Consider the following 57,671-nt stretch of genomic DNA (forward strand, 5'->3'; position numbering starts at 1 on the left):
CAACTTCGCTTCAAACCCGCCGTCAGCAGAGAAACGAGATTATGAAGAATCCCGAACAAACCGTCAAGCCCATTTGCCCATATTTGTGCACTGCCCCTTCACTCCGGTTTGCATCAACTTCCCCCGCCCATACGGTCAGCGGCCCTCTAGATGAATTGCGCTAATATCGGAATCCCATTCATGCCTTCAAGGATTTCGGCGCGTGATTTATCTTGCCCGCTTACATGGCCTGCTGATCGTCCTGCTCCTGAGTGCGTGCGCGTCCCCCGGCGTCAAGCTGACGGCGGACAAGCATGTCAGTGAGGCAAACAACGCTGTCATCGCCCCGCCCCAGATCCCTCCAGTGGCAATGCGCAGTTTCAGCCTGCCTGCCCCGAAGGCTCAGCCGAAACCAGAGACCTACTCTGTGGTCGTCAGCAATGTGAAGGTGCAAGATTTGCTGTTTGCCTTGTCGCGCGACGCGAAGGTCAACATAGACATCCATCCAGGGTTGAGCGGCAATGTCACGCTCAATGCGCTGGACCAAACCCTGCCCCAGTTGCTGACCCGCATCGCCAAGCAGGTAGATCTGCGCTTCGAGCTGGACGGACCGAATCTGGTTGTAATGCCGGACACCCCTTATCTGCGCAATTACAAGATTGACTATGTAAACCTCTCCCGCGACACCAGCAGCACCATCTCGGTAGCATCCCAGATCGGTTCGGCAGTGAGCACCGGAACAGACGGCAATACATCACAGAACCAGACTCAAGGCAGCGGATCATCCGCACGCATCCAGAATTCATCCCGGAACCGTTTCTGGGACAGCTTGATCCAGAACGTGAAGGATCTGCTTCGTGAAACGGACAAGGTATTGCCCGAAGGTAGCCTGGAACGCACGGTTCAGGTCGAAACCCAAGGCTCCAGCACCCAGCAGGAAACTCGCAAGAGCAAGGCCGAAGCAGTGTCCCGCACGGGCGGTGACACCGCCAGTACGGCCGCAACAACCGAGAAGGTCGTGACTTTCCGCGAAGCCGCTTCAGTCATTGCCAATATAGAGACGGGCGTTCTCACGGTACGGGCGACTTCTCGCCAACAGGAAAAGGTTCAGGAGTTTCTCGACCGCGTGATGGCCAGCGCCAAACGTCAGGTACTCATCGAGGCGACGATTGCCGAAGTCCAGCTGACCCAGAATTACCAGCAAGGGATCGACTGGTCTGCGCTGAATGTCTTCGATTCCGGATTCAACATCATTCAGAAAGCCGCTGGCGCCATCACCGGCACGGCACCTTCGTCACTATTGGAACTAGCCAGCAACGGCCAGCAGTTCACCAGCTCAATCCGCCTGCTTGAATCCTTCGGCACGGTCAAGGTGCTCTCCAGCCCGAAACTATCCGTACTCAACAACCAGACAGCCGTAATGAAGGTGGTGGACGACAACATCTATTTCACCTACGAGATCAAGGAGACCGACGCCTCCACCGTAGGGCCGGCCAAAACTACCATCACCTCCACCTTGCACTCCGTACCGGTCGGGCTGGTGCTGACCATCACTCCGCAAGTAGGCGAAGACGACTCCGTCACACTCAACATCCGTCCCAGCCTGTCCCGGGTGATTGGCCAGAAAACAGATCCAAGCCTGCAATTGATGAGCAAGACAACGACGACCATCACCAACACCATCCCGATCATCCGTGCACGTGAGTTCGACTCTGTAATGCGCATCAACAACGGGAACATCGCGGTCATGGGCGGCTTGATGGAAGACGCACTCAACAACACCGACGATTCGGTGCCGGGCATCTCCAATACCAAACTGATCGGCGGTCTGTTCCAGAATCGCAATGACACCAAGAGCAAAACCGAACTGGTGATTTTCGTTCGCCCGACCATCATTCGCAGCCCGAGCCTAGAGGGCGACTACCGCAGCTTTGCGACCCAGGTGCCAACCGAGCAATTTTTCGATGGAAATGCCGGACCCGCCATCCCCCGGCTGCCCGAGGCCAAGCCATGAGTCTGCTCATCGAGGCGCTGAAACAGGCCGAAGCAGCGCAGAGGCAGGCAACGACAGACACGCCCGCCAACGGAGCGGCGCTGCAACTGGAGCCCGTCGCGCCCTCCTTGCCGGAACCCCCGCCAGCCTCCACTCCCGCCGGCGAACCGCAAGCGGCCCCGATTGCAGCCCGTTCGGCGCGTACGGCCACTCGCGTGCCGCCACGCGAAGCAGTGCGCGAACTCTTCGAGATCAAGCGCGCCGCACCCAGCCGCTTGCCACTGATGCTTGCAGCAGGTGGCCTGCTGATACTGCTGGCGGGTGGTGCTTACGTCTGGTGGGCCACCCAGCCACGCGGCGGAATGCAGGTGGGCCCCGGCCTTTCGTCGCCCGCCCGGACAGAAACCACACCCCAGCCGATCGCCGTACCATCCACTCTCCCTTTGCCGAGCACAGACATCTCGGCAGGAAGCGCAGACGCTTCAGCAGCGCCTTTGTCCGCACAGCCAAGCATGAAGCCGGTCGACAGGCCTCATGGCTCGAAAGCCGCTGCAGACAAGCCTCTCCAGACCCCATCCCCTGAGACGCCCGTCGTACGCCGCTCTCCACCAAGCCCCATTGCAAACGAAGCTGCCTCGCCCATTCAACAGGCCTACACTGCCTATACCGCAGGGGATTTGGCCCGGGCACGCCAGGGTTTTCTTGGCATCCTGCGCTCCGAACCGAAAAATCTTGATGTGCTCAATGCACTGGGGCTGATTGCCCTGCACAGTGGTCGCCAGGCCGAAGCCGAACACTATTACCGGCAGGCACTGGTCATCGACCCCAAGGATGCCACCGCACGTTCCCAGCTTGCCCTGCTCTACGGAGAAGGTGATCCGGTGACAGCCGAGACACGCCTGCGCAGTCTGCTGATCGAGCAGCCCGAGTCAGCGCCAGCCCTGTTCGCGCTGGGCAGCATCTATGCCCGTCAATCCCGCTGGAGCGAAGCACAGCAAGCATTCTTCCAGGCCCATGCCCTGGACGCGGCCAACGCCGATACGCTCTACAACCTTGCCGTCAGCCTCGATCATCTGAATCAGCCCCGGCTGGCACAGGAGTATTACGAACGCTCGGCAGTCGCAGCGCGTCGCAGCCAGGTCGCGTTCGATCCGGCGGCTGCCCGCCAGCGTGCAGCCGCCCTGCAGGATGCCTCCGCAGCCACAAGCAAACCCGCCAGCCCCTGAGCGGCGTTTTCAGTCATGAATGCACCTCACCATCAACCTCTCGGGCAGTTGCTGATCACGCATGGCGTGATCACCGATGATCAGCTGCGCATCGCGCTGCATGAACAAAGCCGTTCCAATCTCGCTCTGGGGAAGCTCCTGGTGCAGCTCGGTTTCGTTACCGAAGCGGCGCTGCGCGATGCCCTGTCCGAATCGCTGGGCAAGCAGGGCGTCGATCTGGCGCGCGCAATTGCCGACCCGGACGCCTTGGCGCAGGTGCCGGAAGAGCTCGCCAAACGGCACCGCCTGCTGCCACTGCGCTGGGACGCCGAGGCTCGTCGCCTGACCGTAGCGATTGCCGACACCGACGATATCGTTGCGCTGGACAAGCTGCGCTCGATCCTGCCCGAAGAAACGCAGGTCGACACCCTGCTGGCAGGTGAAAACGAGATTGCCCATGCCATCGACCAGTATTACGGCTTTGAACTGTCGATTGACGGCATCCTTACCGAAATCGAAACCGGAGAGATCGATTACCGCTCACTGGCGGCCAGCGACCAGTACGACCAGCCCATCGTGCGCCTGATCGACGCGCTGATGGCCGATGGCGTGAAGCGCGACGCGTCCGACATCCACTTCGAACCGGAAGCAAGTTTCCTGCGCATCCGCTACCGCATCGACGGTCTGCTGCGCCAGATCCGCGTATTGCACAAATCCTACTGGTCGGCCATGGCTGTGCGCATCAAGGTGATGGCTGGGCTGAACATCGCCGAGACGCGCGCGCCGCAGGATGGTCGCATCTCGTTGAATGTGCGCGGGCGCCCGGTGGATTTCCGCGTCTCGTCGCAGCCCACGATCCACGGTGAGAACGTTGTCCTGCGCATCCTCGACCGGCAGAAAGGCATCGTGCCACTGGACCGTTTAGGGCTCGGCGACAGCCAGCTTGAAATGCTCAAGCTGATGATTGCCCGCCCTGAAGGAATCATCCTGTTTACCGGCCCCACCGGCAGCGGCAAGACAACCACCCTGTACTCGATCCTGAACCACATCAACTCCGAGGGCATCAACATCATGACCCTCGAAGATCCGGTCGAATATCCGATGCCGATGATCCGCCAGACTTCGGTGTCCGAAGCCACCAAACTGGATTTCGCCAACGGCATCCGCTCGATGATGCGCCAGGATCCAGACGTAATCCTGGTCGGCGAAATCCGCGACGAGGAAACCGCGGAAATGGCCTTTCGCGCCTCGATGACCGGCCATCAGGTCTACGCCACCCTGCACACCAACTCGGCCATCGGCGTCATTCCGCGCCTGTTCGACATCGGCATCCTGCCCGACATCATGGCCGGCAACATCATCGGTGTCGTCGCCCAGCGTCTGGTGCGCAAGCTGTGCCCGCACTGCCGGCGGCAGCGTGCGCCAGAGCCGTATGAGCTCAAACTGCTCGGCGTATCCAGCGAACGTCCCGTGCACTCGCTCTACGAAGCAGTTGGCTGCCCTGCCTGCGAGCAGCAGGGTTACAAGGGCCGCATGGCGATCATGGAGCTGATGCGCATGGACGCCGACATCGACGAATTGATCGCCCGCCGCGCCACCTATCGCGAAGTGCGCAACGCCGCACGCGCAAAGGGCTTCCGCACGCTCGCCGAAGACGGCATCCGCCGCGTCATGGAAGGTCAGACCACGCTGGAAGAACTCGCCCGCGTGGTGGACCTCACCGAGCGCATGTTCAGCGCCGAGCTCTGAGAAGGTCTGCGCCATGGCCATCTTCGCCTACAAAGCCATGAACGCCGGTGGCAATCTCGTGCACGGTGAGCTGGATGCACTCAATCCGGTCGATCTGGAGATGCGCCTCAAACGCATGGATCTGGATCTCATCACCGGAGTCCCCTCGCGCAACCCGCTGCGGCATACACGCGGGCGCTTGCCCGTGCGCGAGCGCATGCATTTCTGCTTCCATCTGGAACAGCTCACCCGCGCCGGCGTCCCCCTGATCGATTCGCTGACTGATCTGCGCGACTCCACCGAACACCCGCGCATGCATGCGGTCATCGCCTCGCTGGTCGAGGGCATCGAGGGTGGGCGCAGTCTGTCTCAGGCGCTGGCCGAGCATTCCGATGCTTTCGATTCCGTATTCTGTGCGCTGGTCCGCGCTGGTGAAACCAGCGGCAACCTGCCCGATGTGCTGAAGGAGCTGAACGAAGCGCTCAAGCGCGAGGATGAACTCTCATCCTTCGTGCGCAAGCTGGCGATTTACCCCAGCTTCGTACTCTCCATCACGCTGGTCGCCGTTTTCGTCGCCATGATCTACGTGGTCCCGGAACTCGCCAAGCTGTTCCGTTCCACCGGCATCGAACTGCCGTTTCAGACCAGACTGCTGATGTGGACATCCACCTTCATTTCGCGCTTCTGGCCTTTCATCATTGGCGCAGCTGCAGCAGGTGCCATCATCCTCAGCACCCTGATCCGCACCCACCCGGCGACCACCCGCCGCTGGGACAGATTCAAACTCGGCTTCCCGCTGCTGGGTACGGTGTACCGCAAAATCGTGCTGTCGCGCTTTGCCAACCTGTTTGCCATGATGTACGCCTCCGGCATCCCGATCATCGACACCATTCGTGTCGCCCAGGATGTGGTGGGCAACCGCGTGATGCGCGATGCGCTGGAACAGGTGGAACAACTCATTGCCGAAGGGCAGAATGTGACCGCAGCCTTTGCCACCGTCGGCCTGTTCCCCCCGCTGGTAGTGCGCATGCTGCGCGTGGGCGAACACACCGGCTCGCTTGATCAGGCGCTGCACAATGTCAGCTATTTCTACGAACGCGATGTCCGCGAATCCACCGCCAACCTGCAGGTCACGATGGAAGTGTTGCTGATGGTCTTGCTCGGCGGGCTTATCCTGTGGATCGCGATTTCAGTGCTCGGCCCGGTGTACGACGTCATCACCAAGATGAAGATCTGACATGCTCACACGCTATCTTCACTGCATCGACAACTCCGGCCTCGCCAGCTACATCAGCGCGGGTGGACAGATCCAGCCCCTGGCTCGATACGCAGACGGCAACGATGGCTCCAGCCAGTTTGCCGCCTGGCTCAGCACGGCCCGCGCCGGGACGCATACCATTCTCGTCGATCTGCCGGATGAAGGCTTTCACAGCGAAAGCATTCCCTACGTTGCCGGCACCGATCGCAAGACCCTGATCGCCCGCAAGCAGGCTCAACTCTTCTTCGGCTCACCCTTCAGCACGGCCATTTCACTGGGTCGCGAAAAGGAAGGGCGACGCGACGAGCGTGTGCTGTTCACTGCCATCACCCGCCCTGCCGCACTGGAGCCCTGGCTGGCTGTCCTGCGCCAGCAGGAAGCCCCGCTGGCCGCGCTCTACAGCGTGCCCTTGCTGACGCGCCAACTCCTCGGCGGACTGCAGGTCGACGCTCCGCGCGGGCTGATTGTCAGCTTCTCGTCCGCGGGCATCCGCCAGACCTACTTCGAGAACGGCGAGCTGCGTTTCTCGCGTCTCTCGCCCGCACCCGAAGGTGACTACGCCACCTGGGGCGAAGCCTGCCTGCGTGAAAGCCAGAAAACCCTGCAATACCTCAGCACCCAGCGCTGGATCACCCGCAGCACACGCCTGCCGGTCTGGCTGCTGCTCGCCCGCCACGATTTCGCTCCGGTGCTGGCGAATCTTGAACGCGCCGAACAGCTCGACTTCCGCCTCGTCAATCTGGAAACCCTCTCCCACCATTTTGGCGAGCGCAGTCGCACCACCGCGTCCGACAGCCTCCCGCTGACGATGCGTCTGGCCCTGCGCGCCGGGCACGCTCCGCAACTGGCGCCCGACAGCGAGCGCCGCAGCTACCGCCTGCAACTGCTGCGTCGAGCCATCCTGTGGGGCGGCTCCCTGGCCGCCATGGTGCTGGCCAGCCTCGCCCTGCACAACCATCTGAGCAGCCGCAATCTGTGGCAACAACGCACCACCCTGCAGGCCGAAAGCCGGCAGGAAGAGCTGCGCTACCAGCAACTGCTGGCCACCTTGCCGCAACTGCCTACCAGCCTCGAATCACTGCACAGTGTGGTCAACGGCATCGATCAACTGGCCGGGCGCCGTGCTGATCCGGCCGAGGCCTTGCGCCGCCTGTCACTGGCGCTGAACGCCTATGCCGACATCGACGTGCAGCGCATTGACTGGCAGCTCGCAGACGAAGCCCGCAGCAGCGCCAGCGTCACGCTGGAAGCAGCCCTGCCACTGACGGCCGCCGCCGACCCACGCGCCGCCATCACCCGCATCCGTGCCTTTACCGCCGAATTGCGCAAGCCGGACAGCGAAGTCAGCCTGCTCGCCCTGCCCTTCGACGTCGAGTCCGACAAGACCTTGCGCAGCAGCGCCGAAACCCTCAACAAACGCCCCGAATTCAAGCTGCGCCTGCTGATCAGTCAGGGAGTGACCCCGTGAAAACCACCCGCGCCAGCAGCGTCGTCTCCCGTCAGCTCAGCCTCAGCATCCTCACCGCCGTGATTCTCATCGCACTGGGCGCCGGCCTGCTGTGGGGTTCCCAGCAGCAATTGCTGCGCGCCCGGCGCGATCACGCCCAGGAGCGCAGTGCAGCCCAGGCCCTGCATCAGCGCTACCAGAAAGCCCAGGCCGACGAGCCCACCATCCGCACCACCATCGCCCGCTTCAACCGGTACCAGCAACAAGGCCTGGTCGGTGCCGAGAACCGTCTGGACTGGGCCAATGCCGTCCGCAGCATCGGCCAGGCCCGGCGCATCGACAAGCTCGAATTCACCCTCGCCCCCCAGCGCGAGCTGGGCAAACTCGATGCGGAAAGGCACTTCAGCACCCACGCCAGCCAGATGAAACTCAGCATGCAAGTGCTGCACGAAGGCGACCTGCTACGCGTGCTCGCAGACCTGCATGCCTTGCCCGGCGCCCTGATCCAGCCGCGCCGCTGCAGCCTCAGCCCGTTGAGCAACGGAGCTGATCAAGGCAACAGCCGCCTCGCTGCCGAATGCGAGCTAGACTGGATTACCGTCGAAGCGTCCGGCGCCGTGCCGGCCACACCTGCCACCTCGAACCCGCCATGAGAGCACCTCGCACAGCCGCTCGCAGCCTCATTCTTCAAGCCATCACCGCCATAAGCCTTGTCTGGTGCGGCTGTGCATGGGGGCAGGCTGCAGAAGCCCGTCAGGAGCCGCTCTCCGAGCAAGAGCTAGGCCGCCTTTTCCATACCCCGCAGCAGCGCGCCGTACTTGACGAACTGCGCCGCCGCAACGCCCGCATCAGCCGCGAACAACAATCCGACACCATCACCCTGCAAGGCATCGTGCGCCGCTCCAGCGGCCGCAGCACTGTCTGGATCAACGGCCAAGCCCATAGCGAACACGCCCCGGTCGCCAGCTACGGCGACCGCTCCGCCCGCGTCTTCGTCGGCGAAGGCAAAACCGTGGAGCTCAAGGTCGGCGAGCAGGTGAAGCTCACGCCCGAATCCAGTACGGAGAAACGGCCGTGAAACGCGGGGAGCGGGGGTATGTGCTGCTGGCAATGCTGGCGCTCGTGCTCGCCGTGTCAGCCGTGGCCCTTGTCTCTGGAGCCAACCACTTTGCCGGAAACCGGGAATTGAGTGCCCGGCGTGACACCCTGAAAGCACTCCAGACTGCGCGCGAATTGCTGCTGGCCCGCGCCCTGGCGGAAGACAACACCCCGGGCGCCCTGCCCTGCCCGTCTCCGGACGAGAGCGGCAGCACGGTCACCGAGTGTGCTCCTAACACCACCGGGGTCATCGGCCGCCTGCCCTGGAAAACCCTTGGCACAACGCCGCTGCTGGACGGCGACGGGGAGTGTCTCTGGTATGCCCTCAGCGTACCGCAACGCAATGGCGTGCCTGCACAGTGCCGTGATGACTCTCACGACGGAGAAGCGCTCTGTCTGTCGGTGCCGGCAACGCCTCCCATCAATCCAGCGACAGTTCCTTCCCTTGTCGCCAACGGAGAGAAGGTGGTTGCTGTTCTATTCGCTCCGAGCCGTTCTCTGAGCACACAAACTGGGCGTGGATCTGGAAGTGGAGGTTGCCGCAGTGGAAGCCCAGACCAATTTCTGGAAAGCCCCGGCACATCAGGAACTGCGGTCAGCACCACCATTTCCAGCCCTCAGCCGGGCGGGAACGATCAGATATTGGTGATAACCCAACAGGATGTAATGAAAGTTGTTGCCGCACGTTTTTTGCGCCGTTTGGCCGATTCGGGCATTGCATTCACCGATGGACCACTCGCAGACACCCGCGGCCTAACCTCCCCCAGTCAACAGGCTTTCGATCTGAAATTGCTGACAACTCAGGACACCCCAAATTACGCCAAAGCGACTGGCAGTGCGGCCTGCCCGCGTACAAGCACGCTGGTGGACGGGTTGCCTTCCTCGCTCAACTACAAGCACCCCGTCAGCACGCTGTGCCTGAACGACTGGTACACCTGGATCAGCTTCGACAGCAGCAAGAACCTGCTTTCCATCAGCATCCCGCCAGCGAATGCCGGGGAAAAAACCGTCATCTGTTCTGCAACGCCTGGCAGCAAAGAGGTTCTCTGTGTCTGAACATCCCGTTTGTCGCATACCGCAACGCGGCTTTACTCTGGTCGAACTGGCTATCGCTCTGACCATCATTGCCATTCTGGCGAGCGGTGCCCTGTTCGCCTTCAGTGTACAGATCGAGCGCAGCCGACGGCTGGAATCGCGCAACCAGATCGACGACGCTCGTGAAGCACTTCTTCTCTACGCTGCCGCCAATCAGTCGCCCGCCGGAGCACTTCCCTGTCCTGCGGCAAGTGCCGAAAGTGGCATTGCAGCAGCATCATGCACGGGCGCGGATGTTACCCGTGGTTTCCTCCCCTGGCAGACGCTAGGGCTACCGCAAACGGACGGTTTCGGTCAGACCCTGCGCTACGCTGTCTCCTGCAAATATGTGAAGACCCCCTCGCTTGCCTCGGAAGGTGACGTCAACATTCGCAGCAAGGATGCCAGTGGCACCGAAACCAGTCTCTCGGCAGCAAACAGCGTTGCGCTGGCAATCTGGTCAGTCGGTGGAGATGGCGTGGACGCCTCACCCACCAGCGGCAGCAATGTTATCGGCCAAAGCCCGGCAGACGATCAGGTCGTGTGGGTTTCGCGTTACATCGTACTTGGTCGCCTGCTGGCCGCAGGTCACAATCTTTCCTCAGCCGCCACCCTGTGTCCCTGAGCTTCATGCCCACCCGCCCCTCCCTCCTCCACCGCCTGCGCACCGCCTGCGTCGAGCCCAGCGACAGCGAGGAGTTGCGCCTGCAGAAAGCGCTGCTGTTCTTCATCAGCGGGCTGGTCAGCATGGCCGGGGCGATGTGGTTGCTGATCTATTGGGCGCTGGGGCCGCGACTTTCCGCATCGCTGCCCTTCACCTTGCAACTGGGTGTGGCGCTGAACCTGCTGATCTACGCCCGCTGGGGCAATTTTGATCTGTTCCGCATTACCCAGATGGCGATCCTGTTGTTCTTCCCCTTCGTCGCACAGTGGGCGCTGGGCGACTTCGTGGCCGCGTCGGGTCTGATCCTGTGGGGCATGCTGGCGCCGGTGTGTGCCCTGCTGTGCCTGGGGGTGCGCGAATCGATGCCGTGGTTCGCGGCCTATCTGGTTCTCACCCTGATCACCGGCGGCGCCGATTATTTCCTGGCCGACGTCGGCATGGTGACAACCGCCGTACCACGCAAGGTGTCGGTGCTGTTTTTCGCACTGAACTTCGCGACCATCTCGACCATGGTGTATCTGTTCCTGCGTTTCGCGATCCGCGAGCGCGAACGCACCCAGGGCATGCTGGAAGAGGCCCACGCCCGGCTGGAAATCGAACAGGCCCGCTCCGAGCGGCTGTTGCTCAACGTTCTACCCGCACCGGTGGCCTTGCGCCTGAAAGCCTCGGACGAGACGATTGCCGACGGTTTTGCCGAGGTGACGGTGATGTTTGCGGACATCGTGAACTTCACCGAGCTGGCCGCCGGCATGCCACCGACCGAGGTATTTGCACTGCTCAACCACGTGTTCGGCCAGTTCGACCAGATGGCCGAAGTGCGCGGGCTGGAGAAGATCAAGACCATCGGCGACGCCTATATGGTGGCCGGAGGCCTAAACGATGATTCAAACGACCCTTGCGCGGCAATTGCCGATCTGGCGCTGAGCATGCGCGACTGGCTGGCGGAAGACTCGGCTCTGCACGGACGCAGCCTGCAACTGCGCATCGGCATCGGCACCGGGCCGGTTGTGGCCGGGGTGGTGGGGCGCAAGAAATTCATTTATGACCTGTGGGGTGACACGGTCAATCTGGCCAGCCGGATCACCACCGAAAGCCATCCCAGCAGCATCCAGTGCGACGCCACCACCTTCGCCCGCCTCAAGTATCGCTTCATCTTTGAAGACCCGGTCACCCTGCGCCTGAAGGGCAAGGGCATGGTCAGCGTGTGGCGTCTGCTCGGCCGCACCGATGATGCCCCCGTGCTGATCACGCCCGCCAATCGCTATCCACTGGATATTGATGTGAGCGGCGTTGACTGAGCACCTCCGGCGCAGCACCCGGCAGGCGACTGACGCCCCACGTTTCTGCCATGCGTCATGGATGATGGCCGAAGAGCCGCATCTGCAAAGACTTTGCGGCACACCGGCCTCGAACACCGCAGCGGACAAGCCTCTTCAGCACGCCTGCTCGAAAAGCCCCGCTGGATGAGGCTCTTCAGGCATGCCGGCGAGAGCTGGCACTCACGACCTTCCAGCCTCCAGAACTCAGCCCTGCACCACAAGCGATTTTTTCGGCCTCAAGCCGAAGCTGACCGCTCCCGCCTGATTCTCGTCCAGCGTCAGCCGGTAGCCCGCCGATTCGGCCAGTCGATTGGCCTGGTAGAGGCCAATGCCGAGTCCGGAATCCGAGGCCAGCGGTTGCACGAATAGCTTGGCGGCACGATCTTCTTCAATGGGGTCGCCATTGTTCGTGATGCTCAGGCTGCAGCCGTCCGGGTCGGCCTCAAGGCGCACCCGGATGGCACTGGCCTGATGGTCCAGTGCATTGCGCAGCAGGTTGTCGGCCACACAATCAAACAGTGCCGCCGGCACCATCGTCGCGCCCACCTCTCCATCCTGTTCATAACGGATGCGCGCGTCCGGGTGGCGCGCCTGCAGCGCCGCCCACCATAGCCGAAGGGCTTGCGGGCGCAAATCATCGGGGCGCGGCTGGCGGATGTTTTGCATGGCCTCGCTCAGGCGCTGCCGGATCGCCGGCAGTTGCTCGCCGAGCAGGCGCTGCACCGCCACCGGATCGCGTCCGCCATCGCTGAGCACCGCGTGGCACAGCATGTCCAGTGACTGCAGCAGGTTCTTGATCTCGTGCGTAGTCCGCGCGCCGGTCTCATGCACAGCACGCAGGAAAGACAGCGCCTGCAGGCGCCGGGCCTGCTGCTTCGCGGCGTGGAATTCGGCCAGAACGCGCAGCATCAGATCAAACTGCCAGGCCGCCGTGGGCGTCAAGGCCACACTCGTGAAAACATCCACCTGCAACGCACCATGCTCCAGGCGGGCGCGATAACCCGTGCTGCGCCCCAGCCACTGCGCGCGTATCTCGCCGTTGCCCTCTTCCGCACACACCTGCCAGCTCAAACCCCGCACCCCGCGCCAAGCCGCCAGACGCGTCAGCGCCGTCGCCACAAACCTCTCCGGCGACTCCTCACGCACGGCCAGATCCGCCACCTCGCGCATCCACAGCTCAAACGCCTGTCCGCCCCCCAGCAGACGGCGCGACACCTCCAGCCCCAGCCCGGCAAACCCCTGCCGCGGCCCCCACGCCAGCCCAAGCGACAACAGGGTCAGAGCCATCGTCCCCAGCGCCTGCAGCAGGGCGCTCAGGTAATCGCTGCCGGCCACGAACATGAACGCCAGAGAGCCAAGCAACACGCCCATTACCACCAGCACCAGCACCACGGCGCCGACCACGTCGACCTCGGCCGTTTCCTCGCTGGATGAGCCTTGCGATGGCGAGCGCTCGGCCCCGAGCAGCGCGATCAGCCCGCACGCCGGCAGCGCAAACCAGGCGGCGAAGCGGGTCAGGGCCAGTGGCACGGCAGCCACTCCCAGCAGCATCTGCGGCAGCACCAGACCGATCAAGTCCACCACCACGCAAATCAGCGCCAGCCAGTAGCCCAGCCGGCTGCGCAGACTGACGTGGTGAAACACCTTGCCGCCGAAAATGCCGATCAGCACCAGCCCCCACAGCACCAGCAGCCCCCAGGACAGGAAAACGCCCAAAGCCCCCAGCGCCAGAACCAGCACCAGCGTGCCGCCACGGGAAACCTCGCGTTCGCCGCTGACCAATGGCTGCCACAGCAGCACCACACCGAAATGCCCGAGCAGCAGCGCCTTGCCAGCGAGACTCAGTGGCCCCTGCAGCAACGCCGCATGCAGCAACAGCAGGAGCAAGGTCAGCAGAGCCGGATGGGCCAAGCCCCGCCAGCGTCCGGTCAGCCTAGAAAAAGCAAACATGCGCGAAGACTCATGGTTGAACCGCAAGATGGGGAAGCGCAAACGTGCGACTTTCGTCACGGTGCGTTGAAAATCTGACAGATCCGCTCGAAAAACAGGGCTTTACTTCAGGAAACAGGCCGAAAACCCAACATTTCCCGCAGGCATCATTATTGCTCAAGGCGTGGCAAGAAACTCATCCCACCGGAGCCCCCCATGAAACGTCCGACCCAGCACACTCTGAAGCGCCAGCAGTCCGGCTTCACCCTTGTAGAAATCGCCATTGTGCTGGTCATCATCGGCCTGCTGCTCGGTGGCGTGCTGAAGGGGCAGGAGTTGATCAACAGCGCCAAGGCCAAAGCGGTCGTCAACGACTTCCGTAATGTCTCGGTAATGATCAACGCCTACCAAGATCGCTTCCGGGCGCTTCCGGGTGATGACTCAAAAGCCGACAAAAACTTTACTGGTGGCGCGCTCGCCAGCACTACTCCTTCCTTACTGGGCAATGGCTCAATCGATGGAAAATGGGACTCAACAACAAAAACGGATGAAACCTACTTGGCATGGCAGCACTTACGCTTGGCCAACCTTGCCAATGGCTCCACGACAGTCGGTGCCACTGACTTCCAGCAAAAAAATGCTGATGGCGGAGTCATCGGCTTTCAGTCGGGAAAACCAACAGGCGTTGATGCAACAGACAAAATTTCAGGTCGACTCTTCGTCTGCCAGAGCCAAGTATCCGGAAGGATCGCGCAACAGGTAGATTCAACGATGGACAATGATCGTGATATTGCCGCCGGCTCTGTGTTCGTGCTGCTGAACGACCAATCCAAGATGGCCGCGGCGCCACTTGATGACGCGACGTTTTACATCGTCTGCGCTGGCTTCTGAGTTGCCGGCATGCCCGAAGAGCCCCGCCCCGCGCGGGGCTTTTTCTTTGGGCAAATGTGCGTGCGTTTATTGCCGCACGCGGCGTCACTATCGCGGGCTATAGATACGGCCCCATGAGGTTTGAACTTTGCACGCTATAAACCGTTCGAGCCGAGAGCCAGGAGAAGCCCGGTGTATCGAGGCTTGGGCCCCACCCTCGACTTGGCCTGTCCTGAGCCAGTCGAAGGGCGCCTTCGGCACACTCGGGCCGAACGGACTTCACACAAAACGGGCGGCTCAATAAACACACTTCAAAAAACGTGACGGCGCCTCGCAGAGCCGCGCGCAGCGGACCTCTTGCACATGCTATCCCGGAGGCCCTTGCACCGCCTGTTTGTTCCGACAGGCATGCCGAAGAAGGCCACCAGAAGCGGCTCTTCAAGCACCCCGAATTCACCTGCGACTTGCGCAGAGCTTTACGCCCCTTTGAGCAGCCGTTCTTCCGCCGCCGCCAGATCACCGGGCAGACCGAGCAGCACGAGCACATCGCCGGCTTCAAGCAGCGAGGTGGGCGCGGGGTCGAGGCTGCGCACGCCGCGCCGGCGCACAGCAGCCACTTTCACACTCAGTTCATCCAGCCCCAGTTCGGCAATCGGCTTGCCTGCCGCCGCGCCGCCGGGCAACAGCGAGACGGAGTGCAGGCGGGCCTCCTGCGCGTCGGGGCGCTCGTCAAGATCAGATGAGCCCAGAAAAAAGCCACGCATCAGACTGAATTGCTGACTACGCACAACGCGCATGCGGCGAATCACCCGGGCTATCGGTTTGCCGATCAGGGTGAGCGTATGGGTGGCAAGCATGATGCTGGTTTCCAGCATCTCAGGCACCACCTCGGCGGCCCCCTGATTGACCAGACGCTCCATGTCGCGATCATCGTGCGCGCGGGCGACTACCGGGATGTCCGGTCGCGCGGCCTGCACGTGATGGAGCACCTTGAGCGTGGCCTGGACGTCGTTGTAAGACACCACCACCGCGCTGGCCCGCATCAGGCCTGCGGCGAGCAGCGTTTCGTGCCGGGCAGAGTCGCCGAACACCACCGGATCGCCCGCCGCAGCGGCATCGCGTACGCGGTCAGGGTCGAGATCCAGCGCGACGTAACTGACCTGCTCCTGCTCCAGCAGACGCGCCAGAAACTGCCCGGTACGACCATAACCACAGATGATCACGTGTTTGTCGGTGGCGATCGACTTGGCCGCCACGCGGGTCAGCTCCATTGAACGCAGCATCCACTCCGAGGCCACGAAGCGCAGCACGATCTTGTCGCTGTACTGGATGAGAATGGGCGCCAGCAGCAGCGAGATGACCAGCGCAGCCAAGACCAACTGCAGGACGGATGCGGGCGCTATCTGCACATCCGAGGCGAGCGTCAGCAGCACGAAACCGAACTCGCCACCGGCGCACAGCCACAGACCGGCACGCACGGCAGCCCCGTCCAGCCCTTCGAGCCAGCGCGAAGCGGCAGCGACCACAACAAACTTGAGCACAAAGATACCCGCCAGAATCAGCAGCACCCATTGCAGGTTGCGGGCGATCACGCCGAAATCGAGGAACATCCCCACGGTGACCATGAACAGGCCGAGCAGCACGTCGCGGAAAGGCTTGATGTCCTCCTCCACCTGAAGGCGGTATTCGGTTTCCGAGATCAGCATGCCAGCCAGAAACGCCCCCAGCGCCAGCGACAGGCCTGCCAGCTCCGTCACCCAGGCCAGACCCAGCGTGGTGAACAGGATGTTAAGCATGAACAACTCGGAGGATTTGCGCCGCGCCACGAGCAGGAACCAGCGACGCATCAGCCGCTGGCCGATGAACAGGATCAGCGTCAGCACGACGACTGCCTTGATCGCCGCGATCCCCAGCGTAGGCAGCAGCGAACCCGCCGGCTGCGCCAGTGCGGGGATCAGGATCAGCAGCGGCACCACCGCAATATCCTGGAACAGCAGCACGCCGATGACCTGCCGGCCGTGCGGGCTTTCCAGTTCCATGCGATCCACCAGCAGCTTGGAGAGCATGGCGGTCGAGGACATGGCAATCACGCTCGCCACCGCAAAACTGGCCTTCCAGTCCAGCCCCAACAGCATGCCCAGCAGGCCGAACAGCAGCAAAGTCCCCAGCACTTGCAGACTGCCCAGCCCCAGCACGATGCGTTTCATCGCAAACAGGCGGGGCAGCGAGAACTCCAGCCCGATGGAGAACATCAGGAAAACCACACCGAATTCAGCGAGATAACGGGCCTGCTCGCTATCCGGCACAACACCTGCAGCATGCGGGCCGAGCACGGCCCCGACCATCAGGTAGGCCAGTACCGGCGGCAGACCGAAAGCACGAAACAGCGCGACCGCAAACACGGTCACGGCAAGAAGCATCAGGGCTATATTGAACAAACCATGCATGGTGTGGTTTTTGCGCTTTGTCCGCACCCCGACAAGCGAGGCGACAAGCGGCTTTGTTATACTCGCCCATCAGTTTAACCGCAGCCTGCCCATGAGCCCAACTGCCCCAAGGAACAATCCCGCATCCTCAACCGAAGGCGCGCTGAGCACCGCGCGCCGCGTGCTGGCTATCGAGTCGGCCGCCGTGGCAGCCCTGAGTGAGCGGCTGGGCGCAGATTTCGAGCACGCAGTCGCCCTGATCCTGGCGGCCAGTGGCAGGGTCGTCGTCAGCGGCATGGGCAAGTCCGGCCATGTCGGACGCAAGATCGCGGCAACACTGGCAAGCACCGGTACGCCGGCCTACTTCGTCCATCCCGGTGAGGCTGCACACGGCGATCTGGGCATGATCCAGCCTGACGATGTATTGATCGCTCTGTCGAACTCCGGCACTGCCGAAGAACTGCTGATCATCGTGCCGCTGGTCAAGCGCATGGGCGCCAAACTGATCTCGATCACCGGCAAGCCCGATTCGCCACTGGCTCGCCTGGCCGATGCACATCTGGATGCCGGCGTCGCCGAAGAAGCCTGCCCGCTCAATCTGGCCCCCACCGCCAGCACCACCGCCGCACTGGCCATGGGTGACGCGCTGGCCGTCGCGCTGCTGGAAGCACGCGGCTTTGGCGCAGAGGACTTTGCCCGCTCGCATCCCGGTGGTCAGCTTGGCCGGCGCCTGCTGACGCATGTGCGCGACATCATGCGTACCGATCAGGCCATTCCGGCGGTGCCGCTGACAGCCTCCTTCTCTGCCGCATTGCTGGAAATCTCGCGCAAGGGTCTGGGTATGACCGCGATTGTCGACGCCGACAACCGCGTTGCCGGCATCTTCACCGACGGCGACCTGCGCCGTCTGCTTGAGCGCAATCTGGATTTCCAGAGCCTGAGCATCGCCGAAGTCATGCATCGCAACCCGCGAACGATCAGCCCCGACGCACTGGCCGTTGAAGCCGTTGAAATGATGGATAGCCACCGCATCAGTCAGGTGCTGGTGGTGGATACCGAACAACACCTGGTCGGCGCGCTGAATACGCACGACCTCATGAACGCCAAGGTGATCTGATGAGCAAGAAACCCGATCTGGTCAGCGAATCCGCAGGCCGTCTGCATCTGATGGCTTTCGACGTCGATGGCGTGCTGACCAATGGCGACCTGTATTTCACCCCCAATGGCGATGAAATCAAGGTTTTTTCCAGCCTCGACGGTCACGGCCTGAAGATGCTGCGCGAGGCTGGCATCGAGGTTGCCATCATTACCGGGCGCAAATCCGAAATGCTTGTGCGCCGTGTCGAGAATCTCGGCATCCGCCACCTGTTCCAGGGAGTGGAAGACAAACGTGCCGTCATGCGTGATCTGCGCTCCACACTCGATCTGGATGCAGACCACTGCGGCTACATGGGCGACGATGTGGTGGATCTGCCGGTACTGCGCGCCTGCGGTTTCTCGGCCACCGTCGCGGACGGACACGACTTCGTGAAACAGCACGTTGATTACGTCAGCACCAAGGGCGGCGGGCGCGGCGCCGTACGCGAGGTCTGTGATTTCATCCTCGCCGCTCAAGGCAAGCTTGACGACATGCTCAACGCCTACCTGCACGCATGAACCGGCTCAGCTCCCACTTCCCGCTGATCATTGCCGCTCTGCTGGCCGCCGCCACCTTCTGGCTGGAGCAGGTCGTGCGCAACGAATACCGCAGCGGGCTGGGCAATGCCCGTCACGATCCCGACCTGATTGTCGATCAGGTCAGCATCGACCGTTTCGATCTCACCGGCAAACGCATCTCGCGCATGACGGGCAGCAAACTTCTGCACTACCCGGATGACGATACGGCCGAAATCACCAGCCCGGTCATCACCCTGACGCGCGATGCCCGCCCCACCGTCTTCACCAGCAAGACGGCGCACGTCAACAATGAAACCAAGGTCGTCGTGATGCGCGACTCGGTGCGTGGGGAGCGCGCGGCAACTGCTGACACACCACTCCAGACACTGGAAACCGAAGTTCTCACGGTACTGACCGACGACGAAATCGCGCGCACCGACAAGCCTGTATTCATGACCCAAGGGGCAAGCCACATGTCCGGCATCGGCGCCGAATGGAACAATATCACCGGGCTGTTCACGATCCACAGCATGGTCCGTGCGACCTTGCTTCCCAAGCCAGGCGCATCCCAACCCCGAGCCCCCGACTGATCCGTTAATGAACACATGCGCAGCCATGCCGCGCATGCTTTGCCCCTGATCACAGCGAGACCCCATTTATGTCCCCAGCCTTCCGCTTCTCCCTGTTCGCCCTGCTGCTGATTGCGCCACTGGCTCACGCCGAACGTGCGGACCGCAGCAAGCCGGTCACCATCGAATCAGACCGCCTCAGCGTTGATGATCGCAACAAGGTTCAGGTATTCGAAGGCCGCGTGAAATTGACACAAGGCACGCTGGAAATCACCTCGGACAAACTCGTCGTCACACAGGACGCAGAAGGTTTCCAAAAGGGTGTGGCCACCGGTGGCAAGGACGGGCTGGCACGCTTCCGCCAGAAACGCGAAGGCAAGAACGAATACACCGAAGGCGAAGCCGAACGCATCGAGTACGAAGGACGCAACGACATGGCCAAGCTGTTCACGCGCGCCATGACCCGCAGCGGACTTGATGAAACCCGCGGTCAGTACATCGAATACAACGGCTATACCGAGCAATACACCGTAACCAACGGCCCGAACGCCAGCGTTTCAAAGAACAGCAACGAACGCGTGCACACCACCATCTGGCCCAAAGGCACTGCGCCTGAAACGGCCGTATCACGTCCGGCTGGCAAATAGGCCTGCGCCGCTTCAAGTTGGTCCGCACTGCACGCGCCGGACTCCGGCCCTAGCCGGAACAGCCTCTGCGCGTAGGGTTTGTTGCTCCGCTGGCAGCCTCGGTTCAAGTCCTGAACCATGTCCCTGTGGCCGCCCATACCCTCTCCGGGGAAGGCGGCCAAGCTGACTCCAGTCGGCTGCCACGCATGGCGTACGCCTGCAATCACCCGCAGGGCGTCCTTCGACAAGCGCGGGCAGGCCACCTCGATGCACGGCTTTCAAGCCGGACTATTTCGAGGTGTGCGAGGTCCAAACAAATCGGCCTGAATCAATAATCAAAGCCGGAAAACATAGCAAGGGGAGCCTGCGGCAGGACGACTCAAAAGCACTCCATCTGCCTCTACCTCCTCAAGACCCGCTTCGCGCCTGCTTCTCCAGACAGGATATCTGCACAAGCGCGCCCCGCCTGCCTCTCTGACATGCCTCCCCTGAAAGCCTTGCGCAGCGCAGCATAGCAAGCACCCTCAAAAGCATTTCGCACCGCATCAAGCAGCCCGCCCATCCGGACAGCTAACCGGATACAAACCCTTGTGGATAATGGTTACAAGCGGACATAATCGCGATTGATGCAGCGCAACATTTCTTGCTTGACAGGCGCAAAATCCTTCTTATAATTCGCATTGTGCGGCGCAGCAATGATTGATCAGGCAGCACATGCAGCACCTTGTGTAGCCGCGTTATCCCTAGACCAATATCAGGAGTCAGACATGTCCCTTCCCGAACAAATCAGCACCGCCAACAAGGCGTCCATTGAAGCCGCACTGACCTTCGCCAACACCGCGTTTGCCAGCGCCGAAAAGCTCGCCACCCTCAACCTCAATACCGCCCGCGCCATGCTGGAAGACAGCGTCGCCACCGCCAAGACCCTGCTCGGCGCCAAGGATGCACAGGAACTCGTGTCCCTGCAGTCAGCCCTGGCTCAACCGACCGTGGAAAAAATCGTTTCCTACAGCCGCAGCGTGTATGAAATCAGCGCAGCAGCTCAGGAAGACATCAGCAAGATCCTAGAATCGCAACTGAGCGAAGTGAACAAGAACGTCTCCGCCGCACTGGACAAGGCAGCCAAGTCCGCTCCGGCCGGTTCCGACGTGGCTGTGGCTGCCGTCAAGTCCGCCATCGCTGCAGCAAACTCCGCTTACGACAGCATCAACAAGGCCGCCAAACAGGTCGCCGAAATCGCCGAAGCCAATGTGGCCGCAGCGACCACCGCGACAGTCAAGGCCGTCGGCGCTTCCGCCGCTTCGACCAAAGGCAAGAAGGCCGCCTGAGTTTCAGCTCATCGGGCCCCGGCCGCAACCGCCGGGCTTTTCAACCCGCAGCCGCAATGGCTGCGGGTTTTTTACGTCCCGAACAATTTCCATGAAAAGGGTTCTGAAAATGGGCCGGAGATCACGCATCAGCCCAGCCTCACTACTTGTCAGGCAAAAGTACGACTGAGCCTCTTTTCGAAGAACCCGACGCTGTACCTTTGGCGCAGTAATAAATAGCTCTCGCTGCACAAAGAAAAGGACAACCAGCCCCGCAATTTATGGCCAATGTCTTGTCGATTAGACCTTTCACCAAACGACATCTACGAATAGCAGAGCCAAATTTATCCAGCCACCGCGAGGTATTGTGCGGATGCTGTTTATCTCCCCCTCGTTCCAGAACTTTCCTCGCATCCTGAGCGGTAAACAAAAAAAGGCAGCCCGAAGGCTGCCCTTTTAGAGAACCAATCGTCCTTGCGGAGGATCAGAATTCCTTCATGATACCGACCTTGATGGTCGTTGCGTCAGCCTTGGTCGCATCGCCGCTGAAGCCAACTGCGTTGCCGACATACTTGCCGTTAGTAAGCTTCTCTTGACGCTCAAAGTCGGTCTTCTGCAGGTTGGCGTACACTTGCACGCTCTTGCTCAGGAAGTAGGAACCGCCGATCATGATCGACTTGCCGCTGTTACGGCCGGTCGGGCCGGAACCCATATCCATCAGGTGGGAAACACCCAGACCGACTTCAGCCTTGCCGTCGAAGTTGTACGACAGCACGAAGTTGGTGGTCTTTTCCTTGTAGTAACCGGCAACAGCATCATCAGGCGACTTGTCACCCACGGAAGCGCCCTTGAACACGTTGTATGCGGTCGAGAGTTTCAGGTTCTTGTTGCCCGGGATCGGACGGATGTTCAGGTAAGCGTGGGTGAAATTGCGGCCCAAGCCTTCAGCACCGCTCTGAGCAGCAGACGGACGCACGTCGGTCACGTCAAAGCCCCAATCCACGATACCGTCCATGATCACGCCTTCGGAACCGATCACGTACACATTGCCGGAAGACGGATTCGTCAGCGTAGCGCCGCCTTCAGAGTCATTGTTGCCACCCTTCTGGTTGTCGCCGATAGCGTAGGTTGCCTTGACCAGAGTCTTGACCGGGCCAAGATTGAAGGTCGGCGACCAGTAAGTCGTGTTGCGGTTGGTCAGAGACTCTTCACGGAACTGGGACACACCGAACTTGACCAGCTCGGTATCCTTCGGCGTCACCATGTAGGGCTTCTCTGCCAGTTTGTATTCGTTGCTGGCCAGGTTAGCAGTACCCCACTGCAGCGTGCCGAACGGGGTGGTGAAAGCCATGGCCTTCTTATCGTTGGAGTTCAGGCCGCCAGTCGACGTGATCTTGTTCGACGAATCCTGGCTGAAACCCTTGCCTTCATGCACGTTGCCGAAACGAAGATCGAAGTCCACACGAACTTCATATCCCGGAGCGATGGTTTCCTTGGCGCCGATGGACACGCGGGTGGTCGAGTTGCAACCGCCTTCTTGCGATTCCTTGGTACCGATCATGTTGCCGTCGGCATCCTTGGATTGAGCACGGGCGAACTGATAGCAAGCGTCAAATTTGCCACCCACGGTGACGGAAGTTTGCGCGAAAGCGGCGCCGGACATCAGACCAGCAACAGCCAGAGCGATGAGTTTCTTCTGCATGAATAATTCTCCTCACAGTTGAAGATCGGGGCGCGGCGTCAGCCATCACTCCCGTCCCACCTCTCGCGATTCGAGAAGTTGAGGCGATTGTGGCAAGCACCCCACCCCCGGGCAAGACAAAACCATCAATTGCACGCATCCGGAAGACGAGTTGTTGTGAGGATGCAACACAAAGCATTGTTTTCCAGACGCAGAAAAACAAAACGGGCCCGAAGGCCCGTTTTTACAGATGCTGCGCCCAGCTATCAGGTCGGAAGATCCGCCAGATAAACCGCAGGCTCACCTTCAAAGTCCGAGGAGAAGAGCACACGCTTGTTGTCCGGCGTGAACCCAGGGTGTGGATGCGTCACCTGACGATCATTGCGATACACCTTCCAGGAGGAGTTGTGTTCGCAGATCTTCTTGGTGGTTTTGTTCTTCAGATCGAACAAGTACAGGAAAGGATCGTTCTCATGGGTGTGCGAAGCGGTATCCTGGACATCAGCCGGCGTGTCGCAGCCGTCGCCCACGGCCAGCGAACCATCGTAGTTGCTGTACAGGTGCGAGCACGGCGGCATGGTCAGCACGGCTTCGTTTTCCAGCGTCACCGGATCGGCCACGCAGATCCAGCGATCCGAACTGCCTTTCTTGTAAGACACGTACATCATCTTGGAGCCATCCGGCACCCAGAATTCGTGCGTGCAGGCTTCGCCTTCTTCCTGCTGCTTGACCTTGCGCGGGTTCGTGCCGTCTTCATTGATCATCCACATGCGTGAATCGATGAGGTCATGCGGACCTTCGTGACAGAAAGCCACGGTGTTGTCATCAAACGGACGATAGATCGGGTGGCCCATCCAGCGCTTTTCATCGACCAGCACTTCACTGGTGCCCTTTTCGATATCGACGATGATCAGGCGGCAGCGCGGCTTCATGTGGAACTGTTCGGCGAACTGCTCCCAGGTCGTCAGCGGCAGCAGGTCGCCATCGACCACTTCGATGCCCGCCAGTTTGGTGCAATCGCTGTTCGACCCCCAGGTGCCGTAACCCTTCCAGCCGTCCGGCACGGTGTAATAGGTTTCTTCCTTGAGTGTAGCCAGGTCAACGCGGCGCATTTCCTTGGTGCCCTGACGGTAATAGAAGGTCTTGTCGTCCGGAGAGAGGAAACAGCCAAAGGTATTGTTGCCAGCGCCTTCGGTAATCTGGGTGGCCACCTGGGTTTCCAGATCAAGCAGGAAATTGTTCCAGTTGTTGTCGAACCAGCCGCCGAACATGAGCTTCTTGCCATCATTGGTGAAACACTTCTGATAGAAGTAGTTGCGATGACAGGTCACGTCAGTGGGGGTCAGCCGGGTGACGCGCACGCCGGTACTGGGATCGGTATATTCGTGAAACTTGAGCTGGAAGGTATCGCCCTTGGCCATGTGTTATCCCCTGCAAAAAACCGGAAGCCTGCGGGAATGCGCTTCCGATGGTCGTCCGGGATTTTACGGCATTTGTCGGAGCAATCTTTAACCTGCCCACAAGATTGTGGTCGCCAGACTTGGCCAATTGACCCAAGGCAAGGCCGGGGGATAATGCACTGACTAAGCTTGGAGCCCGTTTCAATGCCCCCATCAATCATGCGCAAACCTGAGCTGGTCTGCCCTGCCGGCAGCCTTCCGGCGCTCAAGATGGCCGTCGACAATGGCGCCGACACCGTCTATCTGGGCCTCAAGGATGCCACCAACGCCCGCAATTTTGCCGGCCTGAATTTCGATCAGAACTCCGCCAGTGAGGGAATTCGCTACGCCCAGAGCCGTGGCCGCCAGGTGCTGATGGCCATCAACACCTACGCCCAGGCCGGCGAAGAGAAGCGCTGGCATCAGGCGGTGGATATGGCCGCCGGGCTGGGCGTAGATGCGGTCATCATGGCTGACCCCGGCCTGCTGGATTACGCCAGCAAAACCCACCCGCAACTGCGTCGCCATCTGTCCGTGCAGGGCTCGGCCACCAATTACGAAGCCATCAACCTGTATCGCGATCTGTTCGGGATTTCGCGTGCAGTGCTGCCGCGGGTGCTGACCTTGTCGCAGGTCGAGCATGTGATCGCTCATACCGATGTGGAGATCGAGGTCTTCGGCTTCGGCAGCCTCTGCGTGATGGTGGAGGGCCGCTGCCTGCTCTCCAGCTACGCCACAGGCGAGTCGCCTAACACCGCTGGCGTGTGCTCGCCGGCCAAAGCCGTGCGCTGGGTGGAAACACCCCAAGGCACCGAAGCGCGCCTGTCCGGCATCCTTATCGACCAGTACGGCCAGGACGAACCTGCGGGCTATCCGACCCTGTGCAAGGGACGTTTCGAGGTCAATGACGAAACCTACTACGCGCTGGAAGAGCCCACCAGCCTGAACGTGCTGGCCGCGCTGCCGGAACTGCTGCGCATTGGCGTAGCGGCGATCAAGGTGGAAGGCCGTCAGCGCAGCCCGGCCTATGTTGCCGAAGTCACCCGCACCTTGCGGGCGGCCATCGATGCCGCCCATGTCGATCCGGCCCGCTTCGCGCCCAAACCCGCCTGGGACGCCGCACTGGGCAAGGTTTCCGAAGGTCAGCACGTAACGTTGGGCGCCTATCTCCGGCCGTGGAAATAGCATGCCCGCTCAGCCGCATGCAGCGGACGTTTCCGGGCGACTACCCCGAAGACGTCCGTGCGACAAGCCTCTGCGGCACGGCTATCTGAAGAAGCCCGCAGCAAGCGGCTCTACAGACAGCTTGTTGCAAACCCGGCATTTCACAAAAACATAAAACCAACAGGCAAGTGCAATGAAACTTTCTCTGGGCCCTCTGCTCTATTTCTGGCCACGCGATCAAGTACTGGCCTTCTACCGCGACGCCGCCAACTGGCCTGTCGACACCATTCACCTCGGCGAAGTGGTATGCAGCCGCCGTCAGCAGGTCCGTCTGGATGACTGGCTGGGTCTGGGGCGTGAACTGGCGCAGGCAGGCAAGGAGATTGTTCTGTCCTGTCAGGCGCTGCTGGAGTCCGAAAGCGAATTGAAAGCCCTGCGCCGCATCTGCGACAACGGCGAGTTTCTGGTGGAAGCCAATGACATGGGCGCGGTCAAGCTGCTCAAGGGCACGCGCTGGGTCGCCGGCTCGCATCTGAACATTTACAACGCCAGCGCACTCAAGCTCTTCGCGGGTATGGGTGCAATGCGCTGGGTGCCGCCGGTGGAGATGGATCGTGCCCGACTTCAGACGCTGCTTGCTGAAGCACCCGCAGGAATGGAAACCGAACTCTTCGCCTGGGGTCGCCTGCCGCTGGCCTTCTCGGCACGCTGTTTCACCGCGCGACATTTCAATCTGAAGAAGGACGACTGCCAGTTCCGCTGCCTCGAAGCGCCAGACGGCCTTGAGCTGGATACGCGCGAGGGCGAACATTTCCTCGCCATCAACGGCATCCAGACCCAGTCGGCCGCCACCCATGCCGTCCTGCCGCATCTGGAGGGCATATCCAGCACGCGGGTCACCAGCCTGCGCATCAGCCCGCAATCGCAGCACACCGCACGCATTGTCGAAATGCACCGCGCCGCGCTGGACGGGCTTGCGCTAGACTCCACAGCACTCGCCGCCTTCGCCCCCACCGCCCTGTGCGATGGCTATTGGACAGGCCGCGAAGGCATCAAGCTTGGAGACGAACATGTTTGCTGAACTGCGCCCACCGAAATTCCTCGCCGAACTCGGCCCGAAACTACCACAACGCCCGTGGAGCGACGCGCTGTGTGCCAGCCTTGAAGTAGCCCGCCTGACGAAACAGCTCGACGCCGATTTCAGTTTTCTGGAAGGGCGCACGCTGCGCATCTTCATCGAAGACCTCGGCGCCCGCGCCACCCTGCGCTACGTCAACGGCCATTTCCGTCCTGCAGCAGCGGATATCGAGGCAGATGTTAGCTTTCGCGCCAGCACCGAGAACTACCTCAAACTTCTGCGTCGCACGGAAGACCCGGACACTCTGTTCTTCCAGCGCAAGCTGCGCATCGAAGGCGACACCGAGCTGGGGCTGCATCTGAAGAACCTGCTCGACAGCATCGAACCGCCCGCCTGGTTCAGCAAACTGGTGGCCTGAGCGTGACCGAGCAGCCCTACGCGCGCTTCCGGAAAGACGAACTGATCCTGCGTGACGAACTTGCCATTGACCGCACCCTGCTGGCCAACGAAAACACCCTGCTCGCCTATCTGCGCAGCGCGCTGACGCTGGTCATCGCGGGAATCACTTTCATCCACTTCTTTTCTGAAAGCTGGCTGCTCTGGCTGGGCATCGCCCTGATTCCGCTGGGACTGGGGGTTGGCCTGTTCGGAGGCAGGCGCTTTCGGCGCATGCAGCACAACATCGACAGTGTGCGCAAGCGCGCGAACTGATGCTCGACGTCATTTTTCGCGATGAACATCTGATCGCGATTCACAAACCCGCCGGCCTGCTTGTGCATCGTTCCGAAATCGATCGGAGCGAGACGCGCTTCGCGATCCAGTTGCTTCGCGACCAGATCGGGCAAAGGGTTTTTCCTGTTCACCGGCTGGATCGTGGCACCTCCGGCGTCCTGCTCTTTGCACTGACTCGCGAAGCACTGGTAGCTGCCAACCGGGCCTTTGAACTCAACGAAGTCGATAAAACTTACCTGGCCGTCGTACGTGGATGGCCTGATGAACACGGCGAAATTGATCATCCGTTAACACGCCAGTACGACAACCACGAGCATCGCCCGGAAGGTGCGGGCACAGAAGCCCAAAGTGCGCTTACACGCTTCAAGCGACTGGCAGCAGTGGAACTACCCATCGCGGTGGACAGCCATCACTCGACAAGCCGTTATGCTCTGCTACAGCTGTCCCCAAAAACAGGCCGACGTCACCAAATTCGCCGCCACCTCAAGCACATCGCCCACCCGATCATTGGCGATTCCACGCATGGAAAAGGCATTCACAACCGCATGTTCGCAGAGCATTTCGGTTGCCGGAGAATGTTGTTGATGTGCGACACGCTAAATCTTGTTCACCCCGTTTTGCATACTCGCCTTGAGTTATGCGCAGCCACTGACGAAACGTTTGAAAGCGTTCTGACTTCTCTTGGCTGGCAACGACCGCCTAGCGAATCCAGATCTTTTGATCCGGCAGGATTTGCACGGCAAAATCAGCGTTTTTCGGAATAGTAGAGCGAAATTCCGAGTAGCGGTCCCCGGTAAACTGTTTCAGTATTCCCGTAAAAGGCAGGAATCTTTCTGCCGTCATATTGCAAAAGGTTGTTGGATCCCTCTGCGACAACAGACGCAGCGCACCAAACTGGTCTGAACAAATAACCTGCAAGGCGGACTCCGGAAACGCCTGGCTTTCACACCACGCAGCCCACCAGCCGTACTCCAGCCCCAGCAAGCCCCGGAACATCTTCCTGCTGAACAGATAGGCGTCGGACTCGACATGAATGATCTTGTCGCAAGACAAGGCCCGTGCAATCGAGGCAGATGCCAGAAAACTCCGCCACCACCCCGGATAAGACAGCAGACCACTCCTGCCCAAACGCTCTTCAAACCTGAACATGAATGGTCCCTTCACTGCCGGAGACAACCCATCCAAACTGGTGTAAACAGGAAGAGTCTGCTTGTTCGGAACGTATGGCGAGCCATCGTCTATGAAGCACATCACGCATTCGTCGCCAGCCAGTTGCCGATGATGAGACAGCCACCTGGCATACCGATTCCGCCACGAATCCATATCCTCGATGTAACTCGTGCAAAACAACAACACCCTGCTTTTTTTATTCGTCATCATCTGCCCTGCAACACCGCCGAGATGTGATCAACGACGGGAATCCAGTCATTCGGAGAAGGCTGTCTGAAAAGACGGGCCGTCGGATACCACGGACAATCATCGCGCCCAATCATCCAGCGCCAATCAGCCGCAAAAGGAAGCATGATCCAGACAGGTTTTCCCAATGCTCCCGCCAGATGAGCCACTGATGTATCAATGGAAACAATAACGTCCATGCAGGAAACCAGTGCGGCGGTATCCGCAAAATCATCCAACTCTTTGTCATACAAAAAAAGATTTGAAAATCGACCTAACACGGTTCTGTCACCATCACCGACCCCCTTTTGAATGCAGAAATAGTCGTTGCCTTCATGGATCAGCTTCTCCAGCATTGATATCGGGAGATTTTTGTTCCCTTTTGTGGTGGTTGCCCAGATCAGTCCGATACGCCGCCGCCCAACAGCCGGGATCAAGTTTTGCCATTTCTCCAATATCTCGTGGGGAGCAGAAAGATATGCAGAGCCATCCGGAATCTGGTCAACCCTTGTCCTCAGCAGTCGCGGCAAACTCAGGAGCGGACAGTGCAGATCAAATTCCGGCAGTTCCGCACCTTTCGCCACGATCTGACTCACGCCCTCAAGTGAGGAAAGCAGCTTCACTAAAGAACCCTGGACTTCAAGCACAACCCTTGCACCAAGATCGGCCACCAGTCTGGCGTAACGGCAAAATTGCAAGGTGTCGCCAAAGCCTTGTTCGGCATGCAGCAGGATAGTCCGACCATCCAGGGACTCGCCCTGCCACTGCGGCTGTTTGAAATCCCTTATCCAGTTCTTTCGCTGTTCCTTCCAGCGCCATTCGTACTTCTCCCAGCCCGTCTCGTATTCGCCGATCTTCAAACGACACAAGGCTTCGTTCCAATGCGCATCCGCGTAGCCGGGAGAAAGTTTCTGCGCTTGCAGGTAGTGTTCCAAGGCCAGCGGAATCAGGCCTTTTTCTTCCAGCACAACACCTCGGTTGACCAACGCAGGAACATGATCCGGCTCGACCTCCAGAATGCGATCATAGATCTTCAACGCATCGTCGAGTTGCCCGAGCTTTTCCAGAGCACTGGCTTTGTTCACCTGTGCGTCGACGTGCCCTGGTTCAATAGCCAGCACTCGATCAAAGTAAGTTATAGCCTCCGCGTATTTTTCCGCCTTCCACAGTATCGACCCGCAATTGTTGAGCGCATCAGCATACATAGGCTGGAATTGAAGAACCCTCAGAAAACTCTCAAATGCATCCTGAGTTCGCCCCATGTCACGCAGAAGATTGCCCCGGTTGAAATGCGCCTCGACTACATCTGGCGCGATCGCGATTGCACGGTCATAAGTTTCCAGCGCCTCTTCATGTCGCCCAAGGCGCCGCAATGCAAGCCCCAGGTTGACATGCGCCGCAGCAAATCCGGGGTTCAGGGTTAGCGCCTGGCCTATCCACCGGACAGCCGACTCATCATCACCTGCATCACTGCACAGCAGCCCCAGCAGATGCAAAGCATCAACCTGACGCGGGTCTATCTGCAGAACGGCCTGATAGAGTTGCCTGGCTTCCACGTAACGCCCTGTCTGATGCGAGGCAAAGGCTTTCGATAGCAGCCCAAAAACCACAGGCGATTGTGTATTCATCTTGAACATCTGCACGAATTGAAGATCGGCAATTATTGGTGAAGGTCGGAGAGATGAGAGCGCGTATGCTCAAGAGCGAACTAGGCAACAAGTTCTCATAATGGCGATTTTTCTTGAATGCACATAGAGCCTCTCGTCAATGAATATCCAAACCCTTTATCGCCTCAGCCAACCCCTTAAGTACGGGTGACCAATCACCTGAATCGGTCTGTCTCAACAGCCTGGCCGTCGGATACCAAGGGCTGTCATCCCGTTGTTGCAACCAGCGCCATTCCGCGGGGTAGGGCAACATGACAATGACTGGCTTGGCCATGGATCCAGCCAGATGTGCTACGCCCGTATCAATGGATACGACAACATCCATCAGCGAAACCAGAGCGGCAGTATCACCAAAATCCTGCAGCATCCCTTCAAAAGAAAAAACATTCGGATAGTCGTCCATCCGTAATTTATCTTCTTCACTCACCTCTTTCTGCAATACACAGATCGCGACTTTCTCCCCGAGCGTAGACACCAAGCGTTCCAAGGCGACTCGGCGCTTTGCGTTATTCCGTGTAACCGTATCCCAAACAATACCGATACGCCCGCCTCGATCGGGAACACCATACTGATCCAAGATCCCCCGCCACTTTGAAACAGCAGCCTCCGCAGGAAATACATAAGGTGTTCTGGATGGAATGGTATCAAGTGTCGTTTGCAGTACCCTGGGGAGGCTCATGAGCGGGCAATGCACATCAAACTCGGGCAAGTCATCTCCTCTGGCAACAATATGACTCACACCTTCAAGAGCACCCAGCAGACTCACAAGAGATGGCTGAACCTCCAGAATTACTTTTGCTCCCAAACCGGCGACTAAACTCGCGTAGCGACAAAACTGCAAGGTATCGCCAAACCCTTGCTCTGCGTGCAGCAGAATTGTTCGTTCGTTCAGCGATTCGCCTTGCCATTGCGGTGATTGAAAATTCCTTGTCCAAGCATTTTGCGTCCCTTTCCATCGCCATTCATATTTCTTCCAGCCAATTTCGTATTCTCCGATTTTCAGGCGACACAAGGCTTCATTCCAGTGCGCGTCAGGAATATCAGGAGCAAATTTTTGTGCCAGCAGATAATCGCCCAAGGCTTCCGAATTCAACCCTTTGTCCTCAAAAATGCTGCCTCGATTGACTCGCGCAACAATATGTTCGGGCTGCATTTCAAGCACGCAATCGTAAATGGGCAGCGCTTCGGCAGTTTTGCCAAGTTTTTCAAGTGAACTGGCTTTGTTGACCAGTGCATCAACATGTCTTGCGTCAGCAACAAGCGCCCGATCAAAGTAATCAATCGACTCCTCGTAACGCTCTGCCTTCCACAGTATCGACCCGCAATTATTGAGCGCATCAGCATGCTCTGGCTGATATTGCACAACGCGCAGGAAACTCTCAAATGCATCCTGGGTTCGCCCCATGTCACGCAGAAGATTGCCCCGGTTGAAATGCGCTTCGACTACATCTGGCGCGATCGCGATTGCACGGTCATAAGTTTCCAGCGCCTCTTCATGTCGCCCAAGGCGCCGCAATGCAAGCCCCAGGTTGACATGCGCCGCAGCAAATCCGGGGTTCAGGGTTAGCGCCTGGCCTATCCACCGGACAGCCGACTCATCATCACCTGCATCACTGCACAGCAGCCCCAGCAGATGCAAAGCATCAACCTGACGCGGGTCTATCTGCAGAACGGCCTGATAGAGTTGCCTGGCTTCCACGTAACGCCCTGCCTGATGCGAGGCAAAGGCTTTCGATAGCAGCCCAAAAACCACAGGCGATTGCGGATTCATCGTTGAAGAACAGGAAATGGAAGGTTGCGAATTTTAACGGGAAAGATGGCGTACCAGTACGTACCGCAAGCCCTGGAACAATCAGGAATCGGCCTCTGATGCAAAGCGGACGCGTGCCAGCAGGCCCTGTCCGCCTGGCGCCTCCAGCAACTCCAAGCGCGCCTGATGGCCGGCGGCAATCTCGGCGACGATGGCCAGCCCCAGCCCGCTGCCGGAGCCACGCGTGCCGGGCAGGCGCACAAAGCGTTCGAGTACCTTGCTGTGCAGCTCGGGAGGGATGCCGGGGCCGTTGTCTTCCACTGCGAAGAAGCTGCGGCCTTCCATCTGACCGGCATGCACGGTGACGCGCCCGCCTGCCGGGGTGTATTCAAGAGCGTTGTGGAGCAGGTTCACCATCATCTCGCGCAACAGTAGTGGCGAGCCTTGCACGGGAGCGGCTGCAAGTTCGAAGCCCAGGTCGATCTGGCTGTTGATTGCCCGCGGCACCCACTCATCAACCAGTTCGGCGGCCAATTTCGCCAGATCCACCGGCAGCATGGCATCTGCCACGCTGGCGCCGGGCTCGACCCGCGCCAGCGAAAGCAATTGCACGGCCAGACGCGCCGAGCGCACGGCAGACTCATGAATCTCGCCGAGACGGACACGGTTTTCGGGGTCACGGGTTTCCAGTAGCGCCAGTTCGATGCGCGACTGCAGACCGGCCAGCGGGGTCCGCAGCTGATGCGCCGCGGTCGCGAGAAAGGCCTGCTGGGCCTGATTCGCTTCGCCCAGCTGCTGCATTAGACGATTGACAGCGGAAACCAGCGGACTGATCTCATCCGGTGCATCGCGCAACTTCACCGGCGAAAGATCGCGCGGAGAGCGACGCCCGATCTCGCGCGACAGCCGCACCAGCGGGCGCAAACCACTGCCCAGCCCGAACCACACGAGCGCAAAGGCTACGCTGCCGGCCAGCACAACCGGCACCAGTGCAGAAAGTTGCATGTCCCGGATCAGGCGGCCACGTTTCTTGAGCGTCGCAGCGAGCACCACGCCACACTCGAGCGCACCACAGGCTTTCTTGACCGCCACAGCACGCACCGGGCGATCATTGATCACGGTATCGAAGTAGTAGGGTTCGCCGCGCACGAAATTCACGGCTGGCCACTCGATCCCTTCTTCACCGGCGATCCGCTTGAAACGCTCGTCGAAGGCGGCGTACCAGTTGTAATCCAGTGCATCGGCGTCGAGCAGGGCCGCCGCTTCATCAGACAGCACGAAGTTGATGTCACCGGAATCTTCCACCACCACATGCTCGGCCAGCGCCACGGCCACGTCGCTCATGGCACGGTCGAATTCACGCTGCATCGGACGCACCGCCAGCAGGTACTGCACAAAGGCGCTGGCCAGCAGCAACACCAGCAGGCTGGGCAGCAGGATCAGCGCCAGACGCCGACGCAGGCTGCCGGAGAGGCGCTTCAGCATGCGGCGCCCGGCTCCGAAGCCTCTTCCAGCATGTAACCAAAGCCCCGCACAGTGCGGATGCGCAGACCGGAATCCGCCAGCTTGGTGCGCAACCGGGAAACATAGACTTCCACAGCGTTTTCGCTTACGTCGCCCTCCCAGCCGGAAAGCGAACTGACCAGATGCTCCTTGCTCACCACCTTGCCAAGATTGCGCAGCAGGTATTCGACCAGCTGCCATTCGCGTGCCGGCAGGTCGATCTCCTCGCCAGCCACCCAGGCACGGCGTGCCGCAGCATCCATGACCAGTTTGCCCACCGTGGTCTGAGCCCCGGCGGACTGGCCCCGCGCACGGCGCACCAGCGCCTTGGCGCGTGCCACCATTTCAGGCAGGGCAAAGGGTTTCACCATGTAATCATCGGCGCCCAGTTCGAGCCCATGCACGCGATCGTCAATTGCCTCGCGGCCGGTCAGCACCAGCACCGGCAGGCGCAATTGCGCAGCGCGCACGCGGCGCAGCACTTCAAAACCGTCGATGCCAGGCAGGCCGATGTCCAGCACCATCAGATCGTAATCATCAGCCTGCAGCGAGTTGAGCACCGGCTCACCTTTGCTGGTCCAGTCCACCTGCGCCTCAGCCTGGCTCTGCAAGGCCCGCGAGATCGTGTCGGCCAGCGCCGGATCGTCTTCCACCAGCATTACGCGCATGTCGGCTCCCTGAATTCAATTGACGCTATGGTGCCAGAAAAGCACAGGCGCCCGTGGAGGTAGGCGGGCGCCTGTTTGATGCAAGCCTGCACCGGGACCTCCGGCGCGGGCTGATGAACCTTATTTCTTGGCGGCCGGCTTGGTGACTGGCGCAGAAGCCGCCGGAGCCGGTGTCGCAGCGGGAGCCGAAGCAGCCGCCGGAACAACCGTTTTTTCGGTTTTTTCGATCTTGCCCGCAGCTTTAACCGGGGCAGGAGCAGTTGCCGGCGCATCGGCAGCAAAGGCGGTGGAAGCAGCAAAGGCAACAGCAGCAACGGACAGGATGAACTTGGTCATTTTGCAACTCCTCGTAGCGGGTGATGTTCCGGACCGGCGTGATTGCCTGTCCGACACCTGCAGATTACGTATCGAAGCTGACCGAAACCTGAGGGGAAGCTGACAGCCACCTGACGCTAGCCACGTGCGTTCGAGGGAGCTGAAGCCCGGCGCCTGACAAGAGTCTTCAGCATCGGAGCGCCAAGACCCGCGCCAGTCAAGCCTTTATGGCATGCCTATCTGCAGGAGTACGCCGCAAGCGGCTTTCCGGGCATCCTGAAAAAGCAATAGCGCAGGCGGAAACGCCCGCTCGACACGGGCGCCGCGTTCCTAGCCCCGACTGACCGACACCACCCCCTGCACTTCACCAATCTGCTGGATGGCGCGCTGGACGGGTTCGGTGCCAGTCACTTCAATGGTGAAGCGCATGTGGGCACGGCCGGATTTCGACACGGTATTCACGCCGATGACATTGAGCTTGTCACGCGTGAATACATCCGAGATATCGCGCAGCAGACCGGGGCGGTCATGTGCCTCCAGTGCAATATCGACCGGGAACACTTCGTTGTGTTGCTTGGCGTGCGTGGCGTGCGTCCCCCACTCGGCCGGCACGATGCGCTCCGGATGGTGGCGGGCGATGTTCTGGAAGCTGGAGCAATCAGAACGGTGAATCGACACACCGCGCCCGCGTGTGACGAAGCCCTGGATCGCATCCGGTGGCACCGGCTTGCAGCACCGCGCCAGTTGCGTCAGCAAGCGTCCGACCCCCACCACCAGCACCTTGTCTTCCGAACTGGGCTTGTGGCTTTGACGAATGATCAACTCCGGCTCGGGCGCGACAGGCACCTCGGGCAGCACGGCGTTGTGGATCTGACGCCCGCTGATGTCCCCGCGTCCGACCGCCAGATAGAAGCTGTGCGTATCCTTGAAGCCGAGCTTGCTGGCCAGATCATCCTGATTGGCCTGGGTCATGCCGCCGCGCTGCAGTTCCTTGAGGACAATGGCTTTGCCATGCGCAGCGGTTTCCTCCTCCTCCTGCTGCACGAACCAGCGCCGCACCTTGGCACGCGCATTCGAGGTAACGAGGTAGCCCTGCTGCGGGTTGAGCCAGTCGCGCGAAGGCCCGCCCTGCTTGGCGGTGACAATCTCGACCTTCTGCCCGCTCTGCAGGGGCGTGTCCAGCGGCACCATCTGACCATCGACCTTGGCACCGCGGCAGCGATGGCCCAGATCGGTGTGCAGGCGATAGGCGAAGTCGATCGGCGTGGCGCCGGCGGCGAGGTCAATCACGCGCCCCTGCGGCGTCACCACATACACCGTGTCGTCGAGCGCGGCAGCCTTGGTGTGCTCTTCCCACATGGCGCCGTCGGTGACCTCGTCACGCCAGCTCAGCAGATTGCGCAACAGGGCGATCTTCTCGTCGTAATCCGAGCCGCCGTCCTTGGCGCCTTCCTTGTAGCGCCAGTGCGCCGCCACGCCCATCTCGGCATGGCGATGCATGTCGCGGGTGCGGATCTGCACTTCCATCGAACGTCCGTCGGCGGTGCGCACGGCGGTATGCAGGGACTGATAGTTGTTGCCCTTGGGTTTGAGGATGTAGTCGTCAAACTCCTTGGCAATCGGCTCCCACAGTTCATGCACCAGGCTCAGCACGGCATAGCAGTCGCGCACTTCGTCGACCAGCACGCGCAAGGCGCGCACGTCATAGACCTGATCGAAGTCGACGTTCTTGTTACGCATCTTGTTCCAGATGCTGTAGATGTGCTTGGGGCGGCCATACACCTCGGCTCCCGTCACACCGATCGCTGCGACGTCATGTTTGAGCCGGTCGATCGATTCGGCGATGAATGCCTCGCGCTCCACGCGGCGCTCGTCGAGCTGTTTGGCAATTTTCTTGTAGGTGTCCGGCTCCAGAAAGCGGAAGGACAGATCCTCCAGCTCCCACTTCAGTTGCCACACCCCCAGGCGATTGGCCAGCGGGGCGTAGAGATCCATGCTCTCGCGGGCGATGTCGAGATTGGTGCATTCCTTGTGGGCGGCGAAATGGCGCAGGGTCTGCACGCGGGAGGCCAGGCGCAGCAACACCACCCGGATGTCTTCGGCCAGCGCCAGCACCATCTTGCGCAGCACTTCGGTCTGCGCGCGCAAATCGGCCGGCGTGCCGGTTTCGGTGCGCGAAGTCATCTGCAACCGGTTCAGCCGCCGCAAGCCTTCAGCAAGCTTGGCAATCAGAGGGCCGAAGGCTTCCTCGATATGTTCGTCGGCCTTGGCATCGAATTCATGCAGTGCAAACAACAGCGCGGCGACCCGTGCATCCGCATCCAGCCGCAGCGAAACCGCGATCAGGGCCATGCCTAGCGCGTGTTCCCATACCCCTTCGCCGCTGGAGAGCTGGCGATCGCCATAGCAGGATTGGGCAAGCTCGACGGCACGCGCCAGCATGCTGCGCGACTCGGGCGGCAGACCTGCGGCGAGAACTTCGTCAAAAGGGGTTTCGCCATCGGTATTGGCGACTGAGTGCTGAACGGAAACCATGCGCCGGATTATCCCACACCGGCCCCCGGCTTCTCGCTACCCTATGGGGAAAACCTGACCCGCCCGCCCCATGTTTGCCGCCCTGTTTGCCAGATTTTTCCAGCGCACCGACCGCACCGCCAGCGTAGCCGCCAGCCTGTGGCAGGCCGTTGAAGCCAGCCTGCCCTGCCTCGCCCATCTGAATCCTGAAGAACGCCAGGCACTGCGCGAGATGGCGCTGGACTTCCTGGACCACAAGGTTTTCAGTGGTGCAGCGGACTTCGAGCCGGACAATTTCGCGCGCCTGTCGATTGCCCTGCAGGCCTGCCTGCCGGTGCTCAAGCTGGGACTTGAGGCTTACGCCGGCTGGCGCGGGATCATCGTGTATCCGGGCGACTTCATCATCCCGCGCCGCGAAGTCGACGAGAACGGCCTGCTCCACGAATATGAAGAAGACGCTTTGGGTGAATCCTGGGACGGCGGGCCGGTGGTGCTCTCCTGGTTCGATGACCCGGCCGATTACGCAGGCGCCAATGTCGTCATCCACGAATTCGCCCACAAGCTGGACATGCTCGCCGGCGAGCCCGACGGCATGCCTCCCCTGCATGCCGGCATGAACGTGGAGGCCTGGCGGGAAGCCTTCGATGCGGCGTATGAAGACTTCTGCCAGCGTGTCGACGCGGAGGAGAACACCGAGCTCGATCCCTACGCCGCTGAACACCCGGCGGAGTTCTTCGCGGTCGCCTCGGAAGCCTTCTTCACCGCGCCGGACGAGCTTTTCCGCGACTACCCTGCCGTATACCGGCAACTGGCGGCCTTCTACAGGCAGGACCCGCGCAAAGCCACGCCCTGAGCGCGTCTCCCGGGCATAGCCAAATTTGATTGGCTTCCGCCCTGAACGGCTTCCTAGGCTGATAGACCGGGCAAAACTCCAGTTCCAGACAGAGACGAGACACGAAGACGAGCCGCTGACAGTGCTGTAGCACGGCCAGGCGAAGTCGACAAAGTATCGTCTCTGTCTGGGGCTGGAATAACAGGCCCGGTCATCCCGTCTCACTTCCAAGGAGCTTCCCATGTCGATTACCTGGATCGTCGTTGCCAACGCCCGTCATGCCCGCATCTTTGCCCAGAATGGCCCGAACAAAGCCCTCGAACTGGTGCAGGAATCCGCGCTGGACGAAGACGCGACGGCGATGCCGGAATCCGTCGGGCGGGCCTCTCCACGGCGAGGGCAGCCCGAGCGCAACGGGGCGCGCAGCTTTGCCCACCAGATCGGCAGCGAGCTGTGCAGCGGACGAAGTCGAGGGCGCTTCAGTCGGGCCATCCTCGTCGCGCCACCCGCCTTCATGGGCATGCTCAACGCCGAGCTGGACGCACCCACCGCGTCGCTGGTCAGCAGCCGCCTGGACAAGGATTACACCCGCAGCCAGACTCAGGAACTCAGCGGACACCTGAGCCAGTGCCTGTGCATCTGAGGGCTTAGGGATCGCTCCGGAGAGCCGCTTCTGTCAAGGCTCTCCGGCTTGACTGCTTGAAGACCCTCACTGGACAAGCCTCTGCGGCATACCTGCCTGAAGAGTTCCGCCAGAAGCGGCTCTCCGGGCCAACAGGAAAACACACCTCACACATGGCCGCCAGATGAATCCGGCCCGGCCAAAACCCCGTACCGGCGCCCGCTCACGGAAACTTTAGCCCGCACGCAAACCTCAGAACGCGGAACTCCGCCACCGGCGGCTGTAGAATCGCACCCTGATCTTCACTCGCGGTTCCTTCCACATGCTGCGCTGGCTTCCCGCCCCCCTCAAGGCCCTGTTCGTCGCTCTGGCGATTGCCCTCAACACCCTGACGGTGTTCGTCGCCTTCATCCCGTTTGCGCTGCTCAAGCTGTGCATCCCCTTGCGCCCGCTGCGCGTCTTCGCCGACCGTTGCCTGACCGCGTTGGCCGATGCCTGGGTGCGCGTCAATGGTCTGTGGATGAGCGCCATCGAGCGGCGTGACTGGCAGATTTCCGGCACCGACAAGCTGCATCTCAAGGGCTGGTATCTGGTGAGCTGCAATCACCAGAGCTGGGCAGACATCCTCATCCTGCAGCGGGTCTTCCTCGGCAAGATTCCGTTCCTGAAATTCTTTCTCAAGAAAGAACTGATCTACATCCCGGTCATCGGCCTGGCATGGTGGGCACTGGATTTCCCCTTCATGCGCCGCGGCGGCAAGACGCTCTCGTCAGCCGCTGCCGACATGGCCACCGCACGCAAATCCTGCGAAAAATTCCGCCACATCCCGACCTCGGTGATCAATTTCGTCGAAGGCACGCGCTTCACCGCCGCCAAACATCAGCAGCAGAAGTCGCCCTACACGCACCTGCTCAAACCCAAGAGCGGTGGCGCTTCAATCGCCTTGGGCACCATGGGCGAGCTGTTCGAAGCCCTGCTCGACGTGACCATCGTCTACCCCGATGGCGTGCCCTCTTTCTGGCACGTCATGACCGGGCGCATGGGCCGCGTGCTCGTGACCGTCAACAAGGTCGCGATTCCGGCCGAGTTCATTGGTGAAGCCGCCAGCCGCGATCCGCAATACCGCTCGAAGATCCAGGCCTGGCTGAATGATCAGTGGGCAGACAAGGATCGCCACATCGGCGAATTGCTGGGTCGCTGAAGCGGGATCACTGAAGAGCCTCTTCCGGCAAGCTTCTGCAGGCAGGCTTGTTGCAAAACAGCGCCCAGCGCGGAGTTCCCGAATGCCTGCTGAAGAGCAGCACGACATGCGGCTCTGCGGGCGGGTCGATGTGCAGGACGGCTTTACGCCCAGCGCGCCAGCGCGGCTTCGTCACTGTCGCGGGCATCCACCCAGCGCGCGCCCTCGGGGGTTTCTTCCTTCTTCCAGAACGGGGCACGAGTCTTCAGATAGTCCATGATGAAAGCGCAGGCTTCGAAGGCGGCAGCGCGATGGCTGCTGGCGACGCCGACGAAGACAATGCGTTCGCCGGGCAGGAGCCGGCCGACACGATGGATTACACGCACGGCCTGCAGCGGCCAGCGTGCTTCGGCCTGAGCCACGATGCCGGCCAGGGCTTTCTCGGTCATCGCCGGATAGTGTTCAAGGCTCATGGCGACAAGCCCGCCATCGCCACGCACCAGACCGAGAAAAGTGGCGATGGCACCGATATCGCTGCGCCCGGCAGAGAGAGCTGCGGTTTCAGCGGCGAGATCGAAGTCTTCGTGCTGCACGCTTACCGCCATATCAGCCTCCGGTTACGGGCGGGAAAAAGGCGATTTCATCACCCTCTGCCAGCGGGCTGGCAGCCTGCGCCAGGCTCTGGTTGACGGCCGCCCGCACGGCTTTGTCCGGAGCCAATGCACTCCAGTCACCGCCGCGCGCGCACAGCCATTCACGCAAACCGCCCGCCGTGGTGACGCCAGCCGGCAAGCTTTCCAGCGTTTCTTCGGCGCACCCCAGTGTTTCACGCAGGCTGGCGAAGTAGAGGATCTTCACGCTCACAGCGCACCTCCGAAAGGAATGAAGGCAACCGTATCGCCGGGCTGGATCACCTGTCCCGGCGGGTTGCTGACGAAGCCGTCGGCCCAGGCGCAGGAGCTGAGCACGCCACTGCCCTGCTTCGGGTAGAGATCCAGCCCGCCTGCGGCATTACAGCGCACACGCAGGAATTCGCGCACCGGGCCGGCCTTGGGCCAGGCGAAATCGGCGCGCACCGCCAGCGGCCGCGGCAGCACCTCGGCCTCGCCCTGGCGCCGGCGGATGTAGGGCTGCGCGAGCATCAGGAAAGTGGCGAAGCTGGAGACGGGATTGCCCGGCAGGCCGATGAAGGGCGTATCGGCGACGCGCCCCAGCGCAAAGGGCTTGCCGGGCTTGATGGCGACCTTCCAGGTATCCAGCGCGCCTTCCGCCTGCACGGCGGCCTTGACGTGATCTTCCTCGCCCACCGACACTCCGCCACAGGTGAGCACCAGATCGTGGTCTGCAGCGGCCGCACGCAAGGCGGCACGGGTGGCGGCAAGATCATCCGGGATGATGCCCAGATCGGTAACGGCACACCCCAGCGCCCCGAGCAGGCCGTGCAGCACGTAGCGGTTGGAGTTGTAGATCTGGCCGGGCCCGAGCGGCGCGCCAGGCATCACCAGTTCGTCGCCAGTGAAGAACACCGCCACCCGCAAGGGCACAAACACCTCGACCTGCGCCACGCCGATCGACGCGAGCAAGCCCATGTGTGCCGCGCCGAGCCGCGTGCCGGCGGGCAGCACTTCTGCACCGATGGCAATGTCTTCGCCGGCACGGCGGATGTTCTCACCGGATTTCGGAGCGTGCTCGATGCGTACGTCCGCATCGTCGGCCACGCATTTTTCCTGCATCACCACGGCGTCCGCCCCGGCGGGGATCGGCGCGCCGGTGAAGATGCGTGCGACCGTGCCCGGCCGCAAGGGCTGCGGGCTGCTGCCGGCGGGAATGCGCTGGCTGATCGCGAGTACCGAGCCGGCCTTCACGTCGTCCAGGCGCAGGGCATAGCCATCCATGGCGGAGTTGTCGGCCGGCGGCACGTTGAGCGTGGCACAGACCGGCACGGCGAGCACCCGACCCAGTGCCAGATGCGTGGTCAGGCTTTCACGGCGGACGGGCGGCTGCGCTGCCGCGAGCAGGGTTTCGAGCGCGTGTTCGTAGCTGAGCATGTTCGTGGGGAGCGTGGAGTCGAAAATCGGATTTTTGAGAAGCGTGGCAACGGCTTCCTTGATTCAGGCCAGTTCCGTAAACCGCAGGATGTAAGCGGCAATCGCCGGCGGGTCATTCAGGTCCAGCACGGGCAGCTCGACGGCCAGCGGGGCATCACTGGCAATGGCCACCACATTGGGGAATTCGGTGTGAAAGAAAGGTTTGCCTACAGCGGGGCGATGCACTTCGATCTTGGGCAGTTCAGCCGACTTGAAACCTTCCACCAGCACCAGGTCGCAAGGCGACAGATGCGACACCAGCTCGGCCAGCGTGGGCTGGTCTTCATCACGCAATTCGCGCATCAGCGCCCAGCGCGCCGCACCCGCCAGCATCACCTCGGAGGCGCCAGCCTCGCGGAAGCGAAAGGAATCCTTGCCGGGGCGGTCGATGTCAAATCCGTGGTGGGTGTGCTTGACCAGTGAAACTTTCAGTCCGCGTGCCGTAAACAAGGGAATGAGATGTTCAATCAGGGTCGTCTTGCCTGAACCGGACCAGCCGGAAATACCGAAGAGCTTCATGAGGAGACTCCAGACGTGATGCCGGATTGTAAGCGCAGCAAGCAGCTGCGCGCTCGGGAAGCCGCCTTTCTGCCGCCCCCCGGCAATGGCTGCAGCGGAAACAGTGACTTTCGGGCGTCCACCACCCTTGCAGGCAGGCCGGCTGCTAGGCTGCTGGCGTCCCTTGGTTTGCCTTGCCGATGATCCCCTTGACCCGCAAACGTGCTCTGGTCGCAGCCAGCTATTGCGGCACAGCGCTCGCCTGTGCCGGGGTGGCGCACATCCTGCAATGGCCGGCGTGGCTCACGGGTCTGCTCTGTGCCGTGCTGGCCATGCTGGTGCCGGCCTGGCGCCTGTCGCAGGAGCGTACCGAGGCGGCGCGGCGCCAGGAGCAGACGCAAGCCTTCGTGCAGCGCCTGCTGGATGTGATCCCGGAGCCGGTTTACATCAAGGATGAACAGGGGCGCTACACACTCATCAATGAAGCCTTTGCACACCGGCGCAACCAGAACGCCAGCACCATCATCGGCCGTACGGCAGCGGAACTGGCTCCCGACCCCGACACGGTGAAGCTGGTTTCCGACGAAGATGCGCGGGTGCTGGCCGGCGCCACGGTTTACAAGGAAGACCGGGTCCGCAATCCGCTCACCGATGAAATCCAGTACCGCATCGTGACCAAGGGGGCCTGTCTGAATGCTGAAGGCCAGCGCGTGATCATCGGCGCCAACTTCGACATCACCGGCATGCGCGTCGCCGAGCTACAGGTGCAGGCGGCGCTGAAGCACCAGACGGCGGTAGCCGAACACACGCACACTTTCATCCAGCACATCCTCGACGTGATTCCGTACCCGATGTACGTGCGGGATGCGCAAAGCCGCTACCAGATCGTCAATGCCGCCTTCGTGCAGGAACGCGCCCTGCCACGTGAGGAAGTCATCGGCCTGTCTCCCATGGATCTGGCGCCAGACACCCCGCAAGCGCGTCGCTCCATGGAGGAAGACCGGGCCATCCTTGCCGGCAGTTCGCTGCAGAAGGAAGAGGGTGGCCAGCATCCGGCCACCGGCGAACTCTACTTCCAGCGAGTCATCAAGGGGCGCTGCACCGATAGCGGAGGCAAACCGGTCATCGTCGGCGTGAACATCGACATCACTGAACTGCGCAGCTCCGAACTCAAGCTGACGACAGCCCTGGAGCAACAGCGCGAGCACCACCAGCACACTCTGGAATTCGTGCAGCGCGTGCTCGATCTGCTGCCTTACCCTGTGTATGTGAAGGATGCCCAGAGCCGCTACCTGATGGTCAACGAAGCCATGGCGCGCGACCATTTCATGCGCCGCGAGCAATTGATCGATCACATGGGGCTCACCGAATCAGCCAGCCCGGATCTGGTACGCAAGTTGTTTGAAGAAGACGGTGCAGTCCTCGCCGGTGAGCGAATCCTGCGCGAGGATCATGGCCAGCATCAATACACCGGGCGTGAAACCTTCCGCATCATTTCCAAAGGCACCTGCGCCAACGCACTGGGTGAGCCGGTGATTGTCGGCGCCATCGTGGACCTGACCGATCTGCGTCTGGCTGAACGCGAACTGAAATCCGCTTTCGAGCGGGAGGTGCAGTTGCGCGAACGCACCCAGGAATTCCTCCAGCGCCTGATTGATGTGATTCCCGATCCGTTCTATGTGAAGAAGGCCGGCGGCCTGTACCTCATGGTCAACGATGCCTTCGCCAACTATCACGGCGTATCCAAGCAGCAGATCGTCGCCACGGGGTTGCCCACAAACAATCGTCCCGCCACCCGGATGCAGTCCAGCCAGGAGGATCAGGAAGTGCTCGCGGGGCGGGAGGTTTTCAAGGAAGAGCACACCAGCCGCGAAACTACCGGTGAGGAAGTCTTTCGCATTGTCTGCAAACGTCGCAGCGTGTACTTCGACGGCCAGCCGGTCGTTGTCGGCATCGACCATCACATCACCCAGTGGCGGGTGGCCGAGCGCGAACTTCAGCGCCTGGCACAGGAAGATGCGCTGACCGGGCTTTCCAACCGGCGGCACTTCCACACCGAAGCCGCCCACGCAATCGCCCGCGCCAAACGCTACAGCGAGGCACTGTCACTGCTGATGCTGGATCTGGATCATTTCAAGCAGGTCAACGACAGCTGGGGCCACCAGGTCGGCGATGAGGTGCTGGTCGAAACCGTGCGGCGCATCCGCAAAAGCCTGCGCAACACGGACATCCCGGCTCGCTGGGGTGGCGAGGAATTCATCGTGATGCTGCCTCACACTGCAACTCGCGAGGCCATGCAGGTCGCCGAGCGCCTGCGCCAGCATCTGGCCGAAACCCCGATCATCACCAGCGCTGGCGGGCTGGCCGTCACCGTCAGTGTGGGGGCCGTACAGTGGCTACGCGATGAACCGCTGGCTCATCTGGTCTCGCGTGCCGACGCCGCGCTGTATCGTGCCAAGGAAGAGGGGCGCAATCAGGTCGTCATGCTCTGAGCCCCCCCCCCCGCAAGCCGCATCGGACAACACTCTTCAGCACCATGGCCTGAAGACCCTTACCCAAAGCCATTCTGCAGCACGACCACCCGCCAAGGCCCGTCAGACGCGGCTTGGCGAGCCCCATCCCGTGCCATGGTGGCCCGATACATGACGTTCTGCCAGCGACGGAAGGCGGCCTGCCCTAAGGACCATCGCAAGTTTCAGGCAAATCCGTCGTAGAGTCTGGTGACGCACGGGTTGAGAGGTGCCTGCATGCCCGCCGGCCACCCGCCCAGTACCCTCCGGAACCATGCCCGCTGATTTGCGCGAGACCCTTCGCCTGAACATCCTGCTGGCCGTCGCCTACATTGCGAGCGGCTGGCTGGCACTCTTGGTTGCCCTGCCTCCAGGCTATGTGTCGCCCTTGTATCCGCCGGCCGGCATCGCCCTGGCAGCAGTCCTGATCTATGGCTGGCGCATGAGTGCGGGCCTGTATGCCGGCGCTTTTCTGGTCCAGGTGCTGGCGCATGTACACACCAGTCTGCCAATTGATCTGCCGATCCTCGCGCTGAGCAGCATCGGCCCGCTGCTGCAAGCCCTTGCCGGCGCATGGCTGATGCGCCAGATGAAAATCTGGCCCGGTGGTCTGGACAGCGCCCGCAGCGTCGTTCTTTTTGTTGGCATGACCGCCCCGGCAGGCTGTCTGATCAGCGCCTCGCTGGCAATGCCCACCCTGTTCTCCATCGGAACTTCAGACTGGAGCGTCGCGTTCCAGAACTGGAGTGCCTGGTGGGCAGGCGATACGCTGGGGGTCTTGCTGTTCACCCCGATCAGTCTGGCCCTGATCGGCCTGCCCGAGCAGGAGTGGCGCGGGCGCCGGCGCAGCGTGGCACTGCCGCTGCTGATCTGCGCCCAGGTACTGGCGGGCGCATTGATGTTCGTGCGCCAGCGCGAAGAGAGCCGCATCACCGATGAATTCCAGCGCAATGCCGAGCATCTGGCCAACACCCTGAGCTCGCGTCTGGCGGCACAGACGGACATGCTGATGGCGGTGGAGCGCTTCGCCTCGGTTGACCCGGAATTTTCACGCGAAGACTGGCGCCGCATCACCACGCGCTGGCTGGATCGCTACCCTGGCACCCAGAATCTGACCTGGAACCCGCTGGTCCGCCACGCCGAACGTGCCCGCTTCGAGGCTCGCCTGCGTGCCGAGGGTTGGCCAGACTTCCGCATCATGGACCGCGACGCCGCAGGCAAAACCCGGATTGCAGCAGACGCTCCCGATTACCTGCCGATCACTTACGTAGAGCCCATGTCCAGCAATCTGCGCGCTCTGGGCCTGAATCCGGGCTCCTACGAAATACTTGCAGCGGCCATCAACCTGACCCGTGAAACCGGCCGGGCCGCTGCCACCGAAGCCGTCCGGCTGGTGCAAGCGCCGGACTCACCCCACAGCGTGGTGGTATACCAGGCCGTGTTCGAGCGCGAAAACGATCCTGCCTCACCCCTGCGCGGCATCGTGTCGATGGCCCTGCAACTGGAAAACATCGTACATTTTGCCCGCGAACAGCTGCAGAGTGACGGGATCGATCTGTGCATGGCCGACCGCAGCAACCCCCCTGAGCGCCAGCGGCTGTATGGCCCGGCGGGCTGCAGCAGCCCGGTCTGGCTGGATCACCACCGCTTCCTGATCCGCCAGATGAACTACGCTGACCGCCAATGGCAGATCCTGCTGCGCGCAGGTGACCACTACAGCGCACGCTCGCGCAGCTGGGCCTCAGGGGCAACACTGGGCACCGCCCTGTGTTTCTCGGGCATGCTCAGTGCATTCCTGCTGATGATGACCGGACGCACCCGGCGCATCGAGGAACAGGTGGCTCAGCGCACCGCCGAGCTGGCCAGCGCCACAGCCCAGTTGCGCGACCAGAAAGCCTCACTCGCGCATGCCCAGCGCATCGCGCGCATGGGCAGCTGGGAGATCAGCAGTGGCGCGAGCAACCTGCACTGCTCCGAAGAATTCCGGCGCCTGCTGGATCTGCCCGCCGCCGGCCGCATCCTGCTCGGCGACGTATTGGCGCGCCTGAGTCCGGAAGATCGCCCCCGGCTGGACGAAGCCATCAAGGAAGCCAGCCGCGCGCCCGAAAACATCGCTCTGGACTGCAGCACCCGGAGCGATGACGAAAATCTGCAGGTGCTGCATTTCCAGATTGAAAGCGAATGGATGATGGGCCGCCTGCTGCGCCTGCATGGCACCGTGCAGAACGTGACAGCGACGCGTCAGGCCGAGGCACACATTCAGTATCTGGCGCGCTTTGACTCGCTCACCGGCCTGCCCAACCGCAGTTACTGGCAGGAGCTGGCCCGCTCCGCGCTGAGCTCTGCACGCCGTCACCACGATCAGGCCGCCGTGCTGTTTCTCGACCTTGACCACTTCAAGACCATCAACGATTCACTCGGCCACCCCGTCGGTGATCAACTGCTCACGGCAGTGGCGGCACGCCTGAAACACAGCCTGCGCGCCGACGACATCCTGGCGCGCCAGGGTGGTGACGAGTTTGTGGTTCTGCTGCCGCGCCTCTCCAGTTTTGAGGAAGTCAGCAGCGTGGCCAGCAAACTGGTCAAAAGCCTGACCGAGCCCTTGCAACTGCAGGAGCATGAACTGACGGTTTCAGTCAGCATCGGCATCGCCCACTTCCCCAGCGACGGCGACGATATCGACACCCTGCTCAAACATGCTGACGTGGCGATGTACAGCGCCAAGCAGGCCGGGCGCAACAACTTCCAGTTCTTCGTGCCGGAGATGAACCAGCGCGCGATGCAGCGTCTGGAGATGGAAAATGCGCTACGCCGTGCCATCGACCGTGGTGAGCTGATCCTGCACTACCAGCCCCAGCTGAACCTGGAAAGCGGGCTGATCGAAGGCTGTGAAGCCCTGGTGCGCTGGCAGCATCCGGAGCGCGGCATGATTCCACCGATCCAGTTCATCCCGCTAGCCGAGGAATCCGGCCTGATCCTGGCGCTGGGCGACTGGGTGATGCGCGAAGCCTGCCTGCAACAGGCGCGCTGGGCCGCCGAGGGGATTCCGCTGATGATGGCCATCAACATCTCGGCCCTGCAATTCCAGCAAGCCGACTTCGTCCAGAAAGTGGCACGCATCATTGAGGAATCCGGCGCCGACCCGCGCGCAATCGAACTGGAAATTACTGAAAGCGCCCTGCTCGCCTCGACCGAGGAACTGATCGATCAGCTCGAACGCGTGCGTGCGCTAGGCGTCAGCTTGGCGCTGGACGACTTCGGCACCGGCTATTCCTGCTTGGCCTACCTCAAGCGTCTGCCCATCGAACGCCTGAAGATCGACCGCTCCTTCATCAAGGATCTGCCCGGCGATGCAGAAGACTCCGCCATCGCCTCGGCCACCCTGTCGATGGCGCGCGATCTGGGCATGCTGGTCGTCGCCGAAGGCGTGGAGAACGCAGCCCAGCGCGATTACCTGATCAATCGCCGCTGCCGCTCGATCCAGGGCTACTTCGTGTGCAAGCCCCAGACCGCGGAGGCGCTGACTACGTGGCTGCGGGAGCGGATGACAGCACCGACAACAGGTGCCTGAAGAGCCGCATCTGTAAAGGCTTTTCAGGCACGCCATCCGCACCCCCAATACTGACGCGCCTTTTCGCCACCCCATCCCGCTCAGGTCCGCGGGAAGAGGCTCTCCGGGCATGCCCACTCAGCACTCAATCCCCGCGGTTCAGCTCTGCGTTGCAGACGGCCTGCTCAGCAAACCGGCAATATCCACGGCATCAATCTGCTCCGCCAGCAGGAAGCGTTCGGCATATTCCCGATACACGCCGGAACTCAGGAACAGATCGAACAGATCTGCATCCAGATGCTGTTCACGCGCCATCCGGGCCATGATGCGCAGGGATTCGGACAGGGTCTTGGGCGGTTTGTAGGGGCGATCCGCTGCCGTCAGTGCCTCGAACACATCGGCAATCGCCATGATCCGCGCCGGAATGCTCATCTGCTCGCCACTCAGGCGTTTCGGATAACCACGCCCGTCCATGCGCTCATGATGCCCGCCCGCGATCTCCGGCACGCCCTTCAGGTGCCGCGGGAAGGGCAGTCGTCCGAGCATCATGATGGTCTGCACGATGTGATCATTGATCAGGTAACGCTCTTCATCGGTCAGCGTGCCGCGCGAGATCGACAGGTTGTAGATCTCGCCACGATTGAACTTGTACTGCGGCACTTCCAGCTGGAAGCCCCAGGGATTGTCGGCCGGGATGATCTCGCCGGGCGGGCGTGGCACCCGATGCTCGGGCTTGTCGGCCAGCAAGGCTTCGCTCGCCGGCAAGCGGGCGGAGGGCACATCCTGCAACTGACGCTCTTCCTCGCGCGACAGGCCCAGTCGGTCGTCAATCGTGCGCTGCCAGCTGCGCTGGGCGATCAGACGCAGACGCTCGATCTTGTCGGCATCGAGGAACTCGCCACCCTTGTTGCACTCGGCCACGAAAGCAAATTCCTCATCCAGCGTGCGCCACACCGCCTGCAGGCCGGCCAGCGCCGCGGGCTCTGGTACGCCCGCGCTGCGCTCTTTCCAGAACGCCACCTCGGCATCACGCTTGAGCACTTCGAAGCGCATGCGCACTTCGTGGATCCGGTTGTAAAGCGCTTCGAGTTTGGTCGCCTTGTCGACCACATATTCCGGCGTCGTGACCTTGCCACAATCATGCAGCCAAGCCCCGATATGCACGGCTTCACGGTCTTCATCGCTGAGGCTGAAATCACGGAACGGCCCCTCCTGCACATCGTTGGCGGCCTCGGCCAGCATGCGCGTGAGCACTGGCACGCGCTGGCAGTGCCCGCCGGTGTAGGGGCTCTTGGCATCAATGGCTCCGGCGAGCAACTGGATCATGGCTTCCAGCAAGGCCTTCTGGCTGTCCACCAGACGCCGGGTCTCGATCGCCACCGCCGCCGTCGAGGACAGGGCTTCGATAAAGGCCACCAGCGGATCACGCCGGCCTTTGCGCTCCGGCTCGACCGGACGGGCCAGCTCCAGCACCAGCACACCAACAAATTCCTTTTCCAGGGTTTCCAGCGCCACGGCAAACAGTTCCGGGCCTGCCTGTCCAATCCGCCCGGCCACACTGCAGCGCCGTGTCGCCACCTGCACGACAGGGTGTTCCTGATCGGCATCGCACTGCAGGCTCTGGGCGTAATCGACCCGGCTGCCATCCCCCGTACGATCCTGCGAACGACGCAACACCCGGGCCTCGGGCTCGTACAGATAAAGCGCGCCAGAGCGGGCCTGGGTGGCCAGCGCCACATCATCGAGCACCACATCCAGCAGGCGCTCCAGACGCATCTCGGAATTGAGCGCAGCACTCACATCGAGAAAACGCGCAATCGTCGAGCGCATCTGGCTGGTGGCATTGGTCAGCAGATCAACTTCCGCAATCCGCGAGCGCGGCAGGCGGGTCGGCCGGAAATCGAAACTCGCGACCAGCTTGGCCTCCTCGGCCAGCAGGCGCAATGGCTCGACAATCCGCTGGGTCAGCCAGAAACCCGCGGGCACCGACAGGACGATCAGCCCCAGGGTGATGAACAGCTGGAGCTGCAGGAGCTTGCGCGCCTCGCCAAACAATTCAGCGTCCGGCACCGCCATCAGCACCCGCAGGGCGCGCCCATCCGCGCGCAGCGCCAGAGGCACGGAGATCAGCTCCCACTCCTGCTTGCCCACCAGCGCGTGCTGCCGTTCCACCCCCGTCGCCGGCAGGGCGGCGGCGGCGCTCAAGGCCGGCATGCCCAGATCTGCGACCTGTGCCAGCCGGGGCTCGCCGCTGACATCCAGCGCCACCGACTTGCCGGCATCTTCAAGCGCGACAACCCGCTCGCCCGGATCAATGATCGCGACCAGCGAACCGGAAGTGATCTTCAGATCGGTGATTTCCCGGCCCAGATCCGCCAGTGTGGCATCCGCCCCCACCACCGCTCCGCCACTTTCAGCGCGTCGCGCCAGGGTCGCGCCGACCTGACGCGTGGTGTAGAACAGGTAAGGATCGGTAATAACGGCTTCGCGCTCCTGCAAAGCCTGACGGAACCAGGGGCGTTCGCGCGGATCAAAAGCGTAGGTTGCGCGCCGCTCACGCCGCAGCAGGCGCCCCCCTTTGTCATAGAACAGGAATTCTCCCACCCGCGGGCCATTGCCTTGCAGGCTGACAGCCTGCACCATCAGGCTGGCATCGGCCGGGGCGCGATGAATCCGGCGCAGGGTCGGCTCGCGCAGCGGCCGGAACAGCACGAAGTCGCCATTGGCATAGCCCACATACCAGGCATCCATCAATGGATTGGAGGCCAGCACGGCCGCAGCCATCGGCACGGCCTGCAAGCGCTCGGCAAGCGTCGTACTGCGGGTGATCTGGTGATAGGCCAGCAGTTCCAGCTGGTTCTCGGCGGGCTGCAGGATGCCGCGAATCTTGTCCTTCAACGACCGCGAGACATGCCGGATCGATTCGTCGACGGCAGACGAAATCACTTCGCGTGTGCTGCGATACGAGTTCCATGCCAGGATGAAAGCCACCAGCAGCAACAGGAAGGTTGACCCTGCTGCTGCCAGCACGTGCAGCGGAATCTTGAAGTGATGCTTTTCTGCAGATCCGAACGACATGGGACGGCACTCCCTTCACAGGATTACGCAACGCGGCGCCCCCTGATTAACGGCAAATACCGCCCGTACTGAAATCTACACGGTCAGCGCACGTCCCTCCGCCATGCTGCGCGCCACCGCATCGGTAAATTGCATGTACTTCAGCCCGTCGGCAAACGTGGTGTGCGTGACCGGTTCGATGCCACGGATGGCATTGATGAACTCTTCCTCCACGCGCCAGCCGCCGGCCTCCTCCGCCGGAACCGGCACCATCTGCAGGGCCGCATCGCCCTTGCGTGCGCCGTAGAGATGGCCGTCGGCAAAGCGCAGCGTGCCTTCCGAACCGCACAGCACGATTTCGCTGGATTTCATCAGGCCTGTCACCGCCGAAACGGTGAATGTCGCCTGTGCTCCACACACCATGTCAGCCAGCACCACCACATGCTCGGGTACGCGCACGGCGCGCAGCCGGCCAGAGGTGTCGACACGCTGGGTCACGAAGGTGCGACCCCTGGCCATCACGCTGTCGGCCTCACCCACCCAGCGCATCACGCTCTCGTACCAGATGCCCAGACTCATCACGTTCAGCCCCGAAAGGTCCGCATCCTGCCGCCAGGAGAGCGGCGCCTGCGTATCCAGGAATTTGCCATCCGCTACGCGCACCTCAATCGTCAGCAAGCGGCCAAGAAAACCCTCGCGCAGCAGGCGCTGCACCGTGCGATCCACCCCCAGCGTGAACGGTGCCGGCACCACCTGCGCCACCCGATCCGGCCGGGCCTGCGCGGCCTGCAGCATCTGCAGCGCCTCGGTCGCATTCATCGCCAGACGCGCTTCGGTCAGCACATGCTTGCCGGCAGCCAGCGCCGCCAGGGTAATTGGGCAATGCAAATAGGGCCAGGTGCCGATCATCACCGCATCGATCCCGGAGTCCTCGACCAATGCGCGCCAGTTGTCCGCCACGTTCGGGATGCCAAGCTCGCGCGCCGCCTTTTCGGACGACGCGCGCGAGCGGTTCACCACGCTCACCACTTCCACCCCTGGCTGTGCTCGCAGGCCTGGAATATGCCGTTCGCGGGTATTCGTCCCGGCGCCCACCACGCCTACGCGAATCACCTGTTTGCCTGATGTCATGTTCAACTCTCCTGTGCGCTCTTATCCTGAACAGAATGCAGCCTACTCCTCGGGAGACAAGAATGAATCCGGACTTTCACGCAACTGCCCTCATGATCAACAGCGACGGCATGGGCCACGGCGACGAGACCCTGCGCCAGCGCCTGCTCGTCAATTACCTGAGGACTCTGGTCGAGCTGGAAACGCCTCCGCAAGCCATCCTGCTCTACGCGGCAGGCGTCAAGATGGTCATCAACACATCGCCATGCCGGGCCGAGATCACCCGTCTGCGCGAAGCCGGCACCCGGGTCATCGCCTGCCGTACCTGTCTGGATCATTACGGCCTGATGGAGCACGTGCCGGAAGCCGAGATCGGCAACATGCTGATGATCGTCGAAGCGCAAGGCGCCGCGGCGAAAGTGATCACCCTGTAGCCCCGCACACGGCGGCCTTCTGCAGCATGCCTGCCGGAAGAAGCCCGCCCTGTGCGGCTCTGCAGGCAGAGCATGCGAAGCGTGCAAACATGGGTACCCGCGACCTCCGGTCTGGTTCATAATTGTTGCCTGCCCTACCTCCCGTAAGGCGCCCTGAATCACTCAGACCCGGAGAACCATCTTGAACCTGCACCGCATTGCACTGGGCGTCGCCCTGCTGAGCCTGGCTGGTACCGCCAGCGCTGACCTCACCGTTAAACTCGGCGCCGCCGGTCCGCTCACCGGCCCGATCGCCCACATCGGCAAGGATGGCGAAAACGGCATCCGTCTGGCCATCGAGGATGCCAACGCCAAGGGCATCACCATCGGCGGCCAGAAGGTCAAGTTCGAGCTGGTCAGCGAGGACGACCAGGCAGATCCCCGCACCGCCACCACCGTGGCCCAGCGTCTCGCCGACGCGGGTGTGAAGGGCGTGATCGGTCACGTCACCTCCGGCGCCTCGATCCCGGCTTCGCGCGTGTATGAACAGGCCGGCATTCCGGTCATCACCCCATCCTCGACCAGCCCGACGCTGACCCAGCAAGGCTTCAAGGTGACCTTCCGCGTCATCGCCAACGACCTGCAGCAGGCTGAAGCCATGGCCAGCTACGCCGTCAAAAAGCTCGGCCTGAAGAAGATCGCCATCGTTGATGACCGCACCGCGTATGGCCAAGGTCTGGCTGACGCACTCGCCAACGCCATGAAGAAGCTCGGCGCCCAGGTGGTGGCACGTGAATTCACCAATGACAAGGCCACCGATTTCATGTCGATCCTGACCAAGCTCAAAGGCCAGAATCCGGATGCCATCTTCTACGGCGGCATGGATGCCCAAGGCAGCCCGCTGCTGCGTCAGATCCGCCAGCTCGGCATGAAGGCGACCTTCCTCTCCGGCGACGGCCTGTGCACCGCCGAGATGCTCAAGCTCTCGGCCAAGGAACTGGACAACCGCGTGTTCTGCACCCAGGCCGGCATCCCGATGGAAAAGATGCCCGGCGGCGCGAAGTTCCGCGAGCGCTTCAAGCAGCGTTACAACGGTGACGTGCAGCTCTACGCCCCGTACAACTACGACGCTGCCACCGCGCTGATCGAAGCCATGAAGGCAGCCAACTCGGCCGAACCGGCCAAGTACCTGCCAGCCCTGAAAGCGCTGAACATCAAGGGCATTACCGGCAACATCGCCTTCGATGCCAAGGGCGACATCAAGGAAGGTGGCGTGACCTTCTATTCGTACAAAGATGGCAAGTGGGCCGCTGCTGAATAAGCAAACCCCGCCAGGCAAACATGACAAGGCCCCGCAAGGGGCCTTTTCTTTGGTGCCGCAGAACAGCCCCTCCACGGATCAGGGTCTTCATCCATTTTCGTCAGACAAATACGTCAGTAGCATGACAATCCCGGCGGAATATCCTCACTTTGCATGACAAAGCCGGGCGTTCATTCAACCAAATCAGGAGCTGACATCGTGTTCAAGAAATTGCTGTGTCTCGTATCTGTCTGTACCTTCGGTTTTCTGGCCCAGACCGCCTTCGCGGCGGACGAAACGGCTGGCGTCAATGCAGCAGTGGAACAGCTGCGCGTGCTGATGGTGACGCCGGACAAGGCGGCACTCGAAGCCATCGTTGCTGACGGTCTGAGCTATGGCCACTCTGGCGGCAAGATCGACACCAAGGCCAGTTTCATCGACGATCTGCTGACAGGCGCCTCCGATTTCGTGAGCATCGAACTCTCGGATCAGACGGTCCGCGTGAGCGGCAATGTCGCCTTTGTCCGTCACACCCTGTTTGGCGCAACAGCCGACAAGGGCAAGATGCCGGGCACCGTCAAGCTGCACATCCTGAGCGTGTGGGAGAAACAGGGTGGCAAGTGGAAGCTGGCCGCCCGTCAGGCGGTCCGGATCTGAGCGTCACCGGCAGCTACGGCAAGGCCCCGCAAGGGGCCTTTTTGTTGCATGCCCGGAGAGGCGCACCGGGCGGGCCTGCCCACGGCTCCGTGCTGCAGAACAAGGCGGGATGCGGCTCTTCAGGCATCACGCCTCAGGCCTTACCACCCCGGATATGCTCAAGCTGGAGGCGCGCCTGATGCAACATGGCATTGAACTCATGCACGCCAGCGTAGGCGTCGCCATGTGTCTCATTGGCCAGGCGCTCACCCATTTCCTGCAGCACCGCCAGCAGATCACCCAACTCGTCGAGAGTCTCCAGCCGTTCCTCTTCCCTGCTATCGTCGCGCATCATCGAACCTTTCTGGTGGAGCAAACCGCGCCCTCCTGATTTCTTTATAGAAGGCACAGCCCTGCCGGAACAGGCTATTCAGACGCCTGCACCGAGCCTTAGGACTGAGCCACCGCAAAGCACGGAGCGGAAACCTCTCTAAAATCGCGCTCTTCCGATTTTCAGCCCACCGTTCCATGACCAGCGCCCAGCCGATCACCCTGCTCCGCCCGACCCGACCAGCCACCGACGGCCAGCCCGCCATCCCCGGCCACCGTGTCGAGCTGCAACTGCTCACCACCCTCAAGTGCAATCTCAAATGCACCTACTGCTCGCTCGGCGTGGGCGAAGTGCTTGGCTCGCAGCAACACGTGGATTACTCGCTGGAGCAACTCGCCGCTTTCGTCGACACGCAGCTCAAGGGCTACGAGACCTACGTCACCTTCTACGGCGGCGAACCGACGCTGAACCGGCCCTACATGGAAGAGGTGATCGCGCGCTTTCCGAACTTCCGTTATCAACTGCAGACCAACGGCACGCTGCTCGACGGCCTGCCGGACGCAGTGCTGGCACGCATGTCCAACTTCCTGATTTCGATTGATGGCGGCGAAGGCACCACTGACGGCTATCGCGGCCGTGGCATCTACCGCCAGGTCATGAAGAACCTCGCGGCGATCCGCCCGAAAACCAGCGGCAGCATCACCGCGCGCATGACCTGGAGCCACCCGGAGATCAGTTTCGAGGAGATCGACCACCTCACCGAAGTGTTCGATTACCTGTACTTCCAGTTCGTTGCGGATATCGGCGCCTACCCGGCCGAGGGCATGGCTAAGCGCAAGGAAATCCTCGCCCGCTTGATCGCCAAATTCTTCCGCCATAGCGACCGGCTCTACCCGATCATTCCGATCATGGGCATGGTGCGCAACAAGGTGATGCCCTCGAAGGCGCAGGAGCTGTACCAGGGCAAGACCCAGTGCCGCGCCTCGACCCACATCCTGAATGTGATGCCGGACGGCCGCATCTTCCCCTGCCCCGACCTGCTCTACCTGCCCGAGATGCAGCAAGGCAGCGTGGTCGACAACTGGCTGCGCGCCAGTCCGCTGCAACCGGACCCGGCCATGCCCTGCAGCACCTGTGATGCTTACGCTTTCTGCCGCGGCAACTGCATGAAGAATCTGTACCTCGCCTACGTGAAGAAGGACGAGACCTACCGCCGCGAAGTTGTCGAACCGATCTGCGAACTGGTGAAATTCATGGGCGAAGAGATCGACCGCCACCAACCGCAGGAATGGTTCGCCCGCGCCAGCCTGCCGGTGAGAAAGCTGATCACCGACTGCGAAGTCTACGAGTACGTCGAAATCATGCCCTGACCAGGCCTGCCCGAAGAGCCTCTTCCCGCTTGGATCTTCAGACATGACACCCGGACAAGCAGACGGGGAGAGAATCTTCAGCATACCTGCCGGAAGATGTCCGTCCGGTGCGGCTAACCAGGCGCACCGGCGCAGAGTGCAGAAAGAAGTCCGACCTGCAACACGCAAGGCTCGCAACAGGAGGAAACCATGTTTGGTCTAAACAGCAACGAAGGTTACATCCCCGCCCTGCCCGGCATCGAACGCAAGACACTGGTGCACGGCGAGAAGACCCTGATGGTCGAATTCCGCCTGCAGAAAGGTTTTCCCCTGCCCCGCCACGCTCACCCGCACGAGCAGACCGGCTACCTCGTCAGTGGCAGCCTGCGTCTGTCCATCGGCGACGAAGTCCGCGACCTCAAGCCCGGCGACAGCTGGTGCATTGCCGGCGGCATCGAGCACGGCGCCGAAGTACTCGAAGACAGCGTCGCCATCGAAGTTTTCACCCCGGTACGCACCGACTACCTTTGAGCACGCGTCTGCCCCGGAAATTCGTGCCCCGGAATGCACTCACGCCCGGACCGTGATCGCCTCGCATTTCAGGTGGTGCATGAATTCTCGCAGGATCAGCAATCTCGCCGCAAAAATCCGGCCTGCCGGCAACCCTTCGGCAGACGCCGGCCGCCCCTGAGAGACCGCCACCAGACGCGCGAAGGTACGTTCGATGGCCTCCCGGCTCAGCACGACCTCCGCCTGAGCGGGCAACCCGGCAAGTCGTGCGATTTCATGAATGCCGGCGTCCTGCGCAAACAATCGCGCATTTGCGGGGATGGCCGTACGCCAGTGCTCAAGCGCATCTTCGACGACCATGATGGCCTCTTCCAGCTCCACGGGCTGCGGGGATTCATGCCTGAAACAGGTCTGCGCAATGTTCTCCGTTCCGATCTCAAGCGCCAGGGTCTCCGGCGGATGCGCACCCTCCCTGACGAGCAGGCCAATCTGCTCGCTCCCGATGCTCAGCTCCACAGAAGCAGCGGCCTCTTCCGTCGGCCTGGCGATCAGCGCATGACTCCAGCGGAGAAAATCTGCCTGCATTTCAGCGCTCAGCACATGGCCGACCGGGAAACGACGGGTCGCGTAAG

General features: G+C 61.5%; 50 protein-coding genes (1 of these 50 running past the window's edge). 31 read left to right on the top strand and 19 right to left on the bottom strand.

The window, feature by feature from the left end; all coding sequences use genetic code 11:
- Positions 1-202 precede the first annotated feature (202 nt).
- From Q9Q94_RS16890 to Q9Q94_RS16935, 10 genes are read left to right on the top strand one after another with little or no spacing between them, the layout of a single operon-like run.
- Positions 203-1,993, top strand: a complete 1,791-nt coding sequence (locus Q9Q94_RS16890; protein ID WP_305981307.1) for a type II secretion system protein GspD — start codon at positions 203-205, stop codon at positions 1,991-1,993.
- A complete protein-coding gene (locus tag Q9Q94_RS16895; protein ID WP_305981308.1) occupies positions 1,990-3,198 on the top strand; it encodes a tetratricopeptide repeat protein in 1,209 nt (402 codons plus the stop codon). Before Q9Q94_RS16890 ends, Q9Q94_RS16895 begins: the two co-directional genes overlap by 4 nt.
- A gap of 15 nt (positions 3,199-3,213) precedes the next feature.
- Positions 3,214-4,926 carry a GspE/PulE family protein gene (locus Q9Q94_RS16900; RefSeq protein ID WP_305981309.1) on the top strand — a complete coding sequence of 571 codons (1,713 nt, stop codon included), beginning with the start codon at positions 3,214-3,216 and terminating at the stop codon, positions 4,924-4,926.
- A gap of 13 nt (positions 4,927-4,939) precedes the next feature.
- On the top strand, positions 4,940-6,142 hold the full coding sequence (locus Q9Q94_RS16905) for a type II secretion system F family protein (RefSeq protein ID WP_305981310.1): 1,203 nt from the start codon (positions 4,940-4,942) through the stop codon (positions 6,140-6,142).
- 1 nt (position 6,143) lies between these two features.
- Positions 6,144-7,631 (top strand): hypothetical protein, encoded by a 1,488-nt coding sequence (locus tag Q9Q94_RS16910; protein ID WP_305981311.1) that lies wholly within the window; start codon positions 6,144-6,146, stop codon positions 7,629-7,631.
- Positions 7,628-8,263: a hypothetical protein gene (locus Q9Q94_RS16915; protein WP_305981312.1), complete on the top strand. Its 636-nt coding sequence runs from the start codon at positions 7,628-7,630 to the stop codon at positions 8,261-8,263. The genes Q9Q94_RS16910 and Q9Q94_RS16915 overlap by 4 nt, the downstream gene beginning before the upstream one ends.
- Entirely contained in the window at positions 8,260-8,688 is a 429-nt protein-coding gene (locus Q9Q94_RS16920; RefSeq protein ID WP_305981313.1) for a hypothetical protein, read from the top strand. The genes Q9Q94_RS16915 and Q9Q94_RS16920 overlap by 4 nt, the downstream gene beginning before the upstream one ends.
- 32 nt (positions 8,689-8,720) lie before the next feature.
- Entirely contained in the window at positions 8,721-9,764 is a 1,044-nt protein-coding gene (locus Q9Q94_RS16925) for a hypothetical protein (RefSeq protein WP_305981314.1), read from the top strand.
- Complete coding sequence (locus Q9Q94_RS16930; protein ID WP_305981315.1) at positions 9,757-10,407, top strand: type II secretion system protein; 651 nt, start codon at positions 9,757-9,759, stop codon at positions 10,405-10,407. Before Q9Q94_RS16925 ends, Q9Q94_RS16930 begins: the two co-directional genes overlap by 8 nt.
- Before the next feature lie 5 nt (positions 10,408-10,412).
- On the top strand, positions 10,413-11,744 hold the full coding sequence (locus Q9Q94_RS16935; RefSeq protein ID WP_305981316.1) for an adenylate/guanylate cyclase domain-containing protein: 1,332 nt from the start codon (positions 10,413-10,415) through the stop codon (positions 11,742-11,744).
- Between the two features lie 225 nt (positions 11,745-11,969).
- Here the strand turns inward: Q9Q94_RS16935 and Q9Q94_RS16940 are convergent, their stop codons facing one another.
- Complete coding sequence (locus tag Q9Q94_RS16940) at positions 11,970-13,715, bottom strand: sensor histidine kinase KdpD (RefSeq protein ID WP_305981317.1); 1,746 nt, start codon at positions 13,713-13,715, stop codon at positions 11,970-11,972.
- A 195-nt stretch (positions 13,716-13,910) separates the two neighbouring features.
- On the opposite strand from Q9Q94_RS16940, the gene Q9Q94_RS16945 reads away from it, so the two are divergent.
- On the top strand, positions 13,911-14,585 hold the full coding sequence (locus Q9Q94_RS16945) for a prepilin-type N-terminal cleavage/methylation domain-containing protein (RefSeq protein WP_305981318.1): 675 nt from the start codon (positions 13,911-13,913) through the stop codon (positions 14,583-14,585).
- Between the two features lie 455 nt (positions 14,586-15,040).
- Here Q9Q94_RS16945 and Q9Q94_RS16950 read toward each other — a convergent pair whose 3' ends face one another.
- A complete protein-coding gene (locus tag Q9Q94_RS16950; RefSeq protein WP_305981319.1) occupies positions 15,041-17,011 on the bottom strand; it encodes a monovalent cation:proton antiporter family protein in 1,971 nt (656 codons plus the stop codon).
- 91 nt (positions 17,012-17,102) lie between these two features.
- Between Q9Q94_RS16950 and Q9Q94_RS16955 the strand changes: the two genes are divergently transcribed.
- The 5 genes from Q9Q94_RS16955 (at position 17,103) to Q9Q94_RS16975 (ending at position 21,169) form a co-directional block, all read left to right on the top strand.
- Positions 17,103-18,107 (top strand): SIS domain-containing protein, encoded by a 1,005-nt coding sequence (locus Q9Q94_RS16955; RefSeq protein ID WP_305981320.1) that lies wholly within the window; start codon positions 17,103-17,105, stop codon positions 18,105-18,107.
- Positions 18,107-18,646, top strand: a complete 540-nt coding sequence (locus Q9Q94_RS16960) for an HAD family hydrolase (protein WP_305981321.1) — start codon at positions 18,107-18,109, stop codon at positions 18,644-18,646. The genes Q9Q94_RS16955 and Q9Q94_RS16960 overlap by 1 nt, the downstream gene beginning before the upstream one ends.
- Positions 18,643-19,236, top strand: coding sequence for an LPS export ABC transporter periplasmic protein LptC (lptC, locus tag Q9Q94_RS16965; protein WP_305981322.1), 594 nt, complete (start codon positions 18,643-18,645; stop codon positions 19,234-19,236). The genes Q9Q94_RS16960 and lptC overlap by 4 nt, the downstream gene beginning before the upstream one ends.
- Before the next feature lie 68 nt (positions 19,237-19,304).
- On the top strand, positions 19,305-19,862 hold the full coding sequence (gene lptA / locus Q9Q94_RS16970) for a lipopolysaccharide transport periplasmic protein LptA (protein WP_305981323.1): 558 nt from the start codon (positions 19,305-19,307) through the stop codon (positions 19,860-19,862).
- Positions 19,863-20,608: 746 nt separating this feature from the next.
- Positions 20,609-21,169: a phasin family protein gene (locus Q9Q94_RS16975; RefSeq protein WP_305981324.1), complete on the top strand. Its 561-nt coding sequence runs from the start codon at positions 20,609-20,611 to the stop codon at positions 21,167-21,169.
- 463 nt (positions 21,170-21,632) lie between these two features.
- Here the strand turns inward: Q9Q94_RS16975 and Q9Q94_RS16980 are convergent, their stop codons facing one another.
- Positions 21,633-22,850, bottom strand: coding sequence for a porin (locus Q9Q94_RS16980; RefSeq protein WP_305981325.1), 1,218 nt, complete (start codon positions 22,848-22,850; stop codon positions 21,633-21,635).
- 245 nt (positions 22,851-23,095) lie between these two features.
- Positions 23,096-24,250, bottom strand: a complete 1,155-nt coding sequence (locus Q9Q94_RS16985; RefSeq protein WP_305981326.1) for an oligogalacturonate lyase family protein — start codon at positions 24,248-24,250, stop codon at positions 23,096-23,098.
- 183 nt (positions 24,251-24,433) lie between these two features.
- On the opposite strand from Q9Q94_RS16985, the gene Q9Q94_RS16990 reads away from it, so the two are divergent.
- The 5 genes from Q9Q94_RS16990 (at position 24,434) to Q9Q94_RS17010 (ending at position 28,006) form a co-directional block, all read left to right on the top strand.
- Complete coding sequence (locus Q9Q94_RS16990; protein WP_305981327.1) at positions 24,434-25,453, top strand: peptidase U32 family protein; 1,020 nt, start codon at positions 24,434-24,436, stop codon at positions 25,451-25,453.
- 172 nt (positions 25,454-25,625) lie between these two features.
- Entirely contained in the window at positions 25,626-26,513 is an 888-nt protein-coding gene (locus Q9Q94_RS16995; RefSeq protein ID WP_305981328.1) for a U32 family peptidase, read from the top strand.
- Positions 26,503-26,928, top strand: coding sequence for an SCP2 domain-containing protein (locus Q9Q94_RS17000; RefSeq protein ID WP_305981329.1), 426 nt, complete (start codon positions 26,503-26,505; stop codon positions 26,926-26,928). The genes Q9Q94_RS16995 and Q9Q94_RS17000 overlap by 11 nt, the downstream gene beginning before the upstream one ends.
- 2 nt (positions 26,929-26,930) lie before the next feature.
- A complete protein-coding gene (locus tag Q9Q94_RS17005; protein WP_305981330.1) occupies positions 26,931-27,221 on the top strand; it encodes a DUF202 domain-containing protein in 291 nt (96 codons plus the stop codon).
- Positions 27,221-28,006, top strand: a complete 786-nt coding sequence (locus tag Q9Q94_RS17010; protein ID WP_305981331.1) for a pseudouridine synthase — start codon at positions 27,221-27,223, stop codon at positions 28,004-28,006. Before Q9Q94_RS17005 ends, Q9Q94_RS17010 begins: the two co-directional genes overlap by 1 nt.
- Here Q9Q94_RS17010 and Q9Q94_RS17015 read toward each other — a convergent pair.
- The 7 genes from Q9Q94_RS17015 to Q9Q94_RS17045 form a co-directional block, all read right to left on the bottom strand.
- Complete coding sequence (locus Q9Q94_RS17015) at positions 27,942-28,622, bottom strand: hypothetical protein (RefSeq protein WP_305981332.1); 681 nt, start codon at positions 28,620-28,622, stop codon at positions 27,942-27,944. The genes Q9Q94_RS17010 and Q9Q94_RS17015 overlap by 65 nt on opposite strands.
- Positions 28,619-30,265, bottom strand: coding sequence for a tetratricopeptide repeat protein (locus Q9Q94_RS17020; protein ID WP_305981333.1), 1,647 nt, complete (start codon positions 30,263-30,265; stop codon positions 28,619-28,621). The genes Q9Q94_RS17015 and Q9Q94_RS17020 overlap by 4 nt, the downstream gene beginning before the upstream one ends.
- Positions 30,266-30,401: 136 nt before the next feature.
- On the bottom strand, positions 30,402-32,075 hold the full coding sequence (locus Q9Q94_RS17025; RefSeq protein WP_305981334.1) for a tetratricopeptide repeat protein: 1,674 nt from the start codon (positions 32,073-32,075) through the stop codon (positions 30,402-30,404).
- Positions 32,076-32,156: 81 nt separating this feature from the next.
- The gene (locus tag Q9Q94_RS17030; RefSeq protein WP_305981335.1) at positions 32,157-33,539 is read right to left on the bottom strand and encodes a sensor histidine kinase; all 1,383 of its coding nucleotides are present in this window, start codon (positions 33,537-33,539) and stop codon (positions 32,157-32,159) included.
- Entirely contained in the window at positions 33,533-34,225 is a 693-nt protein-coding gene (locus tag Q9Q94_RS17035) for a response regulator transcription factor (RefSeq protein WP_305981336.1), read from the bottom strand. Before Q9Q94_RS17035 ends, Q9Q94_RS17030 begins: the two co-directional genes overlap by 7 nt.
- 120 nt (positions 34,226-34,345) lie before the next feature.
- Positions 34,346-34,561, bottom strand: a complete 216-nt coding sequence (locus tag Q9Q94_RS17040; RefSeq protein ID WP_305981337.1) for a hypothetical protein — start codon at positions 34,559-34,561, stop codon at positions 34,346-34,348.
- 309 nt (positions 34,562-34,870) lie between these two features.
- Complete coding sequence (locus tag Q9Q94_RS17045; RefSeq protein WP_305981338.1) at positions 34,871-37,075, bottom strand: bifunctional (p)ppGpp synthetase/guanosine-3',5'-bis(diphosphate) 3'-pyrophosphohydrolase; 2,205 nt, start codon at positions 37,073-37,075, stop codon at positions 34,871-34,873.
- 70 nt (positions 37,076-37,145) lie between these two features.
- Here Q9Q94_RS17045 and Q9Q94_RS17050 point away from each other — a divergent pair, with 70 nt between their 5' ends.
- From Q9Q94_RS17050 to Q9Q94_RS17060, 3 genes are all read left to right on the top strand, one after another.
- On the top strand, positions 37,146-37,907 hold the full coding sequence (locus Q9Q94_RS17050; protein ID WP_305981339.1) for a zinc-dependent peptidase: 762 nt from the start codon (positions 37,146-37,148) through the stop codon (positions 37,905-37,907).
- 220 nt (positions 37,908-38,127) lie between these two features.
- Entirely contained in the window at positions 38,128-38,529 is a 402-nt protein-coding gene (locus tag Q9Q94_RS17055) for a host attachment protein (RefSeq protein WP_305981340.1), read from the top strand.
- A 301-nt stretch (positions 38,530-38,830) separates the two neighbouring features.
- Positions 38,831-39,709: an acyltransferase gene (locus tag Q9Q94_RS17060; RefSeq protein WP_305981341.1), complete on the top strand. Its 879-nt coding sequence runs from the start codon at positions 38,831-38,833 to the stop codon at positions 39,707-39,709.
- Between the two features lie 143 nt (positions 39,710-39,852).
- Here the strand turns inward: Q9Q94_RS17060 and moaE are convergent, their stop codons facing one another.
- The 4 genes from moaE to mobB all read right to left on the bottom strand — a co-directional run bounded on the left by moaE (position 39,853) and on the right by mobB (position 42,294).
- The gene (gene moaE / locus Q9Q94_RS17065) at positions 39,853-40,293 is read right to left on the bottom strand and encodes a molybdopterin synthase catalytic subunit MoaE (protein ID WP_305981342.1); all 441 of its coding nucleotides are present in this window, start codon (positions 40,291-40,293) and stop codon (positions 39,853-39,855) included.
- A gap of 1 nt (position 40,294) precedes the next feature.
- The gene (gene moaD, locus Q9Q94_RS17070) at positions 40,295-40,552 is read right to left on the bottom strand and encodes a molybdopterin converting factor subunit 1 (protein WP_305981343.1); all 258 of its coding nucleotides are present in this window, start codon (positions 40,550-40,552) and stop codon (positions 40,295-40,297) included.
- Positions 40,549-41,736, bottom strand: a complete 1,188-nt coding sequence (gene glp, locus Q9Q94_RS17075) for a gephyrin-like molybdotransferase Glp (protein ID WP_305981344.1) — start codon at positions 41,734-41,736, stop codon at positions 40,549-40,551. Before glp ends, moaD begins: the two co-directional genes overlap by 4 nt.
- Before the next feature lie 63 nt (positions 41,737-41,799).
- Complete coding sequence (mobB, locus tag Q9Q94_RS17080; protein WP_305981345.1) at positions 41,800-42,294, bottom strand: molybdopterin-guanine dinucleotide biosynthesis protein B; 495 nt, start codon at positions 42,292-42,294, stop codon at positions 41,800-41,802.
- A gap of 188 nt (positions 42,295-42,482) precedes the next feature.
- Between mobB and Q9Q94_RS17085 the strand changes: the two genes are divergently transcribed.
- Together Q9Q94_RS17085 and Q9Q94_RS17090 are read left to right on the top strand one after the other, a co-directional pair.
- Positions 42,483-44,765 carry a sensor domain-containing diguanylate cyclase gene (locus Q9Q94_RS17085; protein ID WP_305981346.1) on the top strand — a complete coding sequence of 761 codons (2,283 nt, stop codon included), beginning with the start codon at positions 42,483-42,485 and terminating at the stop codon, positions 44,763-44,765.
- Positions 44,766-45,057: 292 nt separating this feature from the next.
- Positions 45,058-48,354 carry an EAL domain-containing protein gene (locus Q9Q94_RS17090; protein WP_305981347.1) on the top strand — a complete coding sequence of 1,099 codons (3,297 nt, stop codon included), beginning with the start codon at positions 45,058-45,060 and terminating at the stop codon, positions 48,352-48,354.
- 138 nt (positions 48,355-48,492) lie between these two features.
- On the opposite strand, the gene Q9Q94_RS17095 is transcribed toward Q9Q94_RS17090, so the two are convergent.
- Positions 48,493-51,411 (bottom strand): HD domain-containing phosphohydrolase, encoded by a 2,919-nt coding sequence (locus tag Q9Q94_RS17095; protein WP_305981348.1) that lies wholly within the window; start codon positions 51,409-51,411, stop codon positions 48,493-48,495.
- A 75-nt stretch (positions 51,412-51,486) separates the two neighbouring features.
- On the bottom strand, positions 51,487-52,521 hold the full coding sequence (locus Q9Q94_RS17100) for a Gfo/Idh/MocA family protein (protein WP_305981349.1): 1,035 nt from the start codon (positions 52,519-52,521) through the stop codon (positions 51,487-51,489).
- 92 nt (positions 52,522-52,613) lie between these two features.
- Between Q9Q94_RS17100 and Q9Q94_RS17105 the strand changes: the two genes are divergently transcribed.
- From Q9Q94_RS17105 to Q9Q94_RS17115, 3 genes are all read left to right on the top strand, one after another.
- On the top strand, positions 52,614-52,934 hold the full coding sequence (locus Q9Q94_RS17105) for a DsrE family protein (RefSeq protein ID WP_305981350.1): 321 nt from the start codon (positions 52,614-52,616) through the stop codon (positions 52,932-52,934).
- Positions 52,935-53,121: 187 nt separating this feature from the next.
- Entirely contained in the window at positions 53,122-54,234 is a 1,113-nt protein-coding gene (locus Q9Q94_RS17110) for a branched-chain amino acid ABC transporter substrate-binding protein (RefSeq protein WP_371929873.1), read from the top strand.
- 198 nt (positions 54,235-54,432) lie between these two features.
- Positions 54,433-54,870, top strand: a complete 438-nt coding sequence (locus Q9Q94_RS17115; protein WP_305981351.1) for a nuclear transport factor 2 family protein — start codon at positions 54,433-54,435, stop codon at positions 54,868-54,870.
- Between the two features lie 133 nt (positions 54,871-55,003).
- Here the strand turns inward: Q9Q94_RS17115 and Q9Q94_RS17120 are convergent, their stop codons facing one another.
- Entirely contained in the window at positions 55,004-55,225 is a 222-nt protein-coding gene (locus Q9Q94_RS17120) for a hypothetical protein (RefSeq protein ID WP_305981352.1), read from the bottom strand.
- A 152-nt stretch (positions 55,226-55,377) separates the two neighbouring features.
- Between Q9Q94_RS17120 and Q9Q94_RS17125 the strand changes: the two genes are divergently transcribed.
- Together Q9Q94_RS17125 and Q9Q94_RS17130 are read left to right on the top strand one after the other, a co-directional pair.
- The gene (locus Q9Q94_RS17125; protein ID WP_305981353.1) at positions 55,378-56,550 is read left to right on the top strand and encodes a radical SAM/SPASM domain-containing protein; all 1,173 of its coding nucleotides are present in this window, start codon (positions 55,378-55,380) and stop codon (positions 56,548-56,550) included.
- Positions 56,551-56,739: 189 nt separating this feature from the next.
- Positions 56,740-57,060 carry a cupin domain-containing protein gene (locus Q9Q94_RS17130; RefSeq protein ID WP_305981354.1) on the top strand — a complete coding sequence of 107 codons (321 nt, stop codon included), beginning with the start codon at positions 56,740-56,742 and terminating at the stop codon, positions 57,058-57,060.
- Positions 57,061-57,099: 39 nt separating this feature from the next.
- Here the strand turns inward: Q9Q94_RS17130 and Q9Q94_RS17135 are convergent, their stop codons facing one another.
- Positions 57,100-57,671, bottom strand: partial view of an alpha/beta hydrolase gene (locus tag Q9Q94_RS17135; RefSeq protein ID WP_305981355.1) — the 3' end only. It continues 598 nt past the right edge of the window; only the last 572 of its 1,170 coding nucleotides appear in the window; its start codon lies beyond the right edge, outside the window; the stop codon is at positions 57,100-57,102.

The sequence above is a fragment of the Uliginosibacterium sp. 31-16 genome (assembly GCF_030730865.1).
GTDB lineage: Bacteria > Pseudomonadota > Gammaproteobacteria > Burkholderiales > Rhodocyclaceae > Uliginosibacterium.

Excerpts from the sequence above, each read along its gene's own strand:
- Q9Q94_RS16895 (WP_305981308.1), top strand. The coding sequence starts at position 1,990 with ATGAGTCTGCTCATCGAGGCGCTGAAACAGGCCGAAGCAGCGCAGAGG.
- Q9Q94_RS16900 (WP_305981309.1), top strand. The coding sequence starts at position 3,214 with ATGAATGCACCTCACCATCAACCTCTCGGGCAGTTGCTGATCACGCAT.
- Q9Q94_RS16905 (WP_305981310.1), top strand. The coding sequence starts at position 4,940 with ATGGCCATCTTCGCCTACAAAGCCATGAACGCCGGTGGCAATCTCGTG.
- Q9Q94_RS16910 (WP_305981311.1), top strand. The coding sequence starts at position 6,144 with ATGCTCACACGCTATCTTCACTGCATCGACAACTCCGGCCTCGCCAGC.
- Q9Q94_RS16920 (WP_305981313.1), top strand. The coding sequence starts at position 8,260 with ATGAGAGCACCTCGCACAGCCGCTCGCAGCCTCATTCTTCAAGCCATC.
- Q9Q94_RS16925 (WP_305981314.1), top strand. The coding sequence starts at position 8,721 with ATGCTGGCGCTCGTGCTCGCCGTGTCAGCCGTGGCCCTTGTCTCTGGA.
- Q9Q94_RS16935 (WP_305981316.1), top strand. The coding sequence starts at position 10,413 with ATGCCCACCCGCCCCTCCCTCCTCCACCGCCTGCGCACCGCCTGCGTC.
- Q9Q94_RS16940 (WP_305981317.1), bottom strand. The coding sequence starts at position 13,715 with ATGTTTGCTTTTTCTAGGCTGACCGGACGCTGGCGGGGCTTGGCCCAT.
- Q9Q94_RS16945 (WP_305981318.1), top strand. The coding sequence starts at position 13,911 with ATGAAACGTCCGACCCAGCACACTCTGAAGCGCCAGCAGTCCGGCTTC.
- Q9Q94_RS16950 (WP_305981319.1), bottom strand. The coding sequence starts at position 17,011 with ATGCATGGTTTGTTCAATATAGCCCTGATGCTTCTTGCCGTGACCGTG.
- Q9Q94_RS16955 (WP_305981320.1), top strand. The coding sequence starts at position 17,103 with ATGAGCCCAACTGCCCCAAGGAACAATCCCGCATCCTCAACCGAAGGC.
- Q9Q94_RS16960 (WP_305981321.1), top strand. The coding sequence starts at position 18,107 with ATGAGCAAGAAACCCGATCTGGTCAGCGAATCCGCAGGCCGTCTGCAT.
- lptC (WP_305981322.1), top strand. The coding sequence starts at position 18,643 with ATGAACCGGCTCAGCTCCCACTTCCCGCTGATCATTGCCGCTCTGCTG.
- lptA (WP_305981323.1), top strand. The coding sequence starts at position 19,305 with ATGTCCCCAGCCTTCCGCTTCTCCCTGTTCGCCCTGCTGCTGATTGCG.
- Q9Q94_RS16975 (WP_305981324.1), top strand. The coding sequence starts at position 20,609 with ATGTCCCTTCCCGAACAAATCAGCACCGCCAACAAGGCGTCCATTGAA.
- Q9Q94_RS16980 (WP_305981325.1), bottom strand. The coding sequence starts at position 22,850 with ATGCAGAAGAAACTCATCGCTCTGGCTGTTGCTGGTCTGATGTCCGGC.
- Q9Q94_RS16985 (WP_305981326.1), bottom strand. The coding sequence starts at position 24,250 with ATGGCCAAGGGCGATACCTTCCAGCTCAAGTTTCACGAATATACCGAT.
- Q9Q94_RS16990 (WP_305981327.1), top strand. The coding sequence starts at position 24,434 with ATGCCCCCATCAATCATGCGCAAACCTGAGCTGGTCTGCCCTGCCGGC.
- Q9Q94_RS16995 (WP_305981328.1), top strand. The coding sequence starts at position 25,626 with ATGAAACTTTCTCTGGGCCCTCTGCTCTATTTCTGGCCACGCGATCAA.
- Q9Q94_RS17000 (WP_305981329.1), top strand. The coding sequence starts at position 26,503 with ATGTTTGCTGAACTGCGCCCACCGAAATTCCTCGCCGAACTCGGCCCG.
- Q9Q94_RS17010 (WP_305981331.1), top strand. The coding sequence starts at position 27,221 with ATGCTCGACGTCATTTTTCGCGATGAACATCTGATCGCGATTCACAAA.
- Q9Q94_RS17015 (WP_305981332.1), bottom strand. The coding sequence starts at position 28,622 with ATGATGACGAATAAAAAAAGCAGGGTGTTGTTGTTTTGCACGAGTTAC.
- Q9Q94_RS17020 (WP_305981333.1), bottom strand. The coding sequence starts at position 30,265 with ATGAATACACAATCGCCTGTGGTTTTTGGGCTGCTATCGAAAGCCTTT.
- Q9Q94_RS17025 (WP_305981334.1), bottom strand. The coding sequence starts at position 32,075 with ATGAATCCGCAATCGCCTGTGGTTTTTGGGCTGCTATCGAAAGCCTTT.
- Q9Q94_RS17030 (WP_305981335.1), bottom strand. The coding sequence starts at position 33,539 with ATGCTGAAGCGCCTCTCCGGCAGCCTGCGTCGGCGTCTGGCGCTGATC.
- Q9Q94_RS17035 (WP_305981336.1), bottom strand. The coding sequence starts at position 34,225 with ATGCGCGTAATGCTGGTGGAAGACGATCCGGCGCTGGCCGACACGATC.
- Q9Q94_RS17040 (WP_305981337.1), bottom strand. The coding sequence starts at position 34,561 with ATGACCAAGTTCATCCTGTCCGTTGCTGCTGTTGCCTTTGCTGCTTCC.
- Q9Q94_RS17045 (WP_305981338.1), bottom strand. The coding sequence starts at position 37,075 with ATGGTTTCCGTTCAGCACTCAGTCGCCAATACCGATGGCGAAACCCCT.
- Q9Q94_RS17050 (WP_305981339.1), top strand. The coding sequence starts at position 37,146 with ATGTTTGCCGCCCTGTTTGCCAGATTTTTCCAGCGCACCGACCGCACC.
- Q9Q94_RS17055 (WP_305981340.1), top strand. The coding sequence starts at position 38,128 with ATGTCGATTACCTGGATCGTCGTTGCCAACGCCCGTCATGCCCGCATC.
- Q9Q94_RS17060 (WP_305981341.1), top strand. The coding sequence starts at position 38,831 with ATGCTGCGCTGGCTTCCCGCCCCCCTCAAGGCCCTGTTCGTCGCTCTG.
- moaE (WP_305981342.1), bottom strand. The coding sequence starts at position 40,293 with ATGGCGGTAAGCGTGCAGCACGAAGACTTCGATCTCGCCGCTGAAACC.
- glp (WP_305981344.1), bottom strand. The coding sequence starts at position 41,736 with ATGCTCAGCTACGAACACGCGCTCGAAACCCTGCTCGCGGCAGCGCAG.
- mobB (WP_305981345.1), bottom strand. The coding sequence starts at position 42,294 with ATGAAGCTCTTCGGTATTTCCGGCTGGTCCGGTTCAGGCAAGACGACC.
- Q9Q94_RS17090 (WP_305981347.1), top strand. The coding sequence starts at position 45,058 with ATGCCCGCTGATTTGCGCGAGACCCTTCGCCTGAACATCCTGCTGGCC.
- Q9Q94_RS17095 (WP_305981348.1), bottom strand. The coding sequence starts at position 51,411 with ATGTCGTTCGGATCTGCAGAAAAGCATCACTTCAAGATTCCGCTGCAC.
- Q9Q94_RS17100 (WP_305981349.1), bottom strand. The coding sequence starts at position 52,521 with ATGACATCAGGCAAACAGGTGATTCGCGTAGGCGTGGTGGGCGCCGGG.
- Q9Q94_RS17105 (WP_305981350.1), top strand. The coding sequence starts at position 52,614 with ATGATCAACAGCGACGGCATGGGCCACGGCGACGAGACCCTGCGCCAG.
- Q9Q94_RS17125 (WP_305981353.1), top strand. The coding sequence starts at position 55,378 with ATGACCAGCGCCCAGCCGATCACCCTGCTCCGCCCGACCCGACCAGCC.
- Q9Q94_RS17130 (WP_305981354.1), top strand. The coding sequence starts at position 56,740 with ATGTTTGGTCTAAACAGCAACGAAGGTTACATCCCCGCCCTGCCCGGC.